General features: G+C 56.3%; 55 protein-coding genes, 1 tRNA gene and 1 riboswitch (1 of these 57 only partly in view). Of the genes, 22 read left to right on the plus strand and 34 right to left on the minus strand.

Annotated features, from left to right (window positions below):
- Nucleotides 1-224 precede the first annotated feature (224 nt).
- Nucleotides 225-1,604: a putrescine aminotransferase gene (gene ygjG / locus B3B59_RS09115; RefSeq protein WP_286808770.1), complete on the minus strand. Its 1,380-nt coding sequence runs from the start codon at nucleotides 1,602-1,604 to the stop codon at nucleotides 225-227.
- A gap of 433 nt (nucleotides 1,605-2,037) precedes the next feature.
- On the opposite strand from ygjG, the gene B3B59_RS09120 reads away from it, so the two are divergent.
- Nucleotides 2,038-3,558 (plus strand): methyl-accepting chemotaxis protein, encoded by a 1,521-nt coding sequence (locus tag B3B59_RS09120; RefSeq protein ID WP_046885824.1) that lies wholly within the window; start codon nucleotides 2,038-2,040, stop codon nucleotides 3,556-3,558.
- A gap of 325 nt (nucleotides 3,559-3,883) precedes the next feature.
- A complete protein-coding gene (locus tag B3B59_RS09125; protein WP_212476703.1) occupies nucleotides 3,884-5,443 on the plus strand; it encodes a methyl-accepting chemotaxis protein in 1,560 nt (519 codons plus the stop codon).
- Here B3B59_RS09125 and B3B59_RS09130 read toward each other — a convergent pair.
- Entirely contained in the window at nucleotides 5,440-5,964 is a 525-nt protein-coding gene (locus tag B3B59_RS09130) for a PadR family transcriptional regulator (protein WP_286808772.1), read from the minus strand. The genes B3B59_RS09125 and B3B59_RS09130 overlap by 4 nt on opposite strands.
- A gap of 234 nt (nucleotides 5,965-6,198) precedes the next feature.
- Here B3B59_RS09130 and B3B59_RS09135 point away from each other — a divergent pair, with 234 nt between their 5' ends.
- Nucleotides 6,199-6,963: a siderophore-interacting protein gene (locus tag B3B59_RS09135; RefSeq protein WP_286808774.1), complete on the plus strand. Its 765-nt coding sequence runs from the start codon at nucleotides 6,199-6,201 to the stop codon at nucleotides 6,961-6,963.
- On the opposite strand, the gene B3B59_RS09140 is transcribed toward B3B59_RS09135, so the two are convergent.
- From B3B59_RS09140 to B3B59_RS09155, 4 genes are all read right to left on the minus strand, one after another.
- Entirely contained in the window at nucleotides 6,964-8,133 is a 1,170-nt protein-coding gene (locus B3B59_RS09140) for a DNA repair protein (RefSeq protein WP_046885826.1), read from the minus strand. It lies immediately after the preceding gene.
- Between the two features lie 719 nt (nucleotides 8,134-8,852).
- The gene (locus B3B59_RS09145; RefSeq protein ID WP_233800546.1) at nucleotides 8,853-9,332 is read right to left on the minus strand and encodes a DUF2778 domain-containing protein; all 480 of its coding nucleotides are present in this window, start codon (nucleotides 9,330-9,332) and stop codon (nucleotides 8,853-8,855) included.
- Entirely contained in the window at nucleotides 9,329-9,811 is a 483-nt protein-coding gene (locus B3B59_RS09150; RefSeq protein ID WP_040073959.1) for an Hcp family type VI secretion system effector, read from the minus strand. Before B3B59_RS09150 ends, B3B59_RS09145 begins: the two co-directional genes overlap by 4 nt.
- A gap of 375 nt (nucleotides 9,812-10,186) precedes the next feature.
- A tRNA-Ile gene (locus B3B59_RS09155) sits at nucleotides 10,187-10,262 on the minus strand.
- 125 nt (nucleotides 10,263-10,387) lie between these two features.
- Between B3B59_RS09155 and mug the strand changes: the two genes are divergently transcribed.
- Complete coding sequence (gene mug / locus B3B59_RS09160; protein ID WP_040073960.1) at nucleotides 10,388-10,894, plus strand: G/U mismatch-specific DNA glycosylase; 507 nt, start codon at nucleotides 10,388-10,390, stop codon at nucleotides 10,892-10,894.
- 86 nt (nucleotides 10,895-10,980) lie between these two features.
- Here the strand turns inward: mug and rpoD are convergent, their stop codons facing one another.
- From rpoD to rpsU, 3 genes are all read right to left on the minus strand, one after another.
- Complete coding sequence (gene rpoD, locus B3B59_RS09165) at nucleotides 10,981-12,867, minus strand: RNA polymerase sigma factor RpoD (protein ID WP_281069593.1); 1,887 nt, start codon at nucleotides 12,865-12,867, stop codon at nucleotides 10,981-10,983.
- Nucleotides 12,868-12,989: 122 nt separating this feature from the next.
- Nucleotides 12,990-14,735 carry a DNA primase gene (gene dnaG / locus B3B59_RS09170; protein ID WP_263616630.1) on the minus strand — a complete coding sequence of 582 codons (1,746 nt, stop codon included), beginning with the start codon at nucleotides 14,733-14,735 and terminating at the stop codon, nucleotides 12,990-12,992.
- Nucleotides 14,736-14,851: 116 nt separating this feature from the next.
- Nucleotides 14,852-15,067, minus strand: a complete 216-nt coding sequence (rpsU, locus tag B3B59_RS09175; RefSeq protein ID WP_001144069.1) for a 30S ribosomal protein S21 — start codon at nucleotides 15,065-15,067, stop codon at nucleotides 14,852-14,854.
- A gap of 237 nt (nucleotides 15,068-15,304) precedes the next feature.
- Between rpsU and tsaD the strand changes: the two genes are divergently transcribed.
- Nucleotides 15,305-16,318 (plus strand): tRNA (adenosine(37)-N6)-threonylcarbamoyltransferase complex transferase subunit TsaD, encoded by a 1,014-nt coding sequence (tsaD, locus tag B3B59_RS09180; RefSeq protein ID WP_040073963.1) that lies wholly within the window; start codon nucleotides 15,305-15,307, stop codon nucleotides 16,316-16,318.
- Between the two features lie 50 nt (nucleotides 16,319-16,368).
- Here the strand turns inward: tsaD and ureG are convergent, their stop codons facing one another.
- The 9 genes from ureG to B3B59_RS09225 form a co-directional block, all read right to left on the minus strand.
- Complete coding sequence (gene ureG, locus B3B59_RS09185) at nucleotides 16,369-16,986, minus strand: urease accessory protein UreG (protein ID WP_046885831.1); 618 nt, start codon at nucleotides 16,984-16,986, stop codon at nucleotides 16,369-16,371.
- A 9-nt stretch (nucleotides 16,987-16,995) separates the two neighbouring features.
- Nucleotides 16,996-17,670 (minus strand): urease accessory protein UreF, encoded by a 675-nt coding sequence (locus tag B3B59_RS09190; protein WP_046885832.1) that lies wholly within the window; start codon nucleotides 17,668-17,670, stop codon nucleotides 16,996-16,998.
- The gene (locus B3B59_RS09195) at nucleotides 17,670-18,209 is read right to left on the minus strand and encodes a HupE/UreJ family protein (RefSeq protein ID WP_263616629.1); all 540 of its coding nucleotides are present in this window, start codon (nucleotides 18,207-18,209) and stop codon (nucleotides 17,670-17,672) included. Before B3B59_RS09195 ends, B3B59_RS09190 begins: the two co-directional genes overlap by 1 nt.
- A 9-nt stretch (nucleotides 18,210-18,218) precedes the next feature.
- Nucleotides 18,219-18,683 (minus strand): urease accessory protein UreE, encoded by a 465-nt coding sequence (ureE, locus tag B3B59_RS09200; protein ID WP_233800550.1) that lies wholly within the window; start codon nucleotides 18,681-18,683, stop codon nucleotides 18,219-18,221.
- A gap of 9 nt (nucleotides 18,684-18,692) precedes the next feature.
- Nucleotides 18,693-20,396: an urease subunit alpha gene (gene ureC / locus B3B59_RS09205; RefSeq protein WP_040073968.1), complete on the minus strand. Its 1,704-nt coding sequence runs from the start codon at nucleotides 20,394-20,396 to the stop codon at nucleotides 18,693-18,695.
- Nucleotides 20,389-20,703 (minus strand): urease subunit beta, encoded by a 315-nt coding sequence (locus B3B59_RS09210; protein WP_046885835.1) that lies wholly within the window; start codon nucleotides 20,701-20,703, stop codon nucleotides 20,389-20,391. Before B3B59_RS09210 ends, ureC begins: the two co-directional genes overlap by 8 nt.
- A gap of 10 nt (nucleotides 20,704-20,713) precedes the next feature.
- Entirely contained in the window at nucleotides 20,714-21,016 is a 303-nt protein-coding gene (locus B3B59_RS09215) for an urease subunit gamma (protein WP_040073970.1), read from the minus strand.
- A 10-nt stretch (nucleotides 21,017-21,026) separates the two neighbouring features.
- Nucleotides 21,027-21,854: an urease accessory protein UreD gene (locus B3B59_RS09220; protein WP_286808778.1), complete on the minus strand. Its 828-nt coding sequence runs from the start codon at nucleotides 21,852-21,854 to the stop codon at nucleotides 21,027-21,029.
- Between the two features lie 143 nt (nucleotides 21,855-21,997).
- Complete coding sequence (locus B3B59_RS09225; protein ID WP_046885837.1) at nucleotides 21,998-23,011, minus strand: alpha/beta hydrolase; 1,014 nt, start codon at nucleotides 23,009-23,011, stop codon at nucleotides 21,998-22,000.
- A 150-nt stretch (nucleotides 23,012-23,161) separates the two neighbouring features.
- On the opposite strand from B3B59_RS09225, the gene B3B59_RS09230 reads away from it, so the two are divergent.
- Nucleotides 23,162-23,584, plus strand: coding sequence for a MarR family winged helix-turn-helix transcriptional regulator (locus B3B59_RS09230; protein WP_046885838.1), 423 nt, complete (start codon nucleotides 23,162-23,164; stop codon nucleotides 23,582-23,584).
- Between the two features lie 43 nt (nucleotides 23,585-23,627).
- On the opposite strand, the gene B3B59_RS09235 is transcribed toward B3B59_RS09230, so the two are convergent.
- Nucleotides 23,628-25,094 (minus strand): MFS transporter, encoded by a 1,467-nt coding sequence (locus B3B59_RS09235; RefSeq protein ID WP_040073974.1) that lies wholly within the window; start codon nucleotides 25,092-25,094, stop codon nucleotides 23,628-23,630.
- A 154-nt stretch (nucleotides 25,095-25,248) separates the two neighbouring features.
- Nucleotides 25,249-25,863, minus strand: a complete 615-nt coding sequence (gene plsY / locus B3B59_RS09240) for a glycerol-3-phosphate 1-O-acyltransferase PlsY (RefSeq protein WP_040073975.1) — start codon at nucleotides 25,861-25,863, stop codon at nucleotides 25,249-25,251.
- A gap of 107 nt (nucleotides 25,864-25,970) precedes the next feature.
- On the opposite strand from plsY, the gene folB reads away from it, so the two are divergent.
- Nucleotides 25,971-26,339, plus strand: a complete 369-nt coding sequence (gene folB, locus B3B59_RS09245) for a bifunctional dihydroneopterin aldolase/7,8-dihydroneopterin epimerase (protein ID WP_040073976.1) — start codon at nucleotides 25,971-25,973, stop codon at nucleotides 26,337-26,339.
- 107 nt (nucleotides 26,340-26,446) lie between these two features.
- Complete coding sequence (gene bacA, locus B3B59_RS09250; protein WP_046885840.1) at nucleotides 26,447-27,268, plus strand: undecaprenyl-diphosphate phosphatase; 822 nt, start codon at nucleotides 26,447-26,449, stop codon at nucleotides 27,266-27,268.
- Nucleotides 27,269-27,281: 13 nt separating this feature from the next.
- On the opposite strand, the gene B3B59_RS09255 is transcribed toward bacA, so the two are convergent.
- Both B3B59_RS09255 and B3B59_RS09260 read right to left on the minus strand, forming a co-directional pair.
- Entirely contained in the window at nucleotides 27,282-28,523 is a 1,242-nt protein-coding gene (locus B3B59_RS09255) for a multifunctional CCA addition/repair protein (RefSeq protein ID WP_286808779.1), read from the minus strand.
- A 61-nt stretch (nucleotides 28,524-28,584) separates the two neighbouring features.
- Nucleotides 28,585-29,205, minus strand: coding sequence for a TIGR04211 family SH3 domain-containing protein (locus B3B59_RS09260; protein WP_046885842.1), 621 nt, complete (start codon nucleotides 29,203-29,205; stop codon nucleotides 28,585-28,587).
- Between the two features lie 238 nt (nucleotides 29,206-29,443).
- Between B3B59_RS09260 and B3B59_RS09265 the strand changes: the two genes are divergently transcribed.
- The 3 genes from B3B59_RS09265 to hldE are packed head-to-tail and all read left to right on the plus strand — an operon-like array spanning nucleotide 29,444 to nucleotide 35,093.
- On the plus strand, nucleotides 29,444-30,745 hold the full coding sequence (locus B3B59_RS09265) for an inorganic triphosphatase (protein ID WP_286808780.1): 1,302 nt from the start codon (nucleotides 29,444-29,446) through the stop codon (nucleotides 30,743-30,745).
- Nucleotides 30,746-30,763: 18 nt separating this feature from the next.
- Entirely contained in the window at nucleotides 30,764-33,622 is a 2,859-nt protein-coding gene (glnE, locus tag B3B59_RS09270; RefSeq protein ID WP_154298864.1) for a bifunctional [glutamate--ammonia ligase]-adenylyl-L-tyrosine phosphorylase/[glutamate--ammonia-ligase] adenylyltransferase, read from the plus strand.
- Nucleotides 33,623-33,662: 40 nt separating this feature from the next.
- Complete coding sequence (hldE, locus tag B3B59_RS09275) at nucleotides 33,663-35,093, plus strand: bifunctional D-glycero-beta-D-manno-heptose-7-phosphate kinase/D-glycero-beta-D-manno-heptose 1-phosphate adenylyltransferase HldE (RefSeq protein ID WP_046885845.1); 1,431 nt, start codon at nucleotides 33,663-33,665, stop codon at nucleotides 35,091-35,093.
- Between the two features lie 26 nt (nucleotides 35,094-35,119).
- Here hldE and ubiK read toward each other — a convergent pair whose 3' ends face one another.
- Nucleotides 35,120-35,416 carry a ubiquinone biosynthesis accessory factor UbiK gene (ubiK, locus tag B3B59_RS09280; RefSeq protein ID WP_040073983.1) on the minus strand — a complete coding sequence of 99 codons (297 nt, stop codon included), beginning with the start codon at nucleotides 35,414-35,416 and terminating at the stop codon, nucleotides 35,120-35,122.
- Nucleotides 35,417-35,537: 121 nt separating this feature from the next.
- Nucleotides 35,538-35,688: riboswitch (FMN riboswitch) on the plus strand.
- Nucleotides 35,689-35,792: 104 nt separating this feature from the next.
- On the opposite strand from ubiK, the gene ribB reads away from it, so the two are divergent.
- Nucleotides 35,793-36,446, plus strand: a complete 654-nt coding sequence (gene ribB, locus B3B59_RS09285; protein ID WP_046885846.1) for a 3,4-dihydroxy-2-butanone-4-phosphate synthase — start codon at nucleotides 35,793-35,795, stop codon at nucleotides 36,444-36,446.
- A gap of 36 nt (nucleotides 36,447-36,482) precedes the next feature.
- Here the strand turns inward: ribB and zupT are convergent, their stop codons facing one another.
- Nucleotides 36,483-37,256 (minus strand): zinc transporter ZupT, encoded by a 774-nt coding sequence (zupT, locus tag B3B59_RS09290; RefSeq protein ID WP_046885847.1) that lies wholly within the window; start codon nucleotides 37,254-37,256, stop codon nucleotides 36,483-36,485.
- 196 nt (nucleotides 37,257-37,452) lie between these two features.
- Between zupT and ygiD the strand changes: the two genes are divergently transcribed.
- Nucleotides 37,453-38,241, plus strand: a complete 789-nt coding sequence (gene ygiD, locus B3B59_RS09295) for a 4,5-DOPA dioxygenase extradiol (protein ID WP_212476620.1) — start codon at nucleotides 37,453-37,455, stop codon at nucleotides 38,239-38,241.
- Nucleotides 38,242-38,275: 34 nt separating this feature from the next.
- On the opposite strand, the gene B3B59_RS09300 is transcribed toward ygiD, so the two are convergent.
- The 3 genes from B3B59_RS09300 to tolC form a co-directional block, all read right to left on the minus strand.
- Nucleotides 38,276-39,436, minus strand: a complete 1,161-nt coding sequence (locus B3B59_RS09300; RefSeq protein WP_040073987.1) for a glutathionylspermidine synthase family protein — start codon at nucleotides 39,434-39,436, stop codon at nucleotides 38,276-38,278.
- Between the two features lie 2 nt (nucleotides 39,437-39,438).
- Nucleotides 39,439-40,110, minus strand: coding sequence for a DUF1190 family protein (locus B3B59_RS09305; RefSeq protein WP_040073988.1), 672 nt, complete (start codon nucleotides 40,108-40,110; stop codon nucleotides 39,439-39,441).
- Nucleotides 40,111-40,348: 238 nt separating this feature from the next.
- Complete coding sequence (gene tolC, locus B3B59_RS09310) at nucleotides 40,349-41,788, minus strand: outer membrane channel protein TolC (RefSeq protein ID WP_040073989.1); 1,440 nt, start codon at nucleotides 41,786-41,788, stop codon at nucleotides 40,349-40,351.
- 202 nt (nucleotides 41,789-41,990) lie between these two features.
- On the opposite strand from tolC, the gene nudF reads away from it, so the two are divergent.
- The 5 genes from nudF to parE are packed head-to-tail and all read left to right on the plus strand — an operon-like array spanning nucleotide 41,991 to nucleotide 46,401.
- Entirely contained in the window at nucleotides 41,991-42,620 is a 630-nt protein-coding gene (gene nudF, locus B3B59_RS09315; protein ID WP_046885849.1) for an ADP-ribose diphosphatase, read from the plus strand.
- On the plus strand, nucleotides 42,621-43,043 hold the full coding sequence (locus B3B59_RS09320) for a DUF1249 family protein (RefSeq protein ID WP_040073991.1): 423 nt from the start codon (nucleotides 42,621-42,623) through the stop codon (nucleotides 43,041-43,043).
- Between the two features lie 28 nt (nucleotides 43,044-43,071).
- On the plus strand, nucleotides 43,072-43,899 hold the full coding sequence (gene cpdA, locus B3B59_RS09325) for a 3',5'-cyclic-AMP phosphodiesterase (protein WP_046885850.1): 828 nt from the start codon (nucleotides 43,072-43,074) through the stop codon (nucleotides 43,897-43,899).
- Complete coding sequence (gene yqiA, locus B3B59_RS09330) at nucleotides 43,899-44,480, plus strand: esterase YqiA (protein WP_286808785.1); 582 nt, start codon at nucleotides 43,899-43,901, stop codon at nucleotides 44,478-44,480. The genes cpdA and yqiA overlap by 1 nt, the downstream gene beginning before the upstream one ends.
- Before the next feature lie 28 nt (nucleotides 44,481-44,508).
- Entirely contained in the window at nucleotides 44,509-46,401 is a 1,893-nt protein-coding gene (gene parE, locus B3B59_RS09335) for a DNA topoisomerase IV subunit B (RefSeq protein WP_040073994.1), read from the plus strand.
- A 41-nt stretch (nucleotides 46,402-46,442) separates the two neighbouring features.
- On the opposite strand, the gene B3B59_RS09340 is transcribed toward parE, so the two are convergent.
- Nucleotides 46,443-47,282 (minus strand): AraC family transcriptional regulator, encoded by an 840-nt coding sequence (locus B3B59_RS09340; RefSeq protein ID WP_212476617.1) that lies wholly within the window; start codon nucleotides 47,280-47,282, stop codon nucleotides 46,443-46,445.
- 166 nt (nucleotides 47,283-47,448) lie between these two features.
- Between B3B59_RS09340 and B3B59_RS09345 the strand changes: the two genes are divergently transcribed.
- Genes B3B59_RS09345 through B3B59_RS09355 form a run of 3 tightly spaced genes read left to right on the plus strand, consistent with a single transcriptional unit; the run spans nucleotide 47,449 to nucleotide 51,766 of the window.
- The gene (locus tag B3B59_RS09345) at nucleotides 47,449-49,266 is read left to right on the plus strand and encodes a DUF2264 domain-containing protein (protein WP_286808786.1); all 1,818 of its coding nucleotides are present in this window, start codon (nucleotides 47,449-47,451) and stop codon (nucleotides 49,264-49,266) included.
- Nucleotides 49,267-49,297: 31 nt separating this feature from the next.
- The gene (locus tag B3B59_RS09350; protein WP_040073997.1) at nucleotides 49,298-50,551 is read left to right on the plus strand and encodes an oligosaccharide MFS transporter; all 1,254 of its coding nucleotides are present in this window, start codon (nucleotides 49,298-49,300) and stop codon (nucleotides 50,549-50,551) included.
- A 27-nt stretch (nucleotides 50,552-50,578) separates the two neighbouring features.
- The gene (locus B3B59_RS09355; RefSeq protein WP_207292413.1) at nucleotides 50,579-51,766 is read left to right on the plus strand and encodes a glycoside hydrolase family 88 protein; all 1,188 of its coding nucleotides are present in this window, start codon (nucleotides 50,579-50,581) and stop codon (nucleotides 51,764-51,766) included.
- Nucleotides 51,767-51,778: 12 nt separating this feature from the next.
- Here the strand turns inward: B3B59_RS09355 and B3B59_RS09360 are convergent, their stop codons facing one another.
- The 6 genes from B3B59_RS09360 to qseB form a co-directional block, all read right to left on the minus strand.
- Nucleotides 51,779-52,306, minus strand: coding sequence for a hypothetical protein (locus B3B59_RS09360; protein WP_207292412.1), 528 nt, complete (start codon nucleotides 52,304-52,306; stop codon nucleotides 51,779-51,781).
- 39 nt (nucleotides 52,307-52,345) lie between these two features.
- Nucleotides 52,346-52,786, minus strand: coding sequence for a peptidoglycan-binding protein LysM (gene lysM / locus B3B59_RS09365; protein ID WP_040074000.1), 441 nt, complete (start codon nucleotides 52,784-52,786; stop codon nucleotides 52,346-52,348).
- Between the two features lie 100 nt (nucleotides 52,787-52,886).
- Entirely contained in the window at nucleotides 52,887-53,201 is a 315-nt protein-coding gene (locus B3B59_RS09370) for a putative quinol monooxygenase (RefSeq protein WP_040074001.1), read from the minus strand.
- Nucleotides 53,202-53,230: 29 nt separating this feature from the next.
- Nucleotides 53,231-53,812 carry an NAD(P)H-dependent oxidoreductase gene (locus tag B3B59_RS09375; protein ID WP_286808790.1) on the minus strand — a complete coding sequence of 194 codons (582 nt, stop codon included), beginning with the start codon at nucleotides 53,810-53,812 and terminating at the stop codon, nucleotides 53,231-53,233.
- A 105-nt stretch (nucleotides 53,813-53,917) separates the two neighbouring features.
- Complete coding sequence (gene qseC, locus B3B59_RS09380; protein ID WP_286808792.1) at nucleotides 53,918-55,267, minus strand: quorum sensing histidine kinase QseC; 1,350 nt, start codon at nucleotides 55,265-55,267, stop codon at nucleotides 53,918-53,920.
- Complete coding sequence (gene qseB / locus B3B59_RS09385; protein ID WP_286808794.1) at nucleotides 55,264-55,923, minus strand: quorum sensing response regulator transcription factor QseB; 660 nt, start codon at nucleotides 55,921-55,923, stop codon at nucleotides 55,264-55,266. The genes qseC and qseB overlap by 4 nt, the downstream gene beginning before the upstream one ends.
- A gap of 138 nt (nucleotides 55,924-56,061) precedes the next feature.
- Here qseB and B3B59_RS09390 point away from each other — a divergent pair, with 138 nt between their 5' ends.
- On the plus strand, nucleotides 56,062-56,440 hold the 5' portion of the coding sequence (locus B3B59_RS09390) for a YgiW/YdeI family stress tolerance OB fold protein (protein WP_040074005.1). It continues 29 nt past the right edge of the window; only the first 379 of its 408 coding nucleotides appear in the window; it begins with the start codon at nucleotides 56,062-56,064; the stop codon falls past the right edge of the window.

Raw genomic sequence — 56,440 nt, forward strand, 5'->3', positions numbered from 1 at the left:
TGACGGCGTAACCTCTGTTGACGGTTTTATACCATGGTTGTGACCCAACAAGGATAAAGACAGGGTATTGACCAGGCCGGAAGCGAATATCGTCCCGGTAAGCCAGGCGTTGGCAAAAACAGAGCGGGGTCAGTAAAGGGGAAATGTGCGGCGGTTTACCGTTAAAAAGGCTTTGACGTAGCGGGAAAAACGGCCGGGCAGGCGCAGGGCCGCCCGGCGCTTTTTTACGCCTCTTCGACGCTCACTCTTAGCGCCGCCAGCGCTTTACGCGCTGCTTTCAACACCTGCTCACACTGCTCAATGGTGAGCGTGAGCGGCGGTTCAATGCGGATGGTTTTGGCGTTGTTCAGCGTGCCGGCTACCAGCACCCGCTGGCGGAACATCTCGCTCGCGAAGTTGTAGCCGATTACGTTATCAACAAACTCGATAGCCATCAGCATCCCTTTGCCGCGTGCGTCCTGCACCAGGTCCGGGTATTCACGCCCTAGCTGGCGGAAACCATCGAGCAGCATGTCGCCTTTCTGCTCGGCCTGCGCAGGCAGGTTTTCCTCCAGTAATACGTTGATTGTCGCCAGCGCAGCTGCACAGGCCAGCGGATTACCGCCGAAGGTGGTGGTGTGCAGGAACGGGTTTTCAAACAGCACCGAGAATACCTCTTCGGTCGCCACCGTGGCGCCAATCGGCATTACACCGCCGCCCAGCGCCTTCGCCAGGCAGAGAATGTCTGGTTGCACGTTCTCATGCTCGCAGGCAAACATCTTGCCTGTACGCCCCATACCGGTCTGCACTTCGTCGAAGATCAGCAGCGCGCCAAACTCATCGCACAGCTGACGCACGGCAGGCAGATAGCCTTGCGGAGGCAGGATCACGCCCCCTTCACCCTGAATAGGTTCCAGAATCACCGCCGCCACGTCATCGCCGGTTTTACGGCACTCGCTGAGCTGCAGGCGCAGCGCAGCAATATCGCCGAACGGCACATGGCGGAAGCCCGGCAGCAGCGGCATAAATGGTTTACGGAAGGTCGATTTTGCCGTCGCGGAGAGGGCGCCCAGCGATTTGCCGTGGAAGGCACCGCTGGTGGCGATAAAGGTGAATTTTCCGCGCGGCGACTGGTACGCTTTGGCGAGCTTAAGCGCTGCTTCGACCGACTCCGTGCCGCTGTTGCTAAAGAAGCTGTATTTCAGTTTGCCGGGGGTCAGGGCCGCCAGCGTTTTTGCCAGCATCGCCCGCAGGGGGTCGAGGAGTTCCTGACTGTGAAGAGGTTGTTTAGCGAGTTGATTCTGTACGGCGGAAACGACAACTGGATTACGGTGCCCCACGTTGAAAATCCCAAAACCACCCAGGCAATCAATAAACTCCTGTCCCTGGGTGTCGACAAGCGTATTCAAACTCCCCGCCTGCCACTCTACGGCTCCGTAATCCCCGCCAGCGGTCACAGATTTTCGATACTCTAAAAACCCCGGATTCACATGCTCTTTGAAGTAATCAATCACCTCGCGGTTAAGTTGTTTCATCTCCTCATGATCAAGCGTTTGCTTTTCAATGAGATTCAGTGCGTGCGCGGTACAGGCAAGAGCCGAGGCGCTGGAGGGTAACCTGTTCAAGATGTGCTCCCGGGGATCGCGTATCACATGATACTGAGTTAATTATTGCAGGGATTGCGCCACTTCCGATGACCCGACGAAAATCGGGATAAACGCCAGGTTAAAGTAATGTTGCACAATATTTAATCATGTGAGACGCAGCGGAGGCGGTTTTGGCGTGGGGTCGCGGGCCATTGCGTTGCACTCATTTTCGTCAATTGCACTGACGTGGTGCGGCGCACGCTACTTAAGTAGGCCTTAACGGGTAAGGCTTTGTGAGTAATTTCATCATGAAAGTATTTTGAATCAATAGATTAGAAAAGCGTACTAAACGTGCGGTTTAGGGATGATTTGCGATCTCGATCGAATTTAACAACTAAAGATAAATTCCCTACCGCCGAAAAGAGATTAACCCCCGAAATTAACATTCAAATAACCTGCAAGGGATGCTCACATGTCTTCTCAATCGTATGTCACCCAGAATGCGTATCCTCTGGACGATGACACCACTCTGATGTCCACCACTGACCTCAACAGCTACATGACCCACACTAACGATACTTTCGTGAAGGTCAGCGGCTACCAACTGAATGAGTTGCTGGGCCAGCCGCACAATGTGGTACGCCATCCGGATATGCCAAAAGCCGCGTTTGCCGATATGTGGTATACGCTGAAGCAGGGCGAGCCGTGGAGCGGCATTGTGAAAAACCGCCGCAAAAATGGCGACCATTACTGGGTGCGCGCCAACGCCGTGCCGATGGTGCGTAACGGGCAGGTGACGGGATATATGTCGATTCGCGCGAAGGCCACGCCGGAAGAGATTGCCGCGGTAGAGCCGCTCTACAAAGCGCTGAACGAAGGACGCAGTAACAAACGTCTGCATAAAGGGCTAGTGTTGCGTAAAGGCTGGTCTGGCAAGCTGCCCACTCTGCCGCTGCGCTGGCGGGTGCGTAGCGTGATGGCCGGTTTGTTTGTGGTGCTTGCCGCGGTGATGCTAGCCACCTCTGCAGGCTGGGCGCCGCTGGCGGCCAGTGCCCTCATCATGCTGACAGGCACCCTGCTGTTTGAGCAGCAGATTGTACGCCCGATCGAGAACGTTGCGCGCCAGGCGCTGAACGTGGCGACCGGGGCACGCAATAGCGTAGAGCACCTCAACCGCAGCGACGAACTGGGGCTGACCCTGCGAGCGGTGGGGCAGTTAGGGTTGATGTGCCGCTGGCTGATCAATGACGTGTCAAGCCAGGTGGTGAGCGTACGCGACGGAAGTGACCAACTGGCGAAGGGCAACGAAGACCTGAACGATCGCACCCGTCAGACCGTGGCCAACGTGCAGCAGACGGTGACCACCATGAACCAGATGGCGGCATCGGTGCAGAGCAACTCAGAGACGGCCGCCGCCGCCGATAAGCTCTCTATGGCGGCCAGCGGCGCGGCCACCGAAGGGGGCAGCGCGATGCAGACGGTAGTCAGGACGATGGATGAGATCGCCGACAGTACCCAGCGCATCGGCTCAATCACTAAACTGATTAATGACATTGCTTTCCAGACCAACATCCTGGCGCTGAACGCTGCGGTTGAGGCGGCCCGTGCGGGTGAGCAGGGGAAAGGTTTTGCGGTGGTGGCTGGCGAAGTGCGCCATCTGGCGAGCCGCAGCGCCAGCGCGGCCAATGATATCCGTAAGCTGATTGATGCCAGTTCCAGTAAGGTGCAGTCCGGTTCGGAGCAGGTGCATGCCGCCGGCCAGACCATGGATGATATCGTTGAGCAGGTCCAGAACGTCACCCGCCTGATTGCCCAGATTAGCCACTCGACCTCGGAACAGGCCACCGGTTTATCCGAGCTGACCCGTGCCGTGGCAGAACTGGATGGCATCACCCAGAAAAACGCCGCGCTGGTGGAAGAGAGCGCGCATGTCTCCGCCATGGTGAAGCACCGGGCGAAACGCCTGGAGGATGCGGTCACCGTTTTACACTAAACGTCCCGCAGAAGAAAAGGCCGCTTATTTATTTTAAGTAAGCGGCTTTTTTTATTCCGCGGTAAAGCCGCAGGGAATGTTAATTTTATATTAAATAATTAAAGTTCCCGCTGAAATAATAACCAGAAATAATGCGCGCTTATTCTTGCGCAGAAGTCAATTCACTTAAATACAGGCGCTAAAACGATCGATTACCCGCATTTAATAGGCGATACCTATTCTTTGATAGTGGTTTGTAAGAAAAAAGCGATCAAAGTCATAAAGTTAGCTAAAAACCGACCGATAACCCCCTCGTCAAAGAAATAATCACATCGACGGAGTTAATATGTCTTTAAATAACGTAAGGATCGGCACGAAATTATTTCTGGCGTTTGGGTTCATTATTTTACTCATGATAGTGAGCTCCGGTCTCTCCTTACTGAGCCTGAGTCGGGCTAATAGCGGTATGCAGACCATCATTTCTGAGGATTATCCCACCACGGTAAAAGCCAATCAGTTAATCGAACAGTTCCAGGAATTTGTCAGTACCCAGCAGCTCATGTTGCTGGATGACCAGGGCACCTACACCGCCACGTCGGAGCAGCATCTGAAGGCGATAAGTGAAAATATCACGCGCATTTCTACTGACCTGACCAACAGGCTCAACGACGAAGAATCGCAAAAAATCCTCTCCGACTTCAGCCAGATACGCCAGCAATATCTTGAGTCCCGCTTCCGTATCCTGAAAGCCATACAAAATAATGACCGTCCGGGGGCGGTGGCCGAGATGATGACCACGACCCTGACGCTGCAGCAAGCTTATAAAGCGAAAGTGCAGGAGCTGATTGCGGTGCAGAACCGCGAGATGCAGAAGGGCGGTGCCGACGTTGAACGCGACTTCAAATCGAACCGTATGATCCTGGTCCTGCTGGCGCTGGGAAGTGTGCTGGCGGCGTCGGTGATCGGCTGGTTTATCGCCCGCTCAATCACCCATCCGCTGGGCCAGGCCGTCTCGCTGGCGGAATCTATCGCCGAGGGCGATCTCACCCGAACGGTGGTCAGCCGCTCCCGTGACGAGACCGGCGTTCTGCTGAACGCGCTGATGACCATGAAAACCCGTCTGCAGGAGATTGTGCAGGAGGTGCAGTCCGGCTCCGAGAGCATCTCCAGCGCGGCGGCGCAGATTGTGGCAGGCAACCAGGATCTGGCAGCCCGGACTGAAGAGCAGGCCAGTTCCGTCGAGCAGACGGCGGCGTCGATGGAGCAGATCACCGTGACGGTGAAGAACACCGCAGCCCACACGGGCGATGCCACTCACCTCTCTGCCGATGCGGCATTGGTGGTGAAAAATAACGGTGAAATGATGAAGCAGGTGACGCAGAAAATGCGTCTGATTAACGACACCTCTAACCGCATGTCTGACATTATCAACCTGATCGATGCCATCGCCTTCCAGACCAATATTCTGGCGCTGAATGCCGCCGTAGAAGCGGCACGCGCGGGTGAGCACGGGCGCGGATTCGCGGTGGTGGCTGGGGAAGTACGCCAGCTGGCGCAGAAAAGCGCCTCGTCATCCCGTGAGATCCGCCAGCTCATTGAGAGTTCCACCAGCCAGACGCAGGAAGGCATGGAACTGGTTGAGAAAGCCAGCGCTCTGATCAACGGCATGGTGGGGAACGTGGAAGAGATGGATGCCATTCTGCGCGAGATTGGCCAGGCGAGCCGCGAACAGACGGAAGGCATTTCCCAGATCAACAGCGCCATCGGCCTGATTGACTCCACTACCCAGCAGAACTCTGCGCTGGTAGAGGAGTCCGTTGCGGCGGCATCGGCACTAAACGATCAGGCCCGACACCTGAAAGAGATGGTGAAAATCTTCCGCCTGCGTGATGAAGCCGTGGCTTAATCCAGCTGGGAGATCTCCAGCGCCGCGCGGTCGATCACGCCGATAATCTGCTTAAGCTGCGCGTCGCTGAGCGGGGCCTGGTTAACACGTAAATCCAGCACCGCTTTAAAATTATCCAGAGCCCGCTTCATCTGCGGGTTTTTACGTAACTGGGCACCCACACAGCGCGCTTTGATACGCGTCTGAATCTGCTCCAGCTGTTCCAGATTTTCATCCAGCCACAGCTGCCCGGCCACGGTGATGGCCAGCTTTTTGCGGCCGTTCTCTTCTTCCGTAATGGTAATAAACTGCTGATCCTGCAAGAAATCCAGCGTCGGATAGATCACGCCCGGGCTCGGGGTGTAATTGCCCTGGGTCAGGCTCTCGATCGCTTTAATCAACTCATAACCGTGGCTGGCATTGCGGGTCAAAATGTCGAGGATGACCAGCCGTAACTCGCCGTGTCCGAAGAATCGCTGTCGACGCCCGCCGCCGCTGTGGGGGTGATGATCGTGGTCGCGTTCAGGATGTGCGTGTCGCATAGAGTTGGCTCCTTATTTTGATATATCTAATTTATATCTAAAGTGTTCTGGTTTGCAAATTTTCACGCCGTTTTGTTTCTAACTCAATGATTAAAATGATTTATTTTATGGCTGTGAATTCGTGTCAGGGAGAAGTAAAAGGCTATCAAAAAAAACTTGCAATCCTGGTTATTAGCAATCATTATCATTTAAAATCAATTTAGATATATCGTAAATCATCACGAAGGCAGAAAAATGACATCGACCCGATACCCACAACGCGTGCGCAATGCGCTGCGTTTTCGCGAACTGGACGTGCTGCGCGTGGAGCGCATCAGCGGCGGATTTCAGCGCATTGTTTTAGGCGGCGAGGCGCTGGAAGGCTTTAGCTCTCGCGGTTTTGACGACCATACCAAAGTCTTTTTCCCTGAGCCGGGGACGACCTTTGTGCCGCCGGTCGTCACGGAAGAGGGGATCGACTGGGGCGAGGGCGTGCGCCCGCAGGCGCGCGATTACACCCCCCTGTACGATGCGGCGCGCCATGAACTGGCGCTCGATTTCTTCATTCACGAACGCGGTCTCGCCAGCGACTGGGCGGCGCAGGCCAAAGTGGGCGATAAGCTGACCATCGGCGGCCCGCGCGGTTCGTTGGTTGTGCCGGAAGATTATGCCTGGCAGCTGTACGTGTGCGATGAATCGGGCATGCCGGCACTGCGTCGTCGTCTTGAAGCCATTGCGGCGCTGCCGGTACGCCCGGAGATCCACGCGGTAGTGACGGTGGGTGACGAAGTGTATAAAGAGTATCTGGCGCACCTGAGTGCGTTTAACATTCACTGGGTTGTGGGGCATAACGAACAGGCGGTTGCCGACACGCTGGCGACCTTAAGCGTGCCCGCGGCGGATTACTTTATCTGGCTGACCGGGGAAGGGAAGATGGTGAAAAACCTGAGCCGCCAGTTTGAAACGGATGCCATTGATCAACAGCTGGTGCGTGCCAGCGCATACTGGCACGCAAAATAATCAGGCTGCTGAATCCAACTGCGCTTCGTTCACCTGATGTTCGAGCGAGGCGCGGACGTCGTTCAGCGCTTTCTCCTGCTGGGCGAAGTAGGCCTCCATATTGCTCAGGGAAGAGACCAGCAGCCAGGACTCCTCTTTTTCCAGCTCCGCCAGCTCGTTCACCAGCGTGTCGATTTGCTCGCGCACCTGGTTCATCTTTTTGCGGATACGTTCCAGATCGTTCAGTCTGTCGCTGGCCATCAGTGGCTCAAAGCCCTGCTGCAGGCGCGCCACCAGCGAACGGATGGCCTTCACGTCACCCCGCTGTTTAGCCTGATTGAGCTGCACCATCATGGCATTCGCCTCTTCTTTCAGATCGTCCGCCACCAGATCCGGATGGCAGAGCTTACTGGCCTGACGCCAGAGCCGTTTTAACTCGTTCTTATCCTCTTCTGATAAATCCTTACCTTTACGCAGTCGCACTTCGGCTTCGTGATGCTGTTCGCGGTATTTTTCATACTCGTCGTTGGCCTCATCCCGAGCCTGCCGGGCAGGCTCCTCTTCGCGGGTTAAACCGATCTCCAGCTCCTGCGCTTCGGCCAGCAGATTGGCAATCAGGTTACTCTGCTGCTGCAGCTGTTTACGCGCCTCGGCGGCCTGCAGCGAGTCTGCCGGCAGGTCGCGCCAGCGCTGGGTCAGGGTGGCCAGCACTTCCACCGCCTGAGCCATATAGTGCTGACAGCGGCGATAATCTTCTTCACGCCGGCGCGCCTCCGCCTGCTGACGGCGCAGATTCAGCTCCGCCAGAGTTTTACGCAGGGCGAGGATCTGGGTCATCAGGGGGCCGAGGCGAGAGAAATAGCTGTCGTTAAACTCATCCAGCTGCTGGACGCGGGCGTTACGACGGTCAATCAGATCGCGCAGGCGCTCTTCCAGCGCTTTCAACTCCAGCTTACTGGCCGCCAGCTGGGGATCGCGCCACGGGGTGACGGCGCGCTGGCTCTGCAGCCAGGCGGTGATGGCGGCCATCGCGGCGGTATAATTTTTCTGCTCAAGCGCCACGACGATTGCCTGTAGCTCATCGTCAAACGCTTCACTTTTCAGCCTGGCGAGCTGGCTCAGGATGATGTCGTCGTCTTCCAGTTCAATGGCATTTTTGATGATTTCTAGCCGTTTTATCGGAGTGCTCATGATGCCTTTCGCTTTGGCGCTTAAGTATTTGAGTTAAGGGTAGTTGTGGTAAGAGCTACAGGAAATAATACACACGGATGATGATCGGCGCGATGGCGGATTTCTTTAGTTTTTACGGTTTTTTCGCCTGAATGATGAATCCGTTACATTCATTACGGAAGAGGGCTCGCAGAAGGGAGCCGCGGCGCTTTTTTTGCTTTTGGCAGCGCAGCAGAAAGGTTGGGCAGTTGCCATTGAGTTCCGGTTCTTGCCGCTGTGCTTAGCAACTTAGGTTGTGGCTTGTCAAACTCAGCACAGGCATCAATATGACCACTATTCCCTGTCTGCTTTATATTTATCTCACGATAGTGAGATCGCGCAGCTGTCTGCTATGGCGCTATCTGTTTTCGCCAACCTTCGTTTTATTAATCACTGAATTTTCTCACATTGTTGAGGAAAAGAACCCGGTCAAACTAACCGGGTTAGCTGGAGTCACTCATTCCGATTTTTCAAAGCAATACATGCGACAGCCCATACAAGCAGAAAAGTGATTGCAGCGCTGCCCAATATGAAGAAATTGCTGATTAGGTTGTCCCATTCGATACCGGAGACGGGGCCTGTTAAATCACTATAAAATGCGAATAGTTTGCCCTGAGGGATGAATGCATACATCAGGATCAAAATAACTGCATACACCACGAATGATGCAGCCCACAAAAGGGCAATGTGGATCGCTCTCATCAATAAACCTGCACCGTTCCGTAAGCTGTCAAAGTCGCCGTGACCTGCATCGTAGGCGTTCTTAATAAAGCTTCTCTTAAAACTGCGAAATGTGAGGGGCTGGGTAGAGTGATACAACCTTCGCTAATTCCCATGTACCCCGCAGGATGTAACCTGAAATGTCCTCGCTCGACGCGATCAATAAAAGTCCAGTCATCAATGTTTCCGTCATCGCGATACAGCGCGAACCAGACGGAACGGTCTGAACCGGAATACTTCGTTGCGGCCCAGTCCTGTACCATTGTTCTGAGTCCTCCTGTGGGGCGGCTGACAATGTAATATTTTCCAGGAGGCAAAGGACCCTCGTTAGGTATATTTACTGAGTCCGGATTGTTCCTGTGTCCCCCTTCATATCCTGAATAGGCGGGGAAGAAACCTATCCCCGGACAACTGAGGTTTGATAACGCATTCCCGTTTAGCCGAAAGGTGCAATGGATCATCGTTCATTCCACGCGTCAGTGAACATGATATTCCCGTCGCAGTGCTTCCATGTAATTTTCTCATAGCGCAGCGACACGGCTTCAAGATGATTATGCTTTTCGGTACCGGCATTTTTGCAGTTATGCATCAGAGGGCAGACCGATACGACCTTCACGCCTTCCAGCAACATGTTGAAGTATTCAACTTCCTGACCTGCATCATTGATGTGATACCACTTAAATTCGGCACTCTGAAGGGTTTGCCCCTTTGCCACGGCTTTGTATAAGTAGGGGCTGGAAGAGTCGAATTCTTTCTCGAAACTAAGAGGGCTATGAACGCGGGTTCCTGTAATTTTACCCGTCATGTTGTCCGTGGGTAGATGTAGTCCGTGCGCGAAACTGTGAATCTCAATACTACCTTCGCGATGCTGAACATCAACAGAGCCCTTAATGTCCGCGCCACCATCATCTTTTATCCATAAGTAAGCTGGAATAGCCATAATCCACAATCTCCATTTGCGTTAAGTAATACGCAATTTTATTGTGGTTATTGTGTGCTGTACACAAGATAATCAATAGGATGAAGCCATCAGAAGCAAAACCGGAACCGTCTTTAAGCGCTGATGCGTTTTACATGGCCTGTGCTTGCGGGGGGATCGACTATGTACACGAGACCGGTGCATATGAGGTAACAGGCATTACTGCCTCTCAGGCTACTGCCGCTGAATTGAGATCGAAGAGAGAGTATCTGCCCCGGAGGGGTTGTTAATGGCACCACCAGAAAAGCTGTCGCCATTTTGTAGTCATTTATGATTTAGAAAACAAAAAAGCCACTCAATTGAGTGGCTTAATCATATGATTTTAAAGCTAAAATTTGGTGGCCCCTGCTGGACTTGAACCAGCGACCAAGCGATTATGAGTCGCCTGCTCTAACCACTGAGCTAAGGGGCCGTGGCGAAGGATTATAATGTAACTCCCCGCTGCAATCCAGCCATACGCGCCTGCCTGCTGTTTTTATAAACAACGTATTTTCAATCTTTTATACTTCTATAGTGATTCATCTATCGGGAGTAATAATGATCAACGACATTCTTGCGCCAGGCCTGCGCGTTGTGTTCTGCGGTATCAATCCGGGTAAGTCGTCGGCCCATACCGGATTCCACTTCGCCCATCCGGGAAACCGCTTCTGGAAGGTCATACACCAGGCAGGCTTTACCGATACGCAACTCAAACCGGAAGAGGAACAACGGCTGCTGGATACACGCTGCGGCATTACCATGCTGGTAGAGCGGCCCACGGTGCAGGCCAGCGAGGTCAATTTGCATGAACTGCGCAGTGGGGGCCGGGAGCTGATTAAGAAAATGGAAGACTATCAACCCGCCGCGCTGGCGATTCTGGGCAAGCAGGCGTACGAGCAGGCTTTTAGCCAGCGTGGGGTGCAGTGGGGTAAGCAGAGCGTGATGATTGGCGTGACGCAAGTCTGGGTGCTGCCAAACCCGAGTGGACTAAACCGTGCGACGCTGGATAAGCTGGTCGAGGCATATCGGGAGCTGGATGAGGCGCTGGTGGTGAGGGGGCTGTGAGCCCTCTGCGTTCAGAGCCCCTCCAGGGGCGAGGGAAAAAACAAAAAAAAAGCTCCCGTTTGGGAGCTTTTTGCTGTGTGCCTGGATTAGTCGTCCAGGAAGCTACGCAGCACTTCAGAGCGGCTCGGATGGCGCAGTTTACGCAGCGCTTTCGCTTCGATCTGACGGATACGTTCGCGGGTTACGTCGAACTGTTTACCCACTTCTTCCAGCGTATGGTCGGTGTTCATATCGATACCGAAGCGCATACGCAGCACTTTCGCTTCACGGGCGGTCAGGCCAGCCAGTACGTCGTGCGTTGCGGCACGCAGGCTCTCGGTGGTGGCAGAGTCCAGCGGCAGCTCGAGGGTGGTATCCTCGATGAAATCACCCAGATGCGAATCTTCATCATCACCGATCGGTGTTTCCATGGAGATAGGCTCTTTGGCGATCTTCAGCACTTTACGGATCTTATCTTCCGGCATCAGCATACGCTCGGCCAGCTCTTCTGGCGTCGGCTCGCGACCCATCTCCTGCAGCATCTGGCGAGAAATACGGTTGAGCTTGTTAATGGTCTCAATCATATGCACCGGAATACGGATGGTGCGCGCCTGATCCGCGATAGAGCGGGTAATTGCCTGACGGATCCACCAGGTTGCGTAAGTGGAGAACTTGTAACCACGACGGTATTCAAACTTATCTACCGCTTTCATCAGACCGATGTTGCCTTCCTGAATCAGATCCAGGAACTGCAGACCACGGTTGGTGTACTTCTTGGCGATAGAGATAACCAGACGCAAGTTTGCTTCAACCATCTCTTTCTTCGCACGGCGGGCTTTCGCTTCACCGATGGACATACGACGGTTGATATCTTTCACCTGTTCGATGGTCAGGCCGGTCTCTTCTTCAATCTGCTGCAGTTTCATCAGGCCGCGATGCACGTCTTCTTTCACGTCGTGCAGTTTTTCAGACCACGGCTTGTTCATCGCGATAGCGGCGTTGAACCAGGTTTCGCTGGTTTCGTTACCGGTGAAGAGGGTGATGAAGTTCTTCTTCGGCATTTTGCACTGCTCAACGCACAGCTTCATGATGATGCGTTCCTGGGTACGTACGCGATCCATCATCACGCGCATGCTGTTAACCAGGTAGTCGAACTGTTTAGGCACCAGACGGAACTGTTTGAACACTTCAGACAGCTTCAGGATCTGTTCCTGAGCGGCAGCATGGCTGCGGCCTTTGGCTTTGATCGTGTCGCGAGCCAGTTCGTACTGGGTACGCAGTTCACCAAACTTCTCGCGCGCCAGCTCAGGGTCGATGCTGTTGTCGTCATCGCTGCTGTCGTCGTCGTCTTCTTCGTCTTCGTCTTCGTCGTCATCCATCTCTTCCTGAGACAGTTCAGATCCAACGTGGGTGGCGGTCGGCGCCATATCTTCTTCAGCGTTTGGATCGACGAAGCCGGTGATAAGATCGGACAGACGTGCTTCTTCCGCTTCAACGCGATCGTACTGCTCAAGCAGATAGGTGATGGCTTCCGGGTATTCGGCAACGGAGCACTGAACCTGGTTGATCCCGTCTTCAATGCGTTTTGCGATGTCGATTTCGCCTTCGCGGGTCAACAGTTCAACGGTACCCATTTCACGCATGTACATGCGAACCGGGTCGGTCGTGCGTCCGATTTCAGATTCTACGCTGGACAGTACCTGTGCAGCGGCTTCTTCAGCATCTTCATCAGTGTTGTTGGAGTTTTCAGCCAGCAACAGATCATCGGCATCCGGTGCTTCTTCCATCACCTGAATACCCATGTCATTGATCATTTGGATGATGTCTTCGATCTGATCTGAATCGACGATATCTTCCGGCAGATGGTCATTGACCTCGGCATAGGTCAGATAGCCTTGCTCCTTACCGCGTTGGACAAGAAGTTTCAGCTGTGACTGCGGGTTTTGCTCCATAAGACGGTATCCACACTTATTCGTTTGATTGGTGTCGGCAATACGGCTGCCAACATTTAAAGCGAGGGCGTACTTATATTTTTGCCGCTGCCTCTCAGTGCGGCTGTCGGGGGCTTCCCGATCGATATTCGGCACTTAAGCCGTTAAATACTTTTGTCTTTCTCTTATTTCTTCGCCAGTTCCTGGTTCAACATCCAGAGTTCCCGGCGCTCTTCGCTGCTTAAACCGTGTGTGCGCTCGCGAGCAATTAACTCCTCCTGGCGCAGTTCAAGCATCGAATCAAACATATGGTTGAGCGAATCGGTGAAGGTCTCTTCAGCGATATCCTTATCTGCTATATCGTCCCACATCGACAATTTTTCAAGGGTTGCGGCCGCTTTTGTGCCGCGATAGTGCTCTAAAAGTTGCCCGGTGGTCAGACCTGGCTGTGACAGACAAGTGTTGACCAATTCTGAAAATAAGCCAAGTCCAGGCAACTTATCGTGGTCCAGACCCGCCAGCGACGGCACTTTGGGCGCCAGCTCAGGGTTCTGTACCAGCAGTCCTATCAGTATACGCATGGTTGTGCGTTTTAGCTGCGGAGCGGGACGTGCCGTGCCGTTATCGGCCTGTTTTGGCATTAACCGTTCAAGCTGGCTGTCATCCAGTATGCCCAGCTTTTTGCCCAGCTCCTGACGCAGATAGATGCGCAACGTTTCGCCCGGTACCTGAGTAATCAGCGGCAGGGCCAGCGTACTCAACTGCGCACGGCCATCCGGCGTGCTCAAATCTACCTGCGGCATCAGGCTGTTAAAGAGAAACGTGGAGAGCGGCTGTGCCTGCTCCATCCGCGCTTCAAATGCCGCTTTACCCTCTTTACGCACCAGCGTATCCGGGTCTTCCCCGTCGGGCAGGAACATAAAGCGTAGCTGCCGCCCGTCGGTCATATACGGCAGCGCGGTTTCCAGTGCGCGCCAGGCGGCATCGCGTCCCGCGCGATCGCCGTCGTAACAGCAGATGACGTTATTGGTCACCCGGAACAACAGCTGAATATGGTCAGCCGTAGTGGAGGTGCCCAGCGACGCGACGGCATAGTTGATGTCGTATTGCGCCAGGGCGACCACGTCCATATAGCCTTCGACCACCAGCAGGCGCGGCGGTTCAGCGTTATCTTGCTGCGCTTCATAAAGGCCATACAGCTGGCGGCCCTTATGGAAAATGTCAGTTTCCGGGGAGTTCAGGTACTTTGGCAGGGCATCGCCCAGCACGCGGCCACCAAAACCAATGACCCGGCCACGCTTGTCGCGAATGGGGAACATCACCCGCTCGCGGAAGCGGTCGTAGCTGCGTCCCTGGTCATTCGTGACCAGCATGCCCGCATCGATAAGCGATTTACGATCTTCGCTATTGCCGCCAAAACGCTTTAACACGTTATCCCAGCCGGGCGGGGCGAAACCAATAGCGAAACGCGCAATGACATCGTCGCTCAGACCGCGCTTGTTCAGATACTGACGCGCAGGCTCAGCGGCAGGTTGCTTCAGAGACTGTTGGTAAAACGAATTCAGACCTTCCAGCAGTTGATAGAGACTTTGCCGTTGATGGCGCTCTATCTGGCTTGGGCCAGAGCCTGCTTCATAAGGCACTTCAAGGTTGTGCATGGCGGCCAGCTCTTCGACGGTTTCAACAAACTCGAGCTTGTCGTAGTTCATCAAAAAGTCGACGGCATTGCCGTGTGCGCCGCAACCGAAGCAGTGGTAAAACTGTTTCTCACCGTTTACGGTGAAAGAGGGGGTTTTTTCGTTATGGAACGGACAGCACGCATGGTAGTTCTTGCCCTGCTTTTTGAGCTTTACCCGCGCGTCGATGAGATCGACGATGTCGGTTCTTGCCAGCAGGTCATTGATGAAAACGCGTGGGATTCGTCCAGCCATATGCCCCGTGAATTTTTAGCTACTCATAAACGAAAACAAGCCGCGCATTCCTTACGGAAGCACGGCCTTACGACTATTACTCTGTCTGTCAATTGAGGGCCGTTGCCCTCAACAGATTAGTACAGACGAGTACGGCGTGCGTTTTCGCGAGCCAGTTTCTTCGCGTGACGTTTCACAGCAGAAGCTTTAGCGCGCTTACGTTCGGTCGTTGGTTTTTCATAGAACTCACGACGACGAACTTCAGCCAGAACACCTGCTTTCTCGCATGAACGCTTGAAGCGACGCAGTGCTACGTCGAACGGCTCGTTTTCACGTACTTTAATTACCGGCATGTAACTCTCACCTTTAATAAATTCGGTTTGCCGCTGGCATCAACGCCAGCTTATTTCAAAATGGTGCGGAATTTTACTGCAATTGCTGCTGCTTTGTAAAGCACCGATGCGATTTTGAAATGGGACTTTTATAAGGGTGGGGAGTATACACGAACTCAACGCCAGGGGTGAGGAAAGTTTTACATCAACCCGCATTGGCCCTACACTGCGCGGTATTGAAACGAGGTAAAACAAGTCATGCGTGTACTCGGTATTGAAACATCCTGCGATGAAACCGGCATCGCCATTTACGACGACGAAAAAGGGCTGCTTGCCAACCAACTGTATAGTCAGGTGAAATTACATGCTGACTACGGCGGTGTGGTACCTGAACTGGCCTCCCGCGACCATGTGCGCAAAACGGTGCCCCTGATCCAGGCGGCGCTGAAAGAGGCCGGCTTAACGGCGAAAGAGATCGACGCCGTCGGTTACACCGCAGGGCCTGGCCTGGTGGGTGCGCTGCTGGTCGGTGCCACCGTTGGGCGCGCGCTGGCGTTCGCCTGGGACGTGCCTGCCATTCCTGTTCACCATATGGAAGGTCATCTGCTGGCGCCGATGCTGGAAGATAACCCGCCGGAATTCCCCTTCGTGGCGCTGCTGGTCTCCGGCGGGCATACCCAGCTGATTAGCGTGACGGGCATTGGTGAGTATGCCCTGCTGGGCGAATCCATTGACGATGCGGCCGGTGAAGCCTTCGATAAAACCGCCAAGCTGCTGGGGCTCGACTATCCGGGGGGGCCGATGCTCTCTAAACTCGCCTCGCAGGGAACGGAAGGGCGCTTTGTCTTCCCCCGTCCGATGACCGACCGTCCGGGCCTGGATTTCAGCTTCTCCGGTCTGAAGACCTTTGCTGCCAACACCATTCGTAACAACGGCAACGACGATCAAACCCGGGCGGACATTGCCCGCGCGTTTGAAGATGCGGTGGTGGATACCCTGATGATCAAGTGTAAACGCGCTCTGGATCAGACCGGTTTTAAACGTCTGGTGATGGCGGGAGGCGTGAGCGCCAACCGCACGCTGCGCGCGAAGCTGGCAGAGATGATGCAGAAACGTCGTGGCGAAGTGTTCTACGCTCGCCCCGAGTTTTGTACCGATAACGGGGCGATGATCGCTTACGCCGGCCTGGTGCGTCTGAAAGCGGGCGCGACGGCAGATTTAGCCGTCTCTGTGCGTCCACGCTGGCCGCTGGCAGAGCTGCCTGCGGCGTAACGCCTCTCCCTCTCCCCGCGGGGAGAGGGAAATATCCTCATCCCGCGTTACTACACCCGCAACATCCCTTTCTCTTCCAGAAACGCAATAATCGTTGCCAGGCCGTCGCCGGCTTTCAGGTTGGTGAAGGTCCACGGACGCTCGCCGCGCATGCGGTTGGTATCGCGCTCCATCACCTCCAGTGAGGCCCCGACATAGGGCGCCAGATCCGTTTTATTGATAACCAGAAAATCGGATTTGGTGATCCCCGGCCCGCCTTTACGGGGGATTTTTTCCCCTTCGGCCACGTCGATGACGTAAATGGTCAGATCGGCCAGTTCCGGGCTGAAGGTGGCGCTCAGGTTATCGCCGCCGCTTTCGACGAAGATCACGTCCAGGTTGCCAAACTTCTCGCTCAACGCTTCTACCGCCGCCAGGTTCATCGAGGCATCTTCACGGATGGCGGTATGCGGACAGCCGCCGGTCTCTACGCCCACGATGCGCTCAGGCTCCAGGGCACCAGCTTCGGTCAGGATGCGCTGATCTTCTTTGGTGTAGATATCGTTAGTGACCACCGCCAGGTGATACGTGTCGCGCATGGCTTTACACAGCGCTTCCAGCAGTGCGGTTTTACCCGACCCCACCGGGCCACCCACGCCCACGCGCAGGGGATGTTTGTAATCAGACATAGACAATCCTCAGGAACGGAATAACCGTGAATATTGTGTTTCATGACGCGCCGAGGCGATGGCCGACAGGGGCGTCGCGGCACCCAGTTCATCATCATGGCGCAGTAAAGCCTGTTCAAATCCCGCCGCGAAGCGATCGCTCAGTTCGATAATCAGCTGTTGTGCCGCCTGTTGCCCGAATGGCACCAGCTTGACGCCCGCCATCACCGCGCTCTCAATCCAGCTGTAACCCAGGCTCAGGGCCAGCTCGCGAGGAGGGATCGCCCAGCGAACGCCCAGCCATGCCATGCCGCAAAGCTGGCTTTGCATAAACAGCGGTTGCCAGTCTGGCGGGCAGTCCGGCTCCCAGCTCTTGATAAGCCGGGTGAAGGCGGCGCCGCGATTGCGCTCCTCTTCGCGCAGTTCACGCGTTTCGCGGCAGGCCAGCAGGTACGCCGTCCACCGTTTTGCCTGAGCGATATCGTGCCGCTCGCAGGCGTGGCAGAGGCGGATAAACAGCGGTAAATCGGTGCAGAAAAAGCTCTGCTCCATCTGCTGTATCTGCCAACGGCGGAATGCGTCGACGGTCGTCACCCAGCCCGCTTCGGCCGCCCACTCCAGCCCCTGGGACCAGGTAAACGATCCCACCGGCAGACTACTGCTGGAGAGCTGCATCAGCCGCAGCCGCTGGCGGGCGTTCTCCATCAGCTCATCAGCGCCAGCAGCGCAGAGGCGATAAGTCCGCCGCCCAGCGTTTTACGGATCCCGTCATGACGGCGCAGCAGCAGGCCTGCGCCGAAGCTCAGGCACAGCACCGCCGCGCTTGCGAGCATAAAGCCAGAGGTAAAGAGCCAGAAGCTGTGGCCCGCCATCTCTACACCGTGCGCCCAGCCGTGGAACATAGCCAGTGCAGGCACCGCCAGCAGCAGTCGGTTCTCTGTTTTAAACATCATCACGCCGCATACCGCCAGCGAGGCGACGATCAGCGTCTCCATCCCGCTAAAGCCACCGAACAGGCTGCCCGCAATGGCACCGGTGAGCATCATGCCGAGGGTGGCGAGCGGCATCAGCAGCTTACGGCCGCTGAGGGCAGAGAGGACGCCAGCGCCGGTCAGCATCAGTAGGTGATCGAGACCGGTCAGCGGATGGAAAAAGCCCGCCTGAAAGCTATCCGCGCCGTGCCCCGGATGGGCGAGGGCGGGAAGGGAAAAGGCCAGCAATAACAGAGGAAGGTATGTACGCATGACAGATCCTTAATGTGAATGAGCGTGAGAGTGGCTATGGCTGTGAGCATCGCTGGTATACGCCCCGGCTTCCGGTTCAAACGGCAGCGTGGCAAACGTCACCTCAAGGCCGAGCAGCCGCACCATGTCGTCGAGGACATGATCGTGGTGATAGCGCAGCTCGCCGGGCATGATTTGCAGCGGCACGTGGCGGTTGCCCAGGTGATAGCAGGCGCGGGCAAGCAGGAAAGGATCGGCGCAACGCACCACCGAAACGGACTCCGGGGCGGCAATCACTTCAATAATTTCGCTGCCGTCTTCCGTTGCCAGCATGTCGCCGCCGCGAAGCAGCAGGCCGCGCGGCAACATGAGCCCCGCTTCGCGACCATCGTTCAACGTGACGCGGGCGCGGCTTTTGACGCGGATATCAATCGGCAGCGTCACGCTGGTGGTGACGCGATGGGCGTGATCAAGGCGTTGGGTTAAGGTGATCATCTTGGCTCCTCAGAACAGGAAATAGCGTTGCGCCATCGGCAGGATCTCTGCCGGTTCGCTGGTTATCAGCTCGCCGTCCACGCGCACCTCGTAAGTTTGCGCATCGACGGTAATGTTGGGTTGCAGGCCGTTGTGGATCATGTCGGCCTTCTTCACGCTGCGACAGCCTCGCACCACGGCGGTGGCGCTTTGCAGGTTCAACTGCCGGGCAATGCCCTGCGCCTCTGCCGCCTGCGAAATAAAGGTCAGGCGGGTGGCGTGACGGGCGGCCCCCAGCGCGCCGAACATCGGGCGGTAGTGCACGGGTTGCGGCGTAGGGATAGAGGCGTTGATATCGCCCATCGGGGCGCAGGCGATCATCCCGCCTTTCACAATGGTCGCGGGTTTTACGCCAAAGAATGCCGGAGACCAGACCACCAGATCCGCCAGTTTGCCCGCTTCGATGGAGCCGACTTCGTGGGCGATACCGTGGGTCAGCGCCGGATTAATGGTGTATTTGGCGACGTAGCGCTTCACGCGGAAGTTATCGTTATCACCGCTCTCTTCCGGCAGCGCACCGCGCTGTACCTTCATCCGGTGGGCGACCTGCCAGGTGCGGATAATCACTTCGCCCACGCGGCCCATCGCCTGCGAGTCGGACGAGGTGAGCGAGAAGGCGCCGATATCATGCAGCACATCTTCGGCGGCGATGGTCTCCCGGCGGATGCGCGATTCGGCAAAAGCCACGTCCTCGGCGATGTCCGGGTCAAGGTGGTGGCACACCATCAGCATGTCGAGATGCTCATCGATGGTATTTACCGTATAGGGCAGCGTCGGGTTGGTGGAGGAGGGGAGAATATTCGGATGCGCGCAGGCGGTAATGATATCCGGCGCGTGACCGCCGCCCGCCCCTTCGGTGTGGAAGGTGTGAATGGTACGCCCGCCAATCGCCGCCAGGGTATCTTCCACGAAGCCGGATTCATTCAGCGTGTCGCTGTGCAGGGCCACCTGTATATCCATCTCTTCGGCCACCTCCAGCGAACAGTTGATGGCCGCCGGCGTCGCCCCCCAGTCTTCGTGGATCTTCAGCCCGATGGCACCCGCTGCAATCTGCTCGCGCAGCGCGTCGGGATTAGAGCCGTTACCTTTGCCCAGCAGGCCAATATTAACCGGCAATGTATCGGCCGCCTGCAGCATGCGGGCGATATACCAGGGGCCCGGTGTACAGGTGGTGGCGTTTGTGCCCGCTGCCGGGCCGGTGCCGCCGCCGATCATGGTGGTGACGCCGGAGACCAGCGCCTCTTCCGCCTGCTGCGGGCAGATCCAGTGAATGTGGGTGTCGATCCCGCCGGCGGTCACGATCTTCCCTTCGGCGGCGATCACCTCCGTCGCGGCGCCGATGGGGATGGTCACGCCGGGTTGAATATCCGGGTTACCGGCTTTGCCCACGGCGAAGATCCGGCCATCTTTGACACCGATATCGGCTTTCACGATCCCCCAGTGATCGACGATCAGCGCGTTGGTCAGAACCAGATCCACACAATCTTGCGCGGTCATCTGCCCCTGGCCCATGCCGTCGCGGATCACTTTCCCGCCGCCAAATTTCACCTCTTCGCCATACACGGTGAGATCTTTTTCCACCTCGATCCACAGCCCGGTGTCCGCCAGCCGTACCTTGTCGCCGGTGGTGGGGCCAAACATGTCGGCGTAGGCCTGACGCGAAATCTCAGCCATGCTTCACCTCGCCCATCACCTCGCCGCGAAAGCCAAAAATACGCTGCGCACCCGCCACCTGGACGAGCGTCACTTCGCGCTTCTGGCCGGGTTCGAAGCGCACGGCGGTGCCAGCCGGGATATCCAGGCGGTAGCCTCTCGTGGCCTCACGATCAAATTTTAACGCCGGGTTGACCTCGTAAAAGTGGTAGTGCGATCCCACCTGAATGGGGCGATCGCCATGGTTTTCGACCACCACGCGTTGGGTCTCGCGGGCCACGTTGAGGGCGATCTGCCCTGGTTTGATCTGATACTCGCCTGGGATCATTGCGCGCTCCTTAGACGATGGGGTTGTGAACGGTGACCAGCTTGGAGCCGTCCGGGAAGGTCGCCTCCACCTGAATATCCGGGATCATCTCCGGTACCCCTTCCATCACCTGCGAGCGGGTGAGGACATGACGTCCGGCCTCCATCAGCTCCGCCACGGTCTGCCCGTCGCGCGCGCCTTCCATAATGAAGGCGCTAATCAGCGCGACCGATTCCGGATAGTTGAGTTTGACGCCGCGGGCGAGACGGCGCTCTGCCACAAGCGCGGCGGTGAATAACAACAGTTTGTCTTTTTCTCTGGGGGTCAGTTCCATAGGGGCTCTCTCAGGTCTGCCAGATCCGGGGTGAATGGGGCGCTTTGGCGGTTAAGTGCGGGCGCAGATGCTGCCAGATATCGCGCATCACCCGCTGGCAAATCAGGTTATCGTGCGAGAGAAAACGTACCGACAGCAGACCATCCGTGAGGGTGGCGCCGGCAAAATGGTTCAGCTCTGCCAGCAGGCTTCGCGTTTCCTCCAGGTGGCTCTCATTTGCCGGATAGAAAAGCAGCGTGCCGAGCCACGGATGGCCCGCCACCGGCGAGAGGTCGCCGTCGGCCAGGTGCTGGCGTTCAATTAACAGCGGTTCGCCATCGCGCCACACTTCCAGTCGACTCTCGAGCGTGCCGTGGCTAAAGGTTTCATCAATGACCGGGCGGCCCAGGCAGTAAAGCTCCCACGCCAGCAGCGTGCTGGTGGAATGCAGATGGAATACCGAGCGCAGCGCGGCGTTGGCGCCGGGGAAGAAAATCGTGTCCTGGGGTAGCCACTCAAGCGTGGCGTTTTCGTCCAGCCAGAAGTGCTGAACCAGCCGCGCCTGCGGTCCGCTGCTGCGGTAGAACTTACTGGCGCCCGGCATGGTGATCAGCGCATGGCTGTTGGCGTCCAGTCGAATAGAAATATCCAGTTCATCGCCTCCGACAATCCCGCCAGGCGGGTGCAGCAGGTAGAGATGGCAGGTGTTGTCTTCCGGATAAAAGGGGCGCTGAACGGTAAGGGGACCGACGTGACGGGCAGAGTAAAGGAGGGTTTTTTCCGGCGTATGACGAAACGCTAAAGCCAGCGAGGCGCGCCAGCCTTTATACGTATTATCAGCCACCTGGGTTGCTAACATGGTTCGTCCATCTGCTCGTCGTCGGGTTCCAGGTCAGTATGCCCTGGCGCAAATGAACCCTGTCATATGAGTCGCTTATGGATAGCGGGGGATGAAAAAGAAAAAGCACGGCCGGGGCCGTGCTCTCAAACGCGTGTTATGGCTTATTTCAGATGTTCATGCAGCGCTGCGCCCGCCTGCTGCAAGGCAACTTTCACCGTTGGCTCTTCGCTCAGCGGATTCAGCAGGCCATAGTCATGGATCATACCGTTGTAGCGGGTAACGGTAACCGGCACGCCTGCGGCATCGAGTTTACGGCCAAACGCTTCACCCTCGTCGCGCAGCACATCCAGCTCCGCGGTCTGAATCAGGGTTTGCGGGAAGCCTTTCAGCTGTTCAGTGCTGGCACGCAGCGGCGAGGCGAGAATCGAATTACGGTCAGCCGCGTTCGTGGTGTAGTTATCCCAGAACCATTTCATCATGTTTTTTGACAGGAAATAGCCGTTCTCAAACTGGTTATAAGAGGCGGTATCGAAGTTTGCATCGGTAACCGGCCACAGCATTACGTTATAGCGGATTTTCGGCCCTTTAAACTGTTTTGCCTGCAGCGCCACGGAGGCCACCATGTTGCCACCCACGCTATTACCGACCAGACCCAGACGGCTGCCATCCACACCAATTTCCTGACCGTGCTCTGCTACCCATTTTGTCGCTTCATAGGCCTGATTGATGGCCACCGGGAAGTGCGCCTCTGGTGACGGGGTGTAATCCACATAGACCGCAGCCGCGCCGGATGCCCGCACCAGATCGCGGATCAAACGTTCATGGGTTGGGTAATCACCCAGTACCCAGCCGCCACCATGGAAGAACATAAACACCGGCAGCGTGCCGGTCGCACCTTCAGGCTTAACGATGGTCAATTTGATCGCCTGCCCGTTGGCCTGGATGGTTTTCTGCGAAACCTGCGCCGGTGGCAGTTTTGCCCCCTGCTGGGCGCCAATCAGTACCTGGCGTGCTTCCTGCGGGGTCATTTGCTCCATCGGCTTACCGTCACCGCTATTCAGGACGTTCAGAAACGCCTGCACACCAGCAGTGGGGGCCGGAGTATTAACAGGCTGCGCGGAGGCCGCAGCGGATGCGAAGACGGAAGAAACCAGGATTGCGGATAATGTTTTCATGGTGAAGCCTCTGTATGTGTCGTTAAGGTTGTTTGTCACTAACTAAGTAGTGCGCTATTTAGTTTGTGCTTTAATACTTGCGCGCAAGATACTTTTAGTCAAACATTATTTATACTTTTTTTAGAAAGATTTGCGTGATGGGAGTTAAAAATGAAAGAAAACAAAACGTTAGATGGTTTGCTCTGTTTTTCGTTGTACTCGGTAACCAACGCCCTGATCCGCCAGTACCGGCCCTTACTCAATGAACTGGATCTCACCTATCCGCAGTTCGTGGTGCTGATGGCCCTCTTTGAGCAGGATAATATTCCGCTGCGTGACCTCAGTGAAAAGACGTTATTTGATTCGGGTACCCTGACCCCGCTGGTACAAAAGCTTGAAGCGAAAGGCTTTTTGAAACGCGTTGCGGTGGTGGGAGATGAACGAATGAAAAACGTCGTGCTAACCGAAAAAGCGGATGCGCTGAAAGCGCAAATTATGGGCTTGCCGGACCAGATGCGCTGTAGCATGCGTATGAACGATGAGGAGTTGGCGACGTTGAGACAGCTCGCCAGAAATCTGCTGGAGGATTTATAGCCCGTGATGGCGGGGACGTTGCGCCCCCGCCAGTGCCTTATCCTTAGCGGTAATCTTCGGCGTCCACATCGTACCCGGAGGGCTCCCAGCGGATCGCCAGCAGCGACGCCAGACCAATGAATGGCGCCAGGGCAATCACCCAGAAGACGGCGGTATCCAGCGAGGCCACCAGCAGCGGGAACATAAACAGGGATAACGTCGAACTGCTGCGCATCAGAGTCTGATTGAGCCCAACACCTACGCCGCGCAGTGAGGTCGGATAGCTCAGCGAGGCAAAGGTCATGGTATGCGCGCCGGGGCCAAACCCCTGGCCGAACAGGAACAGCGCCAGCATCGCCACGGCTGTCACCCCTTCAGCGGCACCATCCGGTCGACCAATCAACGCCAGTCCGAGCAAGGCGACAAGCTGGCAAGCGTAGCCCGCCAGCGACATCCGCCATGCGCCGAAGCGCGGCACATAACGTACCGCCAGCAGCCCGCCCACAAAGGCAAACAGCAGGTTGAGCGCCAGCGAGATCAGAATCGTTGTTAGCATCGACTGCACAAAGAAGCTGGAGATGATCACCGGCAGACCGAAGGCGACGGCGTTGTAGGCAAAAGAGGAGACCACGGAGAGCAGCGTCGCCAGGGTGGTACGCCGTAAATAGCGACCGCGGAACAGGTTCAGGTAGTTTGACCATTTGGCCTTGTTCACCACCGGGGCCGGCTGGTTAAGCACCTCCTGTGGCACATGGGCGTTAATGTTATACGACTGCCGCAGGATAGACGCGGCCTCCTTCAGCTTGCCCTGGTTCGCCGCCCAGACCGGGGATTCGCTCATATAGCGGCTACGAATCGCAATAATTACCAGCGCAGGCACCGCGCCAAAGCCGAGGATTAAGCGCCAGAGCCAGTCGCTATGGCTTTCGGGCAGTACGGCATAGAAGAAGAGCACCAGCAGATACGAAATACTGATTGCGGCGTACCAGGTAGGGCACCACATCGCCACGCTGGACGCTTTGTTGCCCGGACCTTTAAGCCTGGCGAACTCGCTGAGAAACGCCATCGCGACGGGGAGATCGATCCCCACCCCCAGGCCCATCACAAAGCGGGCCCCTGCCAGCACGTATTCATTGGGGGCGAGGGCGCAGGCGATGGCTGCGACCACAAAGAAGACCATGTCGGCCATAAAGACGCGGTAGCGCCCGATTTTATCAGTGAGATAACCCCCGAGGAGCGCCCCGACAATGGCGCCAAAGGTGATGGCCGATGCCACCATCCCGGTACCGGCCGGAGTGAGATTGAATTCGCGGGTGATATCTTTGATGCCAAACGCCAGCGCACCCAGATCGTACGCATCGAGGAAAATGCCACCCAGTGCGATGCCGACCACGATACGGGCGTTAGCTCTGCCTTGTGATCCCGCATTGACCAGACGTGAAACGTCTGCCGCGCTACGAACCCACCTGATGTCACCATCCGGGGCATGTCCTGCCGTTGAAAGCGGAGTTGTATCTGAAATGTCTGCCATTTTTCTTTTTGTGTCGTTGTGGTGTGTCTCTTAGAGTTACCACAGGCAGAAAGTGATAAATATCACATTTGGTTATAAGACATAACCTGAAGAGAGCGTGACCCGCCAGGCCCGTTTACGCAGCGCGTCGCCGGGCAAAAAGAGGAGAGAGAAATTACTCAGGCTCTCTCTTTTTTCGTTTGAATTTGGTCCAGATTTTGGTCTCCTGACGACGCCACAAGCGCTGAATATTATCGTGATGGCGTAGCAGGATAAGGCAGGAGAGCATCGAAACCGGGAAGGTAAACTGGGGTTTAAACCACCAGACGTAGAAGGGCGCAATCAGTGCGCTGACAATCGCACCCAGTGAAGAGTAACCGCTCAGCAATACGCTCAGCAGCCAGGTGCCCGCCATGACGCCGGTGAGATCCCAGCCGATAGGGGCAATCGCCCCGAAGGCGGTGGCCACGCCTTTGCCGCCTTTAAAACCGAAGAAGACAGGCCAGATATGGCCCAGACAGGCGGCAATAGCAATCAGTCCCAGCCAGAACGGCGTCACGCCCAATGCGTATGCGCCCCAGACGGGCAACATGCCTTTCAGGACGTCGAAAATCAACACCGCTACGGCTGCTCCTTTGCCGCCAATTCGTAGTACATTGGTCGCCCCCGGATTTCCGGAGCCACTCTCACGTGGATCGGGAAGCCCGGCAAGACGGCAGACCAGAATGGCGCTGGAAATTGAGCCGCAAAGGTAGGCGAGGAGGATCATTCCAGGCGCGATTGCACTCATAACGCTGTTCCGTTTTGAAAATGTCGTTTTGTACTCAGCATCTGTGGATAATACGCATAATTCGCCGGGAGTGGTATCTGGTTAAGTCAAAAAGCAGGCAGGTCGTGATGGATATTGTATTTATAGAGCAACTTTCGGTAATCACCACTATTGGTGTTTACGACTGGGAACAGACCATCGAACAGAAGCTGGTGTTCGATATCGAAATGGGCTGGGATAACCGTGCCGCAGCGAAAAGCGATGACGTGAATGACTGCTTAAGTTATGCCGATATCAGCGAGGCGGTGGTAAACCATGTTGAAGGGCAACGTTTTGCGCTGGTCGAGCGCGTGGCGGAAGAGGTGGCGAGCCTGTTGTTAAGCCGCTTTAACTCCCCCTGGGTGCGCATCAAACTCAGCAAACCGGGCGCCGTGGCGCGTGCTGCCAACGTTGGCGTGGTGATCGAGCGTAGCCAAAATCTTAAAGGCGATAATTAACTTCATAATTACTAAACCATTTCCGGTTAAACCGGTCTTAAAGCTGTAGCTTTCGCGGCTGCCCGTAGGGTAGGCCGTTTTTACTATAATTTTTAGGGGTTTATTTGATGAGCGATATGCACTCGCTGTTGATAGCGGCAATACTGGGTGTGGTCGAAGGATTGACGGAGTTTTTGCCGGTTTCCAGTACCGGACACATGATTATCGTGGGTCACCTGCTGGGCTTTGAGGGCGAAACGGCAAAAACCTTCGAAGTGGTTATTCAGTTGGGTTCCATTCTCGCCGTGGTGGTGATGTTCTGGCGCCGTCTGTTCGGCCTGATTGGCATTCACTTTGGCCGCCCACCGCAGCATGAAGGCGAGGGCAAAGGTCGTCTCACATTGATTCATATTCTGCTTGGTATGGCGCCCGCCGTGGTGCTGGGCCTGATTTTCCACGACACCATCAAATCGCTCTTCAACCCCATTAACGTGATGTACGCGCTGGTGGTGGGTGGCGTGCTGCTGATTGCGGCAGAACTGCTGAAGCCAAAAGAGCCGCGCGCGCCGGGTCTGGATGATATGACTTACCGCCAGGCGTTTATGATTGGCTGCTTCCAGTGTCTGGCATTGTGGCCGGGCTTCTCCCGCTCCGGGGCGACCATTTCCGGCGGTATGCTGATGGGCGTGAGCCGCTATGCGGCATCGGAGTTCTCGTTCCTGCTGGCGGTGCCGATGATGATGGGTGCCACCGCGCTGGATCTCTATAAGAGCTTCCACTTCCTGACGGTGGGCGACATCCCGATGTTTGCCGTCGGCTTCGTGACGGCGTTCCTCGTGGCGCTGGTGGCGATCAAAACCTTCCTCCAGCTCATCAAGCGCATCTCCTTTATTCCGTTCGCCATCTACCGCTTTATCGTCGCGGCAGCGGTGTACGTGGTCTTCTTCTGATGACCGGTTGCCCTCACTCTTTTGGCTGAGGGCAACGCTTTTCCTTCCATTCTGACACTGCCTGAATACGCCTTTTCGTTAACTCTTCGCGAATTTCTGCGCCCTTAAATCCTGCCTCCACGACCGCTTTGGTCGGCACCGCTTTCGCCACATCCCAGGCTTCACGGAGTAACCGACCCTGCGGGTAGTCGTTGGCCTCAAACCCGGTGCGTCCACGTACGTCCGCTTCGCTGGTAAGGGCGATCTGCTCCACGCGTACGGGCTTGCGCCAGGCGTCGATGCTGTCGAAAAGCTTCACGATGGTGGCCGGTTTCAGGATCGGGAAGGTGTGGATCAGGTCATGGAATTCGGCGACCAGCTTCGCTAAATCGCGCAGTTCGTTCGGTACGCGCAGACGCTGGCAGAGCCCGGCGACCAGCTTCACGCCCGCCGGGCCATGACCGTGATGCCGTGGCCACAACGCTTTTGGCGTGAGTCCTTTTCCCAGGTCGTGACAGAGCGTGGCAAAGCGCACATCCACCGTCGGGCTCAGCATCGCCGCCATGCTCAGGGTCATCAGGGTATGGACGCCGGTATCGATTTCCGGGTGCCACTTCGCTGGCGCAGGCACCCCAAAGAGGGCGTCAATTTCCGGGAAGAGCACCTTCAGGGCGCCGCAATCGCGCAGCACCTGGAAAAAGACCTGCGGGTTGCGGGTAGAGAGCGCATTTTCCGTCTCTTTCCAGACGCGCTCCGCCGTCAAATGCTCCAGCTCGCCTGCGGCGGTCATGGCCGTCATTAAGGCCATGGTCTCGTCGGCAATGCGGAAGCTGAGGTGGGCGTAGCGTGCGGCAAAGCGCGCGACGCGCAGAACGCGCAGCGGGTCTTCTGAAAACGCAGGGGAGACATGGCGCAGCAGGCGGTTTTTCAAATCCTCCTGGCCGCCGTAAGCATCCACGATGGTGCCGTCATCATTACGCGCGAGGGCATTGATAGTGAGATCGCGGCGAAGCAGATCTTGCTCCAGGGTGACGTCCGGTGCGGCATAGCAGGTAAACCCGGTATAGCCGGAGCCAGATTTTCGCTCCGTACGCGCCAGGGCATACTCTTCGTGAGAGTGGGGATGAAGGAATACGGGAAAATCGCGGCCTACCTGCTGGTAGCCCGCGTCAAGCATCTGCTGGGGGGTGGCGCCCACCACCACCCAGTCTTTATCTTTAACCGGCAGACCTAACAACGCATCGCGAACCGCACCACCGACCAGATAAATCTTCACGCCTTACACTCCCGCATCCATTTTTCACAAAATAATACGTTAGTGTGGCAGAGAAGACGATTTAGTTCATCCAGCGATCTTTACGCTTACGGCTCGGTATCAGGTGAGGCAGCACCAGACCCAACAGCAGGCCTACGCCCAGCACGCCGCCGCCATACATAAACCACTGCATGATGATGGTGCGCTGTTTGTCGTCAAGCTGCAGGTTCGCGGCGTTGACCTTCTTCTGCGCGACGATCAGCTCGTTCTTGAGCTTCTGGTTCTCTTCTTTCAGGCCATTAATCACGCTATCGCTCTGCGAGACCTTCTGCTGCATCTCGGCGGTGCGCTGGTTCCAGGTGGTGTCGATATTATTTAGCTTATCGGTCAGGGTCTTAACCTGATTTTCCAGATCCGGTACACGGGTACGCAGGCTGGGGTTAGTGCTAAGCTCTTTCAACGGGATCCACGCCGTACGGCCGCTGCTGTCGCGCACCTGGCCGTAGTTGGTATCCGCATTGGTCTGTAACAGAGAGACTTCCTCGCCGGCATTGACGGTGCCCACGAGACGATAATGGTCGCCCGGGCCGCTGCGTACCCAGGTGTTGAGTTCATCAGAAACGTAGCGTTTCTCTTCCGCGTGCACCGCAGTGGCGGCGCTGAAAGCGAGGAAAGTGAGTCCAATCAGGCGTAATTTAAGCATCATTAGTCGTTATTTACATAAAAAGTGGAACGATAGTAGAGGTTACGATGCTTCCACGCAAAAGATTCGTCAGCATTCAGAATCATCTGTGTACCGTAACGCACTGCGTCTAACCTTTACGCCCGTCAAATTGCTCATTGCGTGGCAATCTGGCGCAAAATACTATCTACTGACAAAAAAGTGATGAGTAAGTTCGCTGTAATTTACCCCGCTGTGACGCAACCAGAAGATCGAGGCCATGGCTCAGGAAATCGAATTAAAATTTATCGTCGAAAATGACAGCGTTGATGCGCTGCGTACCCGCCTTCACCAGTTGACCGCTGAACATCATCAGCCGGTGGAGTTACTTAACATCTATTACGAAACGCCGGATAACTGGCTGCGCCGCCACGATATGGGCCTGCGCATCCGTGGTGCCAGCGGGCGCTATGAGATGACGATGAAAATCGCCGGTCGCGTGGTGGGCGGTTTGCATCAACGTCCTGAATACAACATCGATATTGAAAAGCCTGAACTGGCGCTGGATCGCTTCCCGGCTGAGGTCTGGCCGGAAGGGGGATTACCCGCCACGCTTGCCGCCGAGGTGAGCCCCCTGTTCAGCACCAATTTCATGCGCGAGAAGTGGCTTGTGAATGAAGGCAACAGCCGCATTGAGATTGCCCTCGACCTCGGGGAAGTGAAGGCCGGTGAACTGCAGGAACCCCTTTGCGAGCTGGAGCTGGAGCTGCTGGAAGGCGATGCCGAAGATGTGCTGAAACTGGCGCGTAAGCTGGTAAGCCAGCCGGGTCTGCGTCAGGGAAGCCTGAGCAAAGCCGCGCGCGGCTATCACCTGGCGGCAGGTAACACCCCACGCACCCGCAAACCGACGCCAATTCTGAAGGTTCCGGCCAAATCCTCCGTGGAGAAGGGCTTTGAAGCGGCACTGGAACTGGCCCTCAGCCAGTGGCAGTACCATGAAGAGCTGTGGGTACGCGGCGTGAAAGACGCCAAAGCAGACGTGCTGGCGGCAATAAGCCTGGTGCGCCATACCCTGGCGCTGTTTGGCGGTATCGTTCCACGTAAAGCCAGTGCTCGCTTACGCGATCTGCTTACCCAGACCGAGACCCTGATGGCAACCGAGGTCTCTGCCCAGACGGCCACGTACAGCGCGCAAAACGCCACGGCTAAACTGGCGTTGACCGAGTTTCTGGTGATCCATGGCTGGCGCAATTTCCTGGATGCCAAAGCGCAGGCCAAAATTGACGACTCATTTAAACGCTTTGCTGATATTCACCTTTCCCGTCACGCGGCGGAACTGAAAGCGGCGTTCGCCCAGCCGCTGGGCGACCAGTATGGCGATCAGCTGATCCGACTGGCGCGTGATATCGACAGCATATTGCTGCTGGCTGGCGCCTATGATGGCCCCGTCGCCCATGCCTGGCTGGAGAACTGGCAGGGGTTGCAGCATGCCATTAAGACCCGTCAGCGTATTGAGATTGAACATTTCCGTAATGACTCCATTTCGCAGGAGCCATTCTGGCTGCACAGCGGAAAACGTTAACGCAGGCAAGGAACCCCAATCATGCCGCTTTCCTCCCAGTTACAGCAGCAGTGGCAGACGGTGTGTGAACGTCTGCCGGCGTCGTTACCCGCCTCCTCCCTGAGCGAGCAGGCGCAGCAGGTGCTGACCTTTAGCGATTTTGTGCAGGAGAGTATTTCTGCGCATCCCGACTGGCTGGTGGAACTTGAAACCTCGCCACCCCAGGCGGAAGAGTGGCGGGAGTATGCCGCCTGGCTGCACGCTGCGCTGGCAGAGGTGACCGACGAGGCTGCGCTGATGCGCGTGCTGCGTCAGTTCCGCCGTCAGGTGATGGTGCGCATCGCCTGGGCGCAGGCGCTGTCACTGGTGAGCGAAGAGAGCACGTTACAGCAGCTGAGTGCCCTGGCGGAGACCTTAATCGTCGCCGCCCGCGACTGGCTGTACGAGGCGTGCTGTAAAGAGTGGGGAACCCCCTGTAATGACGAAGGCATCCCGCAGCCCTTGATGATTCTGGGGATGGGGAAGCTGGGCGGCGGCGAGCTGAACTTCTCTTCGGATATTGATCTGATCTTTGCCTGGCCGGAGAAAGGGGCGACCCGTGGAGGGCGCCGCGAGCTGGATAATGCTCAATTTTTCACGCGTCTGGGTCAGCGGCTTATCAAAGCGCTGGATCAGCCGACTCAGGACGGCTTTGTCTATCGGGTGGATATGCGTTTGCGCCCCTTTGGCGACAGCGGCCCGCTGGTGCTGAGCTATGCCGCGCTGGAAGATTATTACCAGGAGCAGGGGCGCGACTGGGAACGCTACGCGATGGTAAAAGCGCGGATCATGGGCGATAACGACGATGTCTACGCTGGTGAGTTACGCGCCATGCTGCGCCCGTTTGTCTTCCGTCGTTATATCGACTTCAGCGTAATTCAGTCGCTGCGAAACATGAAAGGGATGATTGCCCGGGAAGTGCGGCGTCGTGGACTGCGGGATAACATCAAGCTCGGCGCGGGCGGTATCCGGGAAATCGAATTTATTGTTCAGGTCTTCCAGTTGATTCGCGGTGGGCGCGAGCCGTCGCTGCAATCCCGCTCTCTGCTGCCCACCCTGGCGGCGATTGCGCAGCTGAATCTGCTGCCGGAAGGGGATGCGCAGACGCTGCGTGAGGCCTACCTCTTTTTGCGTCGGCTTGAGAATCTGCTGCAAAGTATCAACGACGAGCAGACGCAGACTCTGCCGGGCGACGATCTCAATCGCGCGCGCCTCGCCTGGGGCATGCGGATGGACGACTGGCAAAGCCTTACCGACCAGCTCGATCGGCACATGGCCGCGGTGCGGCATATCTTTAATGAACTGATTGGCGATGACGAAAGCGAATCACAAGAGGATGAACTCTCTGAGCACTGGCGCGAGCTGTGGCAGGATGCGCTGGAAGAGGACGACACCACCCCGGTACTGGCGCACCTGAGCGATGAAGATCGTCACCGGGTCGTGGCGCTGATTGCCGATTTCCGCCTGGAGATGAACAGGCGCGCCATCGGCCCTCGCGGGCGCCAGGTGCTGGATCATCTTATGCCGCATCTGCTGAGTGAAGTCTGCCCCCGCGCGGATGCCCCGATCCCCCTTTCGCGTTTGACGCCGCTGCTAACCGGCATTATTACCCGTACCACTTATCTGGAGCTGCTGAGCGAATTTCCCGGCGCGCTTAAGCACCTGATCACCCTCTGTGCCGCCTCGCCCATGGTGGCCAATAAGCTGGCGCGTTATCCGTTGTTACTGGATGAGCTGCTTGATCCCAATACCCTTTATCAGCCGACGGCGACGGACGCCTATCGCGACGAGCTGCGCCAATATCTGCTGCGCGTACCGGAAGAGGACGAAGAGCAGCAGCTCGAGGCGCTGCGCCAGTTCAAGCAGGCGCAGATGTTGCGCGTCTCGGCTGCCGATATCGCTGAAACGCTGCCGGTCATGAAAGTGAGTGACCATTTAACCTGGCTGGCGGAAGCGATTATTGATGCGGTGGTACAGCAGGCATGGGTGCAGATGGTGGCGCGCTACGGGCAGCCGAAGCACCTGGCCGATCGGGAAGGCCGCGGTTTTGCGGTAGTGGGGTATGGCAAGCTGGGCGGCTGGGAGCTGGGATACAGCTCCGATCTGGATCTGATCTTCCTGCACGACTGCCCGGTGGACGTAATGACCGACGGCGAGCGGGAAATCGACGGGCGACAGTTCTATTTGCGGCTGGCTCAGCGCATCATGCACCTCTTTAGCACCCGCACCTCATCAGGGATCCTCTATGAGGTGGATGCGCGACTGCGTCCCTCTGGTGCGGCGGGCATGTTGGTCACCTCGACCGAATCCTTTGCCGACTATCAGCAAAACGAAGCCTGGACGTGGGAGCATCAGGCGCTGGTGCGCGCCCGGGTGGTGTATGGCGATCCGCAGTTAACCGCGCAATTCGACACCATTCGTCGGGATGTGCTTACCACCCCGCGCGAGGGCGAGACCCTACAAACTGAAGTGCGTGAAATGCGCGACAAGATGCGTTCGCATCTTGGCAATAAGCACCGGGATCGCTTCGATATCAAGGCCGATGAGGGCGGGATCACCGATATTGAGTTTATTACGCAATATCTGGTACTGCGTCACGCGCACCTGAAACCAAAGCTGACCCGCTGGTCGGATAACGTGCGCATTCTGGAACTGCTGGCGCAAAACGACATCATGGATGAAGCGGAGTCGCTGGCGTTAACCCGGGCTTACACCACGCTACGTGATGAGTTGCACCATCTGGCATTGCAAGAGCAGCCTGGCCATGTGGCGCCAGAGTGCTTCGCGGCAGAGCGAGAGCTTGTGCGGGCCAGCTGGCAGAAGTGGCTGGTGGAACCGTGCGTAACAAAACAAGTGTGATATTATCGCGCGCAAATTGTGAATCTTTCTGGAGTCAGGAATGAAAGTAACACTGCCAAAGTTTGAACGGGCTGGCGTGATGGTTGTGGGCGATGTGATGCTGGATCGCTACTGGTACGGACCCACCAGCCGCATCTCCCCGGAAGCGCCGGTACCGGTGGTAAAAGTTGATACCATTGAGGAGCGTCCTGGCGGCGCGGCAAACGTGGCGATGAATATTGCGTCCCTCGGCGCGCATTCGCGTCTGGTGGGGCTGACAGGTATTGATGATGCGGCGCGTGCCCTGAGCAAAACGCTGGCCGACGTGAACGTCAAATGTGATTTCGTTTCTGTGCCTACCCATCCCACCATTACCAAGCTGCGCGTGCTATCGCGTAACCAGCAGCTGATCCGTCTCGACTTTGAAGAGGGGTTTGAGGGAGTAGATCCGCAACCGCTGCACGAGCGCATCAACCAGGCGCTGGGCAACATTGGCGCGCTGGTGCTCTCTGACTACGCCAAAGGGGCGCTGGCGAGCGTACAGCAGATGATTCAGCTGGCGCGTAAAGCCAATGTGCCTGTGCTGATCGACCCGAAAGGGACAGACTTCGAACGCTATCGTGGTGCCACGCTGCTGACGCCTAACCTCTCTGAGTTTGAGGCGGTGGCGGGCAAGTGCAAAAACGAAGCTGAGCTGGTAGAGCGCGGCATGAAGATCATCGCCGATTTCGAACTTTCTGCGCTGCTGGTGACCCGTTCCGAACAGGGGATGAGCCTGCTGCAGCCGGGTAAAGCGCCGCTGCATATGCCAACCCAGGCCCAGGAAGTCTATGACGTGACCGGTGCGGGCGATACGGTGATTGGCGTGCTGGCGGCGACGCTTGCGGCGGGCAATACCCTGGAAGAGGCGTGTTACTTCGCCAACGCCGCGGCAGGCGTGGTGGTGGGCAAACTGGGCACCTCTACCGTCTCGCCGGTTGAGCTGGAAAACGCCGTGCGCGGCCGCGCAGAGACGGGCTTCGGCGTGATGACCGAAGACGAGCTTAAAGACGCCGTTGCCGCAGCGCGTAAGCGGGGCGAAAAAGTGGTGATGACCAATGGCGTGTTCGACATCCTGCATGCCGGCCACGTCTCCTATCTCGCCAACGCGCGCAAGCTGGGCGATCGCCTGATTGTGGCGGTCAACAGCGATGCCTCGACAAAACGTCTGAAGGGCGAGACCCGTCCGGTCAATCCGCTGGAACAGCGCATGATTGTACTGGGTGCGCTGGAGGCGGTGGACTGGGTGGTGTCGTTTGAAGAGGACACGCCGCAGCGCCTGATCGCCGGTATCCTGCCCGATCTGCTGGTGAAAGGCGGTGATTATAAGCCAGAGCAGATCGCCGGTAGCGAAGAGGTATGGGCTAACGGCGGCGAAGTGATGGTGCTGAACTTTGAAGATGGCTGTTCAACGACGAACATCATCAAAAAGATACAGAAAGATAGTGAATAAAAAAACGGGCCTGATGGCCCGTTTTTTTATACCTGATCGTCGACCGGTGGAATAGCCGGGGCCGGTTTCACTTCCGCAGGGGTGTTGCGGTTTTCCAGTTCTGTCAGACGTTGCTCAAGCAGGGCGATTTTTTCGCGGGTACGCAACAGCACCTGAGTCTGGACGTCAAACTCTTCGCGGCTCACCAGATCCAGACGCATCAGCTGCGATTGCAGGATCTGACGGATCTTCTTCTCTACATCGTCACCAAAATCACGAATGCCTTTCGGCATGGATTCATGGACCTGACGGGCAATCTGTTCAATTTTTTTCGGGTCAATCATTGTCGTTTCCCTTGATGAAAAGGTGTTAATGACCATTGTAGCGCGTAACGCGGATCCATAAACCAGATTTGTATGAAGCTAATGCGTTGCCGAACATAATCATTAGCGTTATAGTTATCTCGCTTATTCTCAGGGCGGGGCGAAATTCCCCACCGGCGGTAAATCAACCTTACGTTGAAAGCCCGCGAGCGCTTCAGGTGTGAGCCTGAAGGTCAGCAGATCCGGTGTAATTCCGGGGCCGACGGTTAAAGTCCGGATGGGAGAGAGTAACGATCAAGTCGGGCGAGGCCCGCTCACGTTATTTTTTTGCCGCTTTGCGGCGCTCCTAAGACTGCCCTGATTCTGGTAACCATAATTTTAATGAGGTTTATTTACCATGAATCAGACGCTACTTTCCTCTTTTGGTACCCCTGTCGAACGTATCGAACAGGCTCTTACCGCCCTTCGTGAAGGTCGCGGTGTGATGGTGCTTGACGATGAAGATCGTGAAAACGAAGGTGATATGATTTTCGCCGCCGAAACCATGACCGTTGAGCAGATGGCGCTGACCATTCGCCACGGCAGTGGCATTGTCTGCCTGTGTCTTAACGAAGAGCGCCGTAAGCAGCTGGATCTGCCAATGATGGTAGAAAACAACACCAGCGCCTTCGGCACCGGCTTTACGGTAACCATCGAAGCAGCCCACGGCGTGACCACTGGCGTGTCTGCTGCCGACCGTATTACGACCGTTCGTGCCGCCATTGCCGACGGCGCAAAACCTTCCGATCTGAACCGTCCGGGCCACGTCTTCCCGCTGCGCGCGCAGCCGGGCGGCGTTCTGACCCGCGGTGGTCACACAGAAGCAACCATCGATCTGGTGACTCTGGCAGGCTTCAAGCCAGCCGGCGTGCTCTGTGAACTGACCAACGACGACGGCAGCATGGCGCGCGCGCCAGAGTGCATCGACTTTGCCGTGAAGCACAACATGGCCGTTGTCACCATCGAAGATCTGGTGGCCTATCGTCAGGCGCATGAGCGTAAAGCCAGCTAATTGAATGAAAAACGCCGGGTTAACCCGGCGTTTTTTTTATCCTATCCCTGCGGTTTGTAGCAGGACCAGACTTAGCCCCATCACCGACATGCCGCAGAGCACGCCATAGCTCGGGTTATTGTTAGGATCGATCTCTTTTGCCAGCGGCATGAGTTCATCCACGGACAACGCCACCATAATCCCCGCGACCGCAGCCATGATGGCCGCCATGACTACCGGTGAAATCAGGCTTCCCAGAATCAGCCATGCCAGCACGCCGCCAAGAATCTCTGCCATACCGGAGATCCCGGCCCAGAATACCGCTTTACGTTTAGAGCCCGTGGCGGCATAGACCGGTCCGGCCACCGCCAGACCTTCAGGAATATTGTGCAATGCCACGGCCAGCGCGATACCAAAGCCCAGCTCAAGATTATTGCTGGCGGTAACGTAGGTGGCGACCCCTTCCGGGAAGTTATGCAGGCTGATGCCCAGCGTCAGCAGCACGGCGGTACGTTTGATATTGCCCGGCAGCGGTTTCGCCCCCTTTTGCATCAGATCCTGCGGATGCGCATGGGGCAGCATCCGGTCCAGCGCAAAGTAACCCAGCAGGCCGAAGACAAACATGCCATAGCCCAGCACCGGCGACATGCCCTCGGTGCCCAGCGCGGCGGGCAGCATCTCCATGAGTGATATCAGCAGCATAATGCCCGCGGCAAAGCCGAGGGAGAAGGCCAGCACACGGTTAGACGGTTTCTGGCCCAGCACGCCGAGAATCGCACCAATAAACGTGGCGGCGCCTGCAAGTATGGTCAGAAGCAAGGGTACTGACATGTCTCTCTCCTTTTGATAACGATTCTCATTAATATTAAGGGCTAAAAGCGGGCAAAGCGAGAGGGCCGCTACGCCTTTACCATTCCCTTACATTCAAATTTCCTGAAGATCATCATCATGCTTATCCGGGTTCATCTTAGCGCGATAGCGCGTAATGTGATGCTATTAAATCGACATCTTATGTAAGGATATCACCATGACTGCTTCTCGTATGCCAGCGCTGTTTTTGGGGCACGGTAGCCCGATGAACGTGCTGGAGGATAACGTCTATACCCGCGCATGGCGTCATCTGGGCGAGACCTTACCGCGTCCGAAGGCTATCGTGGTGGTGTCCGCCCACTGGTTCACCCGCGGTACTGGCGTGACCGCGATGGAAGCGCCGAAAACGATCCACGATTTTGGCGGTTTTCCCCAGGCATTGTATGACACGCACTACCCGGCGCCGGGTTCGCCCGAGCTGGCGCAGGCGCTGGTTGAAAGGCTGGCGCCCGTCCCGGTGGCGCTGGATAAAGAGGCCTGGGGCTTCGACCATGGCTCCTGGGGCGTGCTTATTAAGATGTATCCGGAAGCAGACATCCCCATGGTGCAGCTTAGCATCGACAGCACCAAACCGGCGGCCTGGCATCTGGAGATGGGGCGCAAGCTGGCAACATTGCGTGACGAGGGCATTATGCTGGTGGCCAGCGGTAATGTGGTGCACAACCTGCGTACCGCGCGCTGGCATGGCGAAAATACGCCCTATCCCTGGGCGACATCGTTCAACGATTTTGTAAAAGCGAATCTTCACTGGCAGGGGCCCGCCGGAAAGCATCCGCTGGCGAATTACCTGGAACACGAAGGTGGCTCGCTGTCGAATCCCACGGCTGAACATTTCTTGCCTCTGCTGTATGTGCTGGGGGCCTGGGATGGCGAAGAGCCGATAACGATCCCGGTCGACGGAATTGAGATGGGGAGCCTGAGCATGTTGTCGGTACAGGTGGGTTAAAATATGCCCGGTAGCGCAGGCCACCGGGCAAGGTTTACTCTACAAAGATGTGCGGATAGAAGCGTGACAGATCCTGGGTAATCAGCGCCCGGTCTTCACGAATACCAATCCCGGCTGGCTCGTCGTTGATAAGCCAGCTGCCAATCAGGACATAGCTGTCGCCAAATTTAGGCAGTTGATAAAACTGTTGGACGATCATTCCCTCTTCACCGTACGGACCTTCAACGGCTTCCAGCGTTTTACCGTTTTCGATAATCGATACGTTGGCACCTTCGCGGGAGAAGATCGGTTTCACGACATACTTATCCATTGGCGGATAGTCATCTTCGGCGAAATAAGCAGGCAGCAGGTTAGGGTGATCCGGGAACATCTCCCACAGCATCGGCAGCAGCGCTTTGTTCGAGATGATGCTCTTCCATGCTGGCTCCAGCCAGCGCACGCCGGCATCTTCCAGCTTGGTGGAGAACATCTCGCGCAGCATGAACTCCCACGGATAGAGCTTGAACAGATTGCTGATGACCTGGTCCTGCAGATCAGTAAACTGACCTTTCTCACCCAGACCAATGTCTTCCATATACAGAAATTCGGTGGCGACCTCTGCTTCTGCAGCGCAGTCCTGCAGATACTGCACGGTACCCCGATCTTCTACCGTATCGCGGCAGCAGGCCAGATGCAGCAGGTTGAAACCGTGCTGTTCACGCAGCTCGGCAAAGCGCGCAATCAGCTTTTCCTGCAGGCTGTTGAACTGATCGCTACCTTCCGGCAGCTTGCCCGCCTGGAGCTGATCTTCCAGCCAAATCCACTGGAAGAACGCCGCTTCGTACAAGGAAGTCGGCGTATCGGCGTTATTCTCAAGCAGCTTAGGTTCACCAACGCCATCCCACGCCAGATCGAGGCGGGAATAAAGCGACGGCTGATGCGTTTCCCAGGACTGGCGAACGAAACCCCAGGTGTGTTTAGGAATGCGGAATTTGGTCATTAGCGCATCGCTGGCAATGACCTTATCGACGACTTTCAAACACATCTGATGCAGTTCGGCAGTCACCTCTTCCAGCTTTTCAACCTGCTCAAGAGTGAGCTTGTAATAGGCCTCTTCACACCAGTACGGCTCGCCGTACATGGTGTGGAAGTTAAAACCATATTCAGTGGCTTTTTCGCGCCAGTCCGGGCGCTCGACAATACTGACTCGTTCCATTATCAGCCGCCCATGGAGCGGGTTGAGGTGCCCGTGGCACTACGCTGCATGGAGGTCTGTTTCGCAACAGATTCCCCAAAGCCGCCGCGGGTCACGGTGCTGGTGGTCGCCGGTTTTGGCGCCATCGCGGTTTTCGGTACCGTCATGGTACGGCCCGGCTGTGCGGCGCCGTACCCCTTACCGCTGGCGTCGGTATATTTGCCGTAGGCAGGGCTGTTCGGATTTTTGGAGCTAAACAGCGGCTGCTGCTGGTAGCCTGCGCCACCGCTCATCAGGCGGCCCATCATATAGCCCGCCATCAGCGGCATCCAGAAACTGCCGCTGGATTGCGCCTGCGCCTGGTTTTCTGGCGCGGTGCCAGCCTGTGCCGGTGTTGGTGCCTGCTGACACTGACCTTCACCGAATTCGGCTACGCAGTCTTCACGGCTGGCGTATTTCGGCGCAGTACGTTCAGCTTCTTTCAGGGCACTGTTGTAAGCGGTGGTACATTCCGCTTTGTTGCCGGTGGCGGTCGCACAGTCATCAGCGTTCTGATAGAGCGAAACCGTTTCGTCGTTTTGTTCACAGCCCGCCAGCATAAAGACGGCCGTTACGGCCAGTGCGACAGGAGTAAGATGGCGTGCGCCCCAATTTTTGCGGAACGACGCGTGATTGATGGATTTTGTCCGTTTCATTTTTGTCTTCCAGGACCCAGTGGTATTACGTGGTATATAACGCTCAGAATAGAGGATGAGTGGTCGAAAATGAAGCGTAGTGCGGGAATCGAGGGGATCTTTACGTTGGCTTACGTTTATACCGGACAGAGTTCAAACTGCCTGTGTCTCGGCTGTCTGCAATTCGAAGGGATCGGGTTGTATTTATCGGTTGGTGTGAAAACAGACCCGGCCTGAAAAATCAGGCCGGGTTAGCGCATCAGTTGCGCAGCATTCCGGTAGAGGCCGGGCGTGCGGCTGGAGCGGCACTGTTGGCGGCATAACCATCAGCGGACGCATCCTGACCTGGATTTTCCGGCGCCACGGATTCTGGCGTGGTAGAGATAGGTTTACCCAGGGAGCTGTTCAGAATCTGCAGGTCCTGTTCATTCAGGGTTCCCAGGGCAGATTTGATGTTCAGCTGGTTAATCAGGTAGTTATAACGCGCATTAGACAGCTGCTGCTTGGCGTTATAGAGCGTGGTCGTCGCATCCAGCACGTCAACAATGGTACGGGTACCCACTGAGTAACCGGCTTCCATCGCATCCAGAGAGCTCTGGGCAGAGACAACGGCCTGTTTATAGGCGTTGATGCTGCTGATGGAGGCGTTCACGTTGTTAAAGGAGGAACGTACAGTCTGCACAACGCTGCGGTGTGCGCTTTCAAGCTGCTCGCTCGCGCCAACAAAGTTGTACTGCGCCTGTTTAACCTGCGAGTTCACCATTCCGCCCTGATACAGCGGCAGGGAGAAGCTCAGGCCAACTTTGTTCTGACCTACGTCAGCGTTATTATTGATGGAGTTGGAGCCGCTGTAACGTGAGTTGGAGATGCTGGAGGAGGCGTTCAGATCCAGGGTTGGCAAGTGGCCATCCTGCGCCTGACGAATCTGTTCGCGGGCCAGGTCCTGGCTCAGACGTGCCTGCAGCAGGCTCAGGTTACGGTTTTCAGCTTCTTTCAGCAGGGCATTCACCGCCTGCGGCTTATCGGTTTTGAAGCTGTCGACGTTCAGCGAAGCCAGTTGCGGGTAGTAATTACCGGTAACCTGACGCAGCTCTTCAACGGCGTTATCAAGGTCGTTACGCGCGGTCACTTCGTTCGCCAGTACGCTGTCGTACTGTGAACGGGCGTTCTGTACGTCGGTGATCGCCACGAGGCCAACGTTAAAACGCTGGGTGGTTTGATCCAGTTGACGGTAGATGGCCTGTTTCTGGGCTTCGATATAAGAGAGGGTATCGATAGCGCTCAGCACCTTGAAGTAAGCCGTCGCGGTGTTGAGAATCAGGGTTTGTTGATCGGTCTGGAAAGTGACATCCTGAATACCGGCAGATTTTTCCTGCAGGGTCAGAGCACGCCATTTAGACATATCAAACAGAGTCTGGGTTAACTGCAGGGAACCGCTGGTCACGTTTGAGTCCTGACCGTTAGCATCGCGATAGCCGTTAGTGTAGGAATAGTCAGCCCCTAAACCGAGTTGTGGCAGAAGTGGGCTGCGTGCTTCATTAATCTTCTCAAAGGCAGCATCACGGTCGGCAGCGGATTTACGCAGTTCCGGGTTGCTCAGTCGTGCCTGCTTATAAACCTGTAACAGGTCCTCTGCCTGACTCATCGCGCTGAAACCCGTCAGGCTCAGGCCGATGAGAATGGGGAGCAATTTCTTCATTTGCTTTCCTTGTTGTGAAGCTTTGTTAGCGCTGATCTAATTAAAAATAATTTACCGATTCTAGCAGACTTCGCCAGTACAAAAGGTTGGCGTTCCGTGCCATCCGGCAGTAACTCGCAGCAATTTACCATACTGTCTGAGAAACCGCATTTTAGAAGATTTGAAAATCGAAATAACATCACCACTTTTACAGGACACTCTCATGCCTATACCGGAAAAGATGCCAGTGACTTTCAGCAAAAATGATGTAGAAATTATTGCACGAGAAACGCTCTATCGCGGATTTTTTTCGCTCGATCTTTACCGTTTTCGCCACCGCTTGTTTAACGGCGAAATGAGTGGCGAAGTGAAACGCGAAATTTTTGAGCGCGGGCACGCCGCAGTATTGCTACCCTTTGACCCAGTGCGCGACGAAGTGGTACTGGTAGAGCAGATCCGTATTGCTGCATTTGATACCAGCGAAAGCCCGTGGTTACTGGAGATGGTGGCCGGAATGATTGAAGAGGGCGAAACAGCGGAAGATGTCGCCCGCCGCGAAGCCATGGAAGAGGCCGGGCTGGTAGTAGGCCGCACCAAACCGGTGTTGAACTATCTCGCGAGCCCGGGTGGCACCAGCGAGCGTTTATCTGTTTTGGTAGGCGAAGTGGACGCCACGACCGCGCAAGGTATACATGGTCTGGCTGATGAAAACGAAGACATTCGTGTTCATGTGGTGAGCCGGGAGCAGGCTTACCTTTGGGTAGAAGAGGGGAAAATCGACAACGCAGCTTCTGTCATCGCTTTGCAATGGCTCCAGCTGCACTATCAAGACTTACGAAATGAGTGGAAATGAATGAAGCGTTATACACCTGACTTCCCTGAAATGATGCGTTTGTGCGAGACCAACTTCGCGCAACTCCGACGCCTGCTGCCGCGAAACGACGCGGCTGGCGAGACAGTGAGCTATCAGGTGAGCAACGCGCAGTATCGGTTAACGATTGTGGAATCTACCCGCTACACTACGCTGGTCGAAATTGAGCAGACGGCCCCATCCGTCAGCTACTGGAGCTTACCGTCGATGACGGTGCGCCTTTACCACGATGCGATGGTCGCGGAAGTGTGTTCAAGTCAGCAGATCTTCCGCTTCAAAGCGCGGTATGATTACCCAAATAAAAAGTTGCATCAACGTGACGAAAAGCATCAAATTAATCAGTTTCTGGCCGACTGGCTACGATACTGTTTAGCACATGGAGCGATGGCGATTCCGGTTTGTTAGCGTCGTGAAACCTACCTAAGGACACCATTTGGAAAGCCTGTTAAACCTGACTGTTGCTGGTGGGGCGCCAGTCAGGGTACTACAAATTACTGATACTCACCTGTTTGCCGAAAAGCATGAAACCCTGTTGGGGGTGAATACCTGGGAGAGCTATCAGGCTGTCCTGGATGCGATTCATGCTGAAAAGCGCGAATACGATCTGATTGTCGCCACGGGTGATCTGGCGCAGGATCAAACCGCTGCGGCCTACCAGCGCTTCGCTGAGGGTATCGCGAGCTTCAGCGTGCCCTGCGTCTGGTTGCCTGGCAACCACGATTTCCAGCCTGCGATGTACAGCGCGCTTCAGGATGCGGGCATCTCGCCTGCCAAGCGCGTCTTCGTGGGCGAGCACTGGCAAATTTTGCTGCTCGATAGCCAGGTGTTCGGCGTACCGCACGGCGAGCTGAGTGAATTCCAGCTCGAGTGGCTGGAAGATAAGCTCAACGCTGAGCCCGAGCGCCATACCCTGCTGTTATTGCACCATCATCCGTTACCTGCGGGATGTAGCTGGCTTGATCAGCACAGTCTGCGCAACTCTGCCGCATTGGATCAGGTGCTGGTGAAATTCCCCCGCGTAAAAAATTTGCTCTGTGGTCATATCCACCAGGAGCAGGATCTCGACTGGAATGGTCGTCGCCTGCTGGCTACGCCATCCACCTGCGTGCAGTTCAAACCCCACTGCGCCAACTTTACGCTTGATACCATTGCGCCGGGCTGGCGCTGGCTGGAACTGCATGCTGATGGCAGCTTAACGACGGAAGTTTGCCGCCTGCAAGGAACCGCGTTCCGTCCGGATACGGCTTCAGAAGGATACTGATGTCAGCACTTCTTTATCTCCACGGTTTCAACAGTTCGCCGCGCTCTGCGAAGGCAACACAGTTTCGCCAGTGGCTAAATGTTCATCATCCACAGGTTGAGATAATCGTGCCGCAGCTGCCGCCATATCCGGCCGATGCCGCAGAACTGCTGGAATCTATCGTGCTGGCGCACGGCGGTGAACCGCTGGGCGTCGTGGGCTCTTCTCTGGGCGGATACTACGCCACCTGGCTGTCGCAATGCTTTATGTTGCCTGTGGTGGTGGTGAATCCGGCAGTTCGGCCATTCGAGCTGTTACGGGACTTTCTCGGGCAAAACGAGAACCCCTACACCGGGCAGCAATATGTGCTAGAGTCACGCCATATTTACGATCTCAAAGTTATGCAGGTAGACCCGCTTGAAGCGCCGGATCTTATCTGGCTGCTGCAACAAACGGGCGATGAAGTGCTGGATTACCGCCAGGCAGTGGCGTATTACGCCTCTTGCCGCCAGACTGTAGAAGAGGGCGGAAATCATGCTTTCACGGGCTTTGAGAATCATTTCACCCAGATTGTCGATTTTCTTGGACTGCACAGCCACTGACAATCAATGCGAATTGCTAGTTTAAATCATGACGCAAACCTATAACGCTGATGCCATTGAGGTACTCACCGGGCTAGAGCCGGTTCGCCGCCGCCCGGGGATGTACACCGATACGACGCGCCCAAACCATCTGGGCCAGGAAGTTATTGATAACAGTGTGGACGAAGCGCTGGCAGGCCATGCCAAACGCGTCGACGTGATCCTGCACGCCGATCAGTCGCTGGAGGTCATCGACGACGGGCGCGGTATGCCGGTGGATATTCACCCGGAAGAGGGCGTACCTGCCGTTGAGCTGATTCTCTGTCGTCTGCATGCGGGCGGTAAGTTCTCTAACAAGAACTATCAGTTCTCGGGCGGTCTGCACGGCGTGGGGATCTCCGTCGTTAACGCCCTGTCAAAGCGTGTGGAAGTGAACGTCCGTCGCGACGGCCAGATCTATAACATCGCGTTTGAGAACGGTGAAAAGGTGCAGGATCTGCAGGTTGTCGGCACGTGCGGCAAACGCAACACCGGCACCAGCGTCCACTTCTGGCCTGACGAGAGCTTCTTCGACAGCCCACGTTTTTCCGTTTCCCGTCTGACGCACCTGCTGAAAGCGAAAGCGGTGCTCTGCCCGGGCGTAGAGATCACTTTTAAAGATCACGTTAATAACACCGAGCAGAGCTGGTGCTATGCCGATGGTCTGAACGACTATCTCTGCGAAGCGGTAAACGGCCTGCCCACCCTGCCGGAAAAACCTTTCGTCGGTAATTTCGCCGGCGACACCGAGGCGGTGGATTGGGCATTGCTGTGGCTGCCGGAAGGCGGCGAGCTGCTGACCGAAAGCTACGTCAACCTGATCCCGACCATGCTTGGCGGCACCCACGTCAACGGCCTGCGTCAGGGCCTGCTGGATGCGATGCGCGAATTCTGCGAATACCGCAATATTCTGCCGCGTGGCGTGAAGCTGTCGGCGGAAGATATCTGGGATCGCTGTGCCTACGTGCTCTCCGTGAAGATGCAGGATCCGCAGTTTGCCGGACAGACCAAAGAGCGTCTCTCTTCACGCCAGTGCGCGGCCTTTGTCTCTGGGGTGGTCAAAGATGCCTTTACCCTGTGGCTGAACCAGAACGTGCAGGCGGCAGAAATGTTGGCCGAAATGGCCATCTCCAGCGCCCAGCGTCGTCTGCGTGCGGCGAAGAAAGTGGTGCGTAAAAAGCTCACCAGCGGCCCCGCGCTGCCGGGCAAGCTGGCGGACTGCACCGCGCAGGATCTCAACCGCACCGAGCTGTTCCTGGTAGAAGGGGACTCGGCGGGCGGATCGGCCAAGCAGGCGCGCGATCGTGAATATCAGGCGATCATGCCCCTGAAGGGTAAGATCCTCAACACCTGGGAGGTCTCTTCAGACGAAGTGCTGGCCTCGCAGGAAGTGCACGATATCTCTGTCGCGATCGGGATCGATCCGGACAGCGAGGATCTGAGCCAGCTGCGCTACGGCAAGATCTGTATTCTTGCGGATGCGGACTCCGACGGTCTGCACATCGCCACGCTGCTCTGCGCGCTGTTCGTGAAGCACTTCCGTACGCTGGTGAAAAACGGCCACGTTCACGTGGCGCTGCCACCACTCTACCGTATCGACCTCGGCAAAGAGGTTTACTACGCGCTGACGGAAGAAGAGAAAGCGGGCGTGCTGGAGCAACTGAAGCGTAAGAAGGGCAAACCCAACGTGCAGCGCTTTAAAGGGCTGGGCGAGATGAACCCAATGCAGCTGCGTGAAACGACCCTGGATCCCAACACGCGTCGTCTGGTACAGCTGACCATCAGCGATGAAGACGAACAGCAAACCAACGCCGTGATGGATATGCTGCTGGCCAAGAAACGTTCGGAAGACCGACGTAACTGGCTGCAGGAGAAAGGCGACATGGCCGATATCGAAGCCTGATAAACAAGCCCTGCGATGCAGGGCTTTTTTGTGCCTGAAGATTAGTCGCTGGCGTGGTTTTTACGATACTGCAGCGGCGTCTCCCCAATCCCCTTGCGAAAGGCGCTGATAAACCAGGTCACGTCTGAAAACCCCACCTGCGCGGCGATATCGCGCACGCTCTCTTCGCTGTGCAGCAGATATTCGCACGCCTTACGCAGCCGCAGGGTGTTCAGATAGTCGTGAATTTTCTCCCCCGTTTCGGCGTGAAATTTTCGTGACACATAGCTGCGAGACTTTCCCAGCGCCTGCGCCAGCGTATCCAGCCTGAATTTCTCACGATAGTGCTCATCCAGCCAGAACATCACCTGGCTGGCAATCCCGTGGCTGCTGCCGCGCTCGCCGTCTATCTCCTGAGGCAGCATAGCGAAGAGGCTAATCAGCAGGCTGGCGATACGTTCTGCATTAAGCGGGGGCTGGTAACAGCTAAACAGATGATCGAGATGGCTATGGCAGTGGGCCATATCCACGACCCACGCCGGTCCGCCACGGCGTGAGAGCTGCTGCAGGCGCTGCCGGGTCTGAGGGAAATCCCGCAGTGCCTTTAGTACCGCGTGGTGATCGAGATGAATAATGGTGCGGCGATAGCTGGCCTCGGCCTGCTCATCCACCATCACCTTGTGCAGCGTAAAGGGGGGAAAGAAAAAGAGCCGCCCGGGGCGCATGGTGTAGTGTCGGTTATCAACAATCGCCACGCCAAACCCCTCTTCAACGTAGAGGATCTCCAGACACTGGTGCCAGTGGTGGTAACGCACGGTGTTGGCAAAGAGTCGACTGAACGATACCAGGGTATCGTTTAAGGTAATAAGCTCAAGAAATTCAGATTGTGGCGTTTCGCGCATAGTGCAATAAAACTCAATTTTTACCCCTCTCTACGTCGTTATAAACCACCTTTTTAAATTTTCTCAACGGGGAGTTCATTCATCTCTCACTCCTGTGACCGGGCTAACATTTCTGCGCCCGACGGATTCACTATGCTTTGCCGCAGTTGATTACGAGGGCAAGCGTATGTGGGCGGTAGAGCAAGAAAAATCAAATCCGTTGTCTTCCCGTCAGGATCTGGTCACGGCCCTGAATGGGATGCTGAGCGCGCTGGATAAACAGTTTCCGGCCGGGCGTTCGCGCTTTTCGCTGGGGGAAACCCGCGCGCACTACGCAACAGACATTGCCGAAATGGAGGGGCTTTCCCGCGTGCTGTGGGGGCTGTTTCCATTGATGGCAGGAGGGGACACCACCCCCTTTAGCGACAAATATATCAACGCTATCCGCATTGGCACCGATCCGACGCACCCGTACTACTGGGGAGAAACCGCCCCTTACGATCAGCGGCTGGTAGAGATGGCGGCCTACGGTCTGGGGCTTACGTTATTGCAGGAGAAGCTCACCGACCTGTTTAGCGAGCGCGAGGTCATGAACCTGCACGCCTGGTTAAACCAGATCACTGACGCGGAGATGCCCGACAGCAACTGGAACTATTTCGCCATTATGGTTCAGCTCGGTTTTAAACGCGCCGGGCTACCGTACGATCAGTCCGCCATCGATCGCCGTTTTGCGATGATGGATGCCTACTACCTCGGCGACGGCTGGTACTCCGACGGTGCTGGCCGTCCGAAAGATTATTACATCTCGATGGCGTTCCACTTTTACGGCCTTATCTACGCCACACTCAGCGGTGATGAGGAGCGGGCCGCCGTACTGCGCGAGCGTTCCCGCCTCTTCGCGGACGATTTTATCTTTATGTCTGCCGCCGATGGCGCGTCGATTCCGTTCGGCCGCAGCCTGACCTACCGCTTCGCGATGGTCGCCTTCTGGAGCGCAGTGGCATTCTCCGGGCTGGAGGTGTTCACCCCCGGCATCGTAAAGGGGATCATCCTGCGCCATCTGCGCTGGTGGCAACAGCAGCCGATTACCGATCGCGACGGGATCCTGACGCTCGGGTTTGCTTACCCCAACCTGGCGATGTGCGAAGACTACAATTCCCCCGGCTCGCCTTACTGGGCGCTGAAAACGATGCTGATTCTGGCATTGCCTGAAGCGCACCCGTTCTGGCAGGCGGAAGAGCAATCGCTGCCGGCGCTGGCTGAAAAGCACGTAATCCCAAAGGCCCAGCAGATCCTCATTCATGCGCCACAGTCGCAGCATGTCACCCTGCTCACCGCCGGGCAGCTGGAGCTGAATAATTACGTTAATACCGAGGCGAAATACACCAAATTTGCCTACTCCAGCCGCTTTGGCTTCACCATCGAGCGTGGGCGCTATGGTCTTAAGCATGCGGCCAGCGACTCCATGCTGCTGCTGGCCGACGGCGATAACTACTACCGCGGCCGCCGCGACTGCGAGGAGGTCCGCGTTGATGAGAACTTCATCTTTTCACGCTGGTCGCCGTGGCATGACGTGCATGTCGATACCTGGCTGATCCCGTTTGGCGAATGGCACCTTCGTCTGCATCGCATTAACAGCGCACGGACATTGCAAACGGCGGAAGGGGGCTTTGCGGTACGTAAAACCGAGCCGCAGGCCGACGAGCGCGGGGTGAGCCTGGTGGCAGATAACGGCATGAGCCGGATCGTCGATCTCTCACCGGTCATCCATCGCCGTGCGGAAAGTATTGTCACTCCGCCAAATAGCAGCGTCATGTTCCCGGAATGTGCCGCTATCCCGCTTCTTACCGGCGAGATTGCTCATGGTGAGAGCTGGCTCTGCTGCGCCGTGTTTGCCAGCGGAGCGCCTGTCAACCACGGGGAACCCCCGCGGCTGGAAATCAATAACCGGCAGGCCGTAATCAGCCAGCCCGGAAGCGAACGTCAGCTGTCGTTCATTTTATAAAGCCCTGCACCTGAATGTCGGCGAGGATGGTATGAATAACAGAATTGAATATTACAAAATCAGTAGTTTTATTTTTCTCTATTTCTTTACCTGGTCCGCAAGTATTGGCTTGCTGGCTATCTGGCTCGGACAAAAGGCGAATTTGAGCGGTTCGGTCATCGGCACGGTATTTGCGGTGAACGGCATCTTCTCCGTCATTTTGAAACCTATCTATGGCTATATTCTCGATAAGATCGGCATGAGCAAATATCTGCTCTATTTTGTGGTGGCGATGTCTGCGCTGATGGCCCCGTTTTTTATTTACGTTTATCAGCCGCTGTTAATGTCCAACACCCTGTTGGGGATTATTATCGGGGCACTCTATTTAAGCTTTGCCTGGTATGCGGGCGTGGCGGCGTGTGAATCCTATTCCGACCGCTTTAGCCGCCTGAACGGCATGGAATTTGGCCAGATCCGCATGTGGGGATCGCTCGGCTGGGCGGTAGCCTCGTCATTCTCGGGCCTGCTGTTTAACCTCTCTCCGGCATATAACTTTATTATGGGCAGCGTGGCCTCTGTGATCATGCTGATTGTCCTGCTTAAACTGAAAGTGAACACTAACTCCGTTCATGCCGGCGACGTGCTGACCAAAGAGAAAATTGCCCCGGCGGATGTCTATGCGCTGCTGCGCAACCGCAAGTTCTGGGCCTTCTGTCTTTACGTGGCGGGCGTAGCCTGGATGATGTTTATCGCCGAGCAGCAGTTCTCGCGTTATTTCGTCACCTTCTTCGATGATATTCACCAGGGCAACGCGGTATTTGGTTATCTGGGCACCGTACAGTCAGGGATGGAATTTGTCATGTATATGGTGATCCCGCTGTTTGTGAACTTTATTGGCGCAAAACGGGGATTACTAATTGTCGGGCTGGTGGTCGGGGCACGCCTGATTATTTCCGGCATCTGCGACTCACATCTATTAATTTCTGTTCTCAAGCCGCTCTATGGCCTGGAAATCTGTCTGCTGCTGGTGTCGGTCTTTAAATATATCGCCGAGCATTTCGATAAACGCGTCAATGCCACCATGTATTTGTTGGGGTATCAGGCGATGTTGTACGTCGGGAATGTGGTGGTCTCTTCGCCGGCTGGCTATATGTACGACCGCATTGGCTTCGAGCAGACCTACATCATCATGGGTGCCACTGCGCTGACCTTTACGCTGATTTCTGCCTTTACGTTATCCGCCTGCCAAAGCAAATGGCGCAGTGCGCAGCCGCTTAACGTCGCAGAACAGCATTCAACTCGCTAATTTACGCCGTCAAAGAAGGAACCAAATATGTTAAATCAGATTGCCCTTGAGCGCCTGACCGGGATTGCCGAGCCTGTAGACGAGAGGGCATTCAGCGATGAATTACGCTCAGCCCGCAGCCATGTTCTGGAACTGATTGGCCGTCATTTAGAAACCTTTGGCGAGCAGTTTCCGGCAGAAACCTGCCAGGAGGGCTATTACCCGCTGACCGACAACGTCGAGTGGACCACCAGCTTCTGGACCGGGCAGCTTTGGCTGGCGTGGGAGATGAGCGGTGAAGAGAAATACCGCGCCATGGCCGAGAAACATGTCCGTTCGTTTGGTCTGCGTATCGCCGGGCGCAATGATACCAATACCCACGATCTCGGTTTTCTCTATACGCTCTCCTGCGTCGCGGCCTGGCGGCTGACGGGAAACCGCGAAGCGCGTGGCTTCTCGCTGCTGGCGGCAGAGGCGCTGCTGGAGCGTTTCCATGACAAGGCGAAGATCATACAGGCGTGGGGCGATCTGACCGATCCGGATCAGGCCGGACGGATGATCATCGACTGCAATATGAACCTGCCGCTCCTCTACTGGGCGACGGAACAGACCGGCGATCCGCGCTTTGCCGATGCCGCGAAAGCCCACGTCATGCAGGCGGCGACCTGGTTGATCCGTGAAGATGCCTCGACCTTCCATACCTACTATATGGACGTTAACACCGGCGCGGCGCGTTATGGCAATACTCAGCAGGGCTACGCCGACGATTCGTGCTGGTCGCGCGGCCAGGCGTGGGGAATTTACGGCTTCCTGCTGAGCTATATCTATACCGGCGACGCGGCGATGATTGACCTGTCAAAACGGCTGGCAAACTATTTCCTTAATCGGCTTCCGGAAGACTACGTCTGCCACTGGGATCTGGCGCTGGTCGGAACCGACGCGCTGCGTGACTCCTCCTCGGCGGCTATCGCGGTATGCGGCCTGCTGGAGCTGGTGAAACATCTGCCAGCCACCGATCCGGACCGGGAGCGTTATCTGGCCTGGGCAAAAGGGATCATGTCGTCACTGACGAAGCACTACCTGATGGGCAAAGAGGAGAAGGGGACGGGCCTGCTAAAGCACTCTGTCTATCACCTGGCAAGCAATAAAGGGGTGGATGAGTGTGCGAGCTGGGGGGATTACTTCTATGTAGAGGCGCTGGTGCGCTTTACGCAGAGCTGGAAACTGTACTGGTAACAGGCTGGGGTGTTACCACCCCAGTACCTCTTTAATGACGCGCCGATAGGGCGTGTCGATCTGAGACGGCACGCGGCGCATATAATCCTTTGCATGGCTGCGGGTCTCGCCGCTGAGGCTATCCAGATAAGCGATAGCCTCGTCCGCGGTTGGCACCCGGCCTTCCAGCGACGCGCTGCGGGGCGGTAGTCCGGTCCAGATAACCGCCTCGATGTCTCGCTGTGCGGCCCAGGTCGATAGCTCGCCCACATGGCGACCCGCTATCAGCAGCGAACCAATGCCATCGCAGCGCTCCTCCGGTATCCCTTCACGTGCGCGCAAAGCCTGGCAGGCGAGACTCAACTGGTCTGTATCCAGCCATGCCCAGAGCACCGGTACAGCAGGCGCATTCATGCAGATGGCGGTCGCCAGTTCGCCGCCATCGCTCACCCGGCAAAACTCGACGGGCAGGGAAGGCCCGTCGGTTTGCCACTCTCCGGCGACAGGTAACGCGCCGCTTTTCCAGATTAACGAACCCCAACCCAGACACGCAATTTTCATCCTGTTCCTCTGTGCGACGTGAACCGATAGCCTCAGACGTTATGCTTTAGGAATACGCAGCGTCTGACCCGGGTAGATTTTGTCGGGGCTGGAGAGCATCGGGCGGTTAGCCTCGAAGATTTTGTTGTACTGATTGGCATCGCCGTACACGGTTTTGGAGATGGCGCTCAGGGTATCGCCCGATTTTACCGTGTAGTAGGTGGCTTCATCTTTGGTATCGGAAGCGGTGATGTTGTTTTCCACTTCGCTAACGCCCGCAATGTTACCTACGGCAACCTGAATCTTCTCTTTCTGCTCCTGGGTGAGGCCATCGCCGGTCACGCTGGCTTTACCGTCGGTGACGTTGACCTGTACCTTCTCGGCGCCAGGTATGTTGAGTTTTTTGAGATGTTCGGTGACTTTTTCGCCCTGGTTTTTATGGTCCGTCAAATTGTCCCAGAGTTTTTCACCTGCTTCTTTAACGAAGTTAAAAATGCCCATACTACCCCTCCTGTTAGATATGAAGACAGAATAAGCATAGCAGGCAAAGGGAAAGTTAATCAGTCTTCACCGATGAGGGAGAAGACTGATTAGGATGACATCAAGCCGCAGGCTCGAGAATGCGAATGTGCGTTTCCAGCACATCACCTTTAACGGCATCGCTCCAGGCTTTCATGTGCGGCGTCTGCAGGTGGGCTTCAAGATGGGCCACGGTTTCCCACTGTTCTACCATGATAATGGAGTCTGGCGCGGTGGCCTGGAAGCTGGCGCTGGTAGCAGCATCCACCATCGGCGCATAGCCGTGGCAGCCCTCTTCTTGCAAAACGGTGGGGATAATTTTTGCAAACTGATCCAACACCGCCTGGCGGTGGTGTTGACCAGGGCGGGTGCGGATTTCAGCAATAATGGTAAGCATGATGTTTTCTCCTGATAACAGGCTTCCAGTTAAGCAAAAATTTCCGCCAGATGCTTGCGATATTCTGCGATATAACGCGGCACGTCAGGCATTTTAATGACATCGTTAACGATAAAGGTTGGCAGGCTTTCCATTCCGAGGAACTGGTTGGCTTTGTGGAAAGGCAGATAGGCACCGTCTACGCCCACTCCTTCAAAGAACTGATCCGGGTCGGTGAAGGCATCCAGCGGGGCATTCCAGGTCAGGGAAAGCATATACTTTTTGCCCTGAATCAGGCCGCCTGAACCATATTTTTTAGACGCATCTGAACGGGTACGGCCGTCGCTGGCATACAGGGAGCCGTGACCTTCGGTGAAGACTTCATCCATATACTTTTTCACAGTCCATGGCGCGCCCATCCACCAGCCCGGCATCTGCCAGATAACGACATCGGCCCAGAGAAAGTTCTGCACTTCCGTTTTCACATCATAATCGCCGTCTGCGCGGACGACTTTAACATCATGCCCGGCGTCGCGCAGAAAACCATCCGCGACCTCGGTCAGGGTGTCGTTCAGTTGGCCTTTTGAGTGCGCGAACTCTTTCGCGCCATTGATAATCAGTACGTTGCTCATTATTTGTCCTCGGTGGTGAGAGTATGCCGAGTATTCTACGCGCGAGGACGGAGCGGAAAAATAAGCAAAATGTGCATAGTCTTTTGCGTTATACGCAATAATCGCTTACCAGCTAACCTGGACTTCAACGCCAGCGTCGGCTGCATTTCTCAGCGAGACGTGCATTCCGTGCAGGGTGGCGATGCGTTTCACAATCGATAAGCCCAGCCCGCTGCCGGTGGCATCCTGTCCCGGCGGACGATAAAAGCGTTCACCGATCCGCGCCAGCGCGTCGGGTGAGATCCCGGGGCCGTTGTCACGCACGATGAAGCTGCGGCTATCCAGCGTCACGTCCACGACGCTACCGCGCGGGCTGTAACGTATGGCGTTATCCAGCAGATTACGCACCAGCAGGCTGAGGAGCAGTTGTTGCCCCATGCGTTTCACCTCTGGTGCATTGATATGCAGACGTAGATCAATGCCCGCCTGCTGCGCCGGATGATAGCTCTCCATCACCGCCGACTGGAGTAAATCAGCCAGTAAGAGGGGTTCTACTCCGTCCAGGTTATCCAGCGAATCCAGGCGCGACAGCGTGAGAAGTTGATCGACCAGCCGGGAGGCGCGGTCGATACCGGCATGCAGCTGCGCCAGCGCTTTTTCCTGGGCCTGCGGGTCATCAAGAGAGAGCTGCGCCACGTCGGTTTGTACCTTCAGGGCGGCCAGCGGACTGCGTAGCTCGTGGGCGGCATCTGAGGTAAAGCGACGCTCGCGGCTCATCATCGCCTGGGTGCGGGCAAACAGTTGATTCAGCGCGTCGAGAAGAGGCCGTACTTCCGTAGGGACCCCCTCCGTCGGCAGCTTATCGGTGGCATCGGGTGAACGTGTGCGCAGTGTCTGCGCCAGCTTTTTCAGCGGCTTTAGCTCGCGGCTTAACAGAAGGATAAGCAATAGCAGCATCACGGGCAGGGCCAACAGCCACGGCGTGAGCTGAGAAGTTACCACCTCCAGCGCCATCTCCTCGCGATACTCCCACTCCTGACCCACCACGATACGGTATTTTCCATCCGGGGAGGTCAGCCACAGAAAGCGCCACGCATCGTTGTCATCTTCGAGGTGTCCGTTGGTAAAGCCATCCCGCCGCCAGCGATACGGGATCTCCTGCCCGTTTTCCCCATCGTGTAGTACCCGCTTCCCCTCAGGGGTAAAGATGGCGAACGCCAGAGCGTCGTCATCCAGATGGCCATGCCGGGCTTTTTCCGGCACGTCGCGCAGGCGTGCAGAGGCGTTTAGCTCATCGAGATCCATCGTCAGCAGGCGTTTAGCAAATAACATCTGCTGGGTATCGAACAGCTTATCAAGCTTGTCAGTGGTCTGCTGCCAGGCCACCACGCTTGCTGCCAGCCAGGCCGCCAGGGCCAGTATCAGAAAGAGAAAGGTGAGCCGCAGCTTCAGGCTCAGGCGTTGGGTCAGTTTCATGCGTCACCCAGGGTATAACCGATGCCATGCACGGTGCGGATAAACTCGCTACCAAGCTTGCGGCGTAAATGGTGAATATGCACTTCAATGGCGTTGCTCGACACGTCGTCGTCCCAGGTGTAGAGCTTGTCTTCGATCTGTTTACGCGGTAACACGCGCCCGGCATTGCGCAGCAGAAGCTCCAGCAGGGCAAACTCTTTCGGCTTCAGCAACAGCGGAGCGCCCTCCAGCGTCGCAACCAGCCTGGCCGGATCCAGCGCCACCTTGCCGTGCTGAAGCAGGCTCTGGCTCTGACCATGGCTGCGGCGCACCAGCGCCTCCAGACGGGCCGCGACTTCGATAAGGGCAAAGGGCTTACAAAGATAGTCATCGGCCCCCAGGCGTAACCCCTCCACGCGCTGTTCAAGCGCATCGCGGGCGGTGAGGATCAGCACCGGCTCGCTGCGCCTCTGGTCGCGCCAGGCGCGCAGGATCGCCAGCCCATCCATCCCTGGCAGAGTCAGGTCTAAAACCACCGCGTCGTATGGGGCGCTGAGTAACGCCGCCTGCCCGGTGTGGCCGTCGGTGAACCAGTCGACGCTAAAGCCCATTTTGGTGAGGCCCGCTTTGATGCCATCCCCGATAAGCTTGTCATCTTCTACCAGTAAAATGCGCATATTCCCTCCTTGATGCCGTCAGTAAACCCTCTGCTTCAGCTTGCTGTACAGTAAAAATAAATAAATTTTCCCCTTAAGAAGTTGTTAAGGTTTACCCTGTTTAATGGATTGCGAAACGACATTAAAGGGAGAGTTAAGATGAAAAAATACGCTGCAATTGCTGCCATCATGATGATGACCACGGCCCCGGTCTTTGCTGCCCAGGGGGGCTTTAACGGCCCGACAGCCGCACCGGCTCAGACGCAAACCGAGACCCAGAAGGGCGGTTTTGTCGATAACGACGCCAATCTGACCACGGCGGCAAAAGTGAAAGATCTGAAAGACGACAGCTGGGTGAAGCTGCGCGGAAATATCACTCAGCGCCTCTCTGACGACCGTTATACCTTCCGCGATGAGAGCGGCACGGTAGACGTCGAGATCGACCACAAACGCTGGAACGGCGTGACGGTGACCCCGCAGGATAAAGTGGAAATTCAGGGTAAAGTCGATAAAGAGTGGAACGAGTTTGAAATTGACG

The organism is Leclercia sp. UBA2479, assembly GCF_002341985.1.
Classification (GTDB): domain Bacteria; phylum Pseudomonadota; class Gammaproteobacteria; order Enterobacterales; family Enterobacteriaceae; genus Enterobacter; species Enterobacter pneumoniae.

Coding starts and splice junctions, on each gene's coding strand:
- B3B59_RS09120 (WP_046885824.1), top strand. CDS start 2,038: ATGTCTTCTCAATCGTATGTCACCCAGAATGCGTATCCTCTGGACGAT.
- B3B59_RS09125 (WP_212476703.1), top strand. CDS start 3,884: ATGTCTTTAAATAACGTAAGGATCGGCACGAAATTATTTCTGGCGTTT.
- B3B59_RS09130 (WP_286808772.1), bottom strand. CDS start 5,964: ATGCGACACGCACATCCTGAACGCGACCACGATCATCACCCCCACAGC.
- B3B59_RS09135 (WP_286808774.1), top strand. CDS start 6,199: ATGACATCGACCCGATACCCACAACGCGTGCGCAATGCGCTGCGTTTT.
- B3B59_RS09140 (WP_046885826.1), bottom strand. CDS start 8,133: ATGAGCACTCCGATAAAACGGCTAGAAATCATCAAAAATGCCATTGAA.
- B3B59_RS09145 (WP_233800546.1), bottom strand. CDS start 9,332: ATGATCCATTGCACCTTTCGGCTAAACGGGAATGCGTTATCAAACCTC.
- B3B59_RS09150 (WP_040073959.1), bottom strand. CDS start 9,811: ATGGCTATTCCAGCTTACTTATGGATAAAAGATGATGGTGGCGCGGAC.
- mug (WP_040073960.1), top strand. CDS start 10,388: ATGATCAACGACATTCTTGCGCCAGGCCTGCGCGTTGTGTTCTGCGGT.
- dnaG (WP_263616630.1), bottom strand. CDS start 14,735: ATGGCTGGACGAATCCCACGCGTTTTCATCAATGACCTGCTGGCAAGA.
- rpsU (WP_001144069.1), bottom strand. CDS start 15,067: ATGCCGGTAATTAAAGTACGTGAAAACGAGCCGTTCGACGTAGCACTG.
- tsaD (WP_040073963.1), top strand. CDS start 15,305: ATGCGTGTACTCGGTATTGAAACATCCTGCGATGAAACCGGCATCGCC.
- ureG (WP_046885831.1), bottom strand. CDS start 16,986: ATGTCTGATTACAAACATCCCCTGCGCGTGGGCGTGGGTGGCCCGGTG.
- B3B59_RS09190 (WP_046885832.1), bottom strand. CDS start 17,670: ATGGAGAACGCCCGCCAGCGGCTGCGGCTGATGCAGCTCTCCAGCAGT.
- B3B59_RS09195 (WP_263616629.1), bottom strand. CDS start 18,209: ATGCGTACATACCTTCCTCTGTTATTGCTGGCCTTTTCCCTTCCCGCC.
- ureE (WP_233800550.1), bottom strand. CDS start 18,683: ATGATCACCTTAACCCAACGCCTTGATCACGCCCATCGCGTCACCACC.
- ureC (WP_040073968.1), bottom strand. CDS start 20,396: ATGGCTGAGATTTCGCGTCAGGCCTACGCCGACATGTTTGGCCCCACC.
- B3B59_RS09210 (WP_046885835.1), bottom strand. CDS start 20,703: ATGATCCCAGGCGAGTATCAGATCAAACCAGGGCAGATCGCCCTCAAC.
- B3B59_RS09215 (WP_040073970.1), bottom strand. CDS start 21,016: ATGGAACTGACCCCCAGAGAAAAAGACAAACTGTTGTTATTCACCGCC.
- B3B59_RS09220 (WP_286808778.1), bottom strand. CDS start 21,854: ATGTTAGCAACCCAGGTGGCTGATAATACGTATAAAGGCTGGCGCGCC.
- B3B59_RS09225 (WP_046885837.1), bottom strand. CDS start 23,011: ATGAAAACATTATCCGCAATCCTGGTTTCTTCCGTCTTCGCATCCGCT.
- B3B59_RS09230 (WP_046885838.1), top strand. CDS start 23,162: ATGAAAGAAAACAAAACGTTAGATGGTTTGCTCTGTTTTTCGTTGTAC.
- B3B59_RS09235 (WP_040073974.1), bottom strand. CDS start 25,094: ATGGCAGACATTTCAGATACAACTCCGCTTTCAACGGCAGGACATGCC.
- plsY (WP_040073975.1), bottom strand. CDS start 25,863: ATGAGTGCAATCGCGCCTGGAATGATCCTCCTCGCCTACCTTTGCGGC.
- folB (WP_040073976.1), top strand. CDS start 25,971: ATGGATATTGTATTTATAGAGCAACTTTCGGTAATCACCACTATTGGT.
- bacA (WP_046885840.1), top strand. CDS start 26,447: ATGAGCGATATGCACTCGCTGTTGATAGCGGCAATACTGGGTGTGGTC.
- B3B59_RS09260 (WP_046885842.1), bottom strand. CDS start 29,205: ATGCTTAAATTACGCCTGATTGGACTCACTTTCCTCGCTTTCAGCGCC.
- B3B59_RS09265 (WP_286808780.1), top strand. CDS start 29,444: ATGGCTCAGGAAATCGAATTAAAATTTATCGTCGAAAATGACAGCGTT.
- hldE (WP_046885845.1), top strand. CDS start 33,663: ATGAAAGTAACACTGCCAAAGTTTGAACGGGCTGGCGTGATGGTTGTG.
- ubiK (WP_040073983.1), bottom strand. CDS start 35,416: ATGATTGACCCGAAAAAAATTGAACAGATTGCCCGTCAGGTCCATGAA.
- ribB (WP_046885846.1), top strand. CDS start 35,793: ATGAATCAGACGCTACTTTCCTCTTTTGGTACCCCTGTCGAACGTATC.
- zupT (WP_046885847.1), bottom strand. CDS start 37,256: ATGTCAGTACCCTTGCTTCTGACCATACTTGCAGGCGCCGCCACGTTT.
- ygiD (WP_212476620.1), top strand. CDS start 37,453: ATGACTGCTTCTCGTATGCCAGCGCTGTTTTTGGGGCACGGTAGCCCG.
- B3B59_RS09300 (WP_040073987.1), bottom strand. CDS start 39,436: ATGGAACGAGTCAGTATTGTCGAGCGCCCGGACTGGCGCGAAAAAGCC.
- B3B59_RS09305 (WP_040073988.1), bottom strand. CDS start 40,110: ATGAAACGGACAAAATCCATCAATCACGCGTCGTTCCGCAAAAATTGG.
- tolC (WP_040073989.1), bottom strand. CDS start 41,788: ATGAAGAAATTGCTCCCCATTCTCATCGGCCTGAGCCTGACGGGTTTC.
- nudF (WP_046885849.1), top strand. CDS start 41,991: ATGCCTATACCGGAAAAGATGCCAGTGACTTTCAGCAAAAATGATGTA.
- B3B59_RS09320 (WP_040073991.1), top strand. CDS start 42,621: ATGAAGCGTTATACACCTGACTTCCCTGAAATGATGCGTTTGTGCGAG.
- yqiA (WP_286808785.1), top strand. CDS start 43,899: ATGTCAGCACTTCTTTATCTCCACGGTTTCAACAGTTCGCCGCGCTCT.
- parE (WP_040073994.1), top strand. CDS start 44,509: ATGACGCAAACCTATAACGCTGATGCCATTGAGGTACTCACCGGGCTA.
- B3B59_RS09340 (WP_212476617.1), bottom strand. CDS start 47,282: ATGCGCGAAACGCCACAATCTGAATTTCTTGAGCTTATTACCTTAAAC.
- B3B59_RS09345 (WP_286808786.1), top strand. CDS start 47,449: ATGTGGGCGGTAGAGCAAGAAAAATCAAATCCGTTGTCTTCCCGTCAG.
- B3B59_RS09350 (WP_040073997.1), top strand. CDS start 49,298: ATGAATAACAGAATTGAATATTACAAAATCAGTAGTTTTATTTTTCTC.
- B3B59_RS09355 (WP_207292413.1), top strand. CDS start 50,579: ATGTTAAATCAGATTGCCCTTGAGCGCCTGACCGGGATTGCCGAGCCT.
- B3B59_RS09360 (WP_207292412.1), bottom strand. CDS start 52,306: ATGAAAATTGCGTGTCTGGGTTGGGGTTCGTTAATCTGGAAAAGCGGC.
- lysM (WP_040074000.1), bottom strand. CDS start 52,786: ATGGGCATTTTTAACTTCGTTAAAGAAGCAGGTGAAAAACTCTGGGAC.
- B3B59_RS09370 (WP_040074001.1), bottom strand. CDS start 53,201: ATGCTTACCATTATTGCTGAAATCCGCACCCGCCCTGGTCAACACCAC.
- B3B59_RS09375 (WP_286808790.1), bottom strand. CDS start 53,812: ATGAGCAACGTACTGATTATCAATGGCGCGAAAGAGTTCGCGCACTCA.
- qseC (WP_286808792.1), bottom strand. CDS start 55,267: ATGAAACTGACCCAACGCCTGAGCCTGAAGCTGCGGCTCACCTTTCTC.
- qseB (WP_286808794.1), bottom strand. CDS start 55,923: ATGCGCATTTTACTGGTAGAAGATGACAAGCTTATCGGGGATGGCATC.